Source organism: Neorhizobium sp. PAMB6716 (genome assembly GCF_058242805.1).
Map to the genome: position 1 here is coordinate 3,480,515 of NZ_CM177835.1, position 56,368 is coordinate 3,536,882.

Here is a 56,368-nt window from a genome sequence, read left to right on the forward strand (position 1 = left end):
CCGAGTGATCTAGCCATGAGCAGGCTGAAGGTTGGGTAACACCAACTGGAGGGCCGAACCCGCATCTGTTGCAATAGATTGGGATGACTTGTGGCTAGGGGTGAAAGGCCAATCAAACTCGGAAATAGCTGGTTCTCCGCGAAAACTATTTAGGTAGTGCGTCGATCGAATACCCCGGGGGGTAGAGCACTGGATGGGCTATGGGGACTCACCGTCTTACTGATCCTAACCAAACTCCGAATACCCGGGAGTACTAATCGGCAGACACACGGCGGGTGCTAACGTCCGTCGTGAAGAGGGCAACAACCCTGACCTCCAGCTAAGGTCCCCAAGTCATGGCTAAGTGGGAAAGGATGTGAGGATCCCAAAACAACCAGGATGTTGGCTTAGAAGCAGCCATCATTTAAAGAAAGCGTAACAGCTCACTGGTCTAAATAAGGGTCTTTGCGCCGAAAATGTAACGGGGCTAAAGCCATGCACCGAAGCTGAGGATGTGCAGTTTACTGCACGTGGTAGCGGAGCGTTCCGTAAGCCTGCGAAGGAGGACCCGTGAGGGCCTCTGGAGGTATCGGAAGTGCGAATGTTGACATGAGTAACGATAAAGGGGGTGAGAGACCCCCTCGCCGAAAGACCAAGGGTTCCTGCTTAAAGTTAATCTGAGCAGGGTTAGCCGGCCCCTAAGGCGAGGCAGAAATGCGTAGTCGATGGGAACCACGTTAATATTCGTGGGCCTGGTGGTAGTGACGGATTGCGTAACTTGTTCATTCTTATTGGATTGGATGGGCGAGGAAGCGGTTCCAGGAAATAGCTCCATCATTATAGACCGTACCCGAAACCGACACAGGTGGTCAGGTAGAGTATACCAAGGCGCTTGAGAGAACTATGTTGAAGGAACTCGGCAAATTGCACGCGTAACTTCGGAAGAAGCGTGACCCTGCTGTACGCAAGTATGTCAGGGTGGCACAGACCAGGGGGTAGCGACTGTTTATCAAAAACACAGGGCTCTGCGAAGTCGCAAGACGACGTATAGGGTCTGACGCCTGCCCGGTGCTGGAAGGTTAAGAGGAGAGGTGCAAGCTTTGAATCGAAGCCCCAGTAAACGGCGGCCGTAACTATAACGGTCCTAAGGTAGCGAAATTCCTTGTCGGGTAAGTTCCGACCTGCACGAATGGCGTAACGACTTCCCCGCTGTCTCCAACATAGACTCAGTGAAATTGAATTCCCCGTGAAGATGCGGGGTTCCTGCGGTCAGACGGAAAGACCCCGTGCACCTTTACTATAGCTTTACACTGGCATTCGTGTCGGCATGTGTAGGATAGGTGGTAGGCTTTGAAGCGGGGACGCCAGTTCTCGTGGAGCCATCCTTGAAATACCACCCTTATCGTCATGGATGTCTAACCGCGGTCCGTCATCCGGATCCGGGACAGTGTATGGTGGGTAGTTTGACTGGGGCGGTCGCCTCCGAAAGAGTAACGGAGGCGCGCGATGGTGGGCTCAGACCGGTCGGAAATCGGTCGTCGAGTGCAATGGCATAAGCCCGCCTGACTGCGAGACTGACAAGTCGAGCAGAGACGAAAGTCGGTCATAGTGATCCGGTGGTCCCGTGTGGAAGGGCCATCGCTCAACGGATAAAAGGTACGCCGGGGATAACAGGCTGATGACCCCCAAGAGTCCATATCGACGGGGTTGTTTGGCACCTCGATGTCGGCTCATCGCATCCTGGGGCTGGAGCAGGTCCCAAGGGTTTGGCTGTTCGCCAATTAAAGCGGTACGTGAGCTGGGTTCAGAACGTCGTGAGACAGTTCGGTCCCTATCTGCCGTGGGTGTAGGAATATTGACAGGATCTGTCCCTAGTACGAGAGGACCGGGATGGACATATCTCTGGTGGACCTGTTGTCCTGCCAAGGGCATAGCAGGGTAGCTATATATGGAAGGGATAACCGCTGAAGGCATCTAAGCGGGAAACCCACCTGAAAACGAGTATTCCCTATCAGAGCCGTGGAAGACGACCACGTTGATAGGACGGGTGTGGACGTGCAGTAATGCATGAAGCTTACCGTTACTAATAGCTCGATTGGCTTGATCGTTCTCATTGATAATGCTCATCGAAGATGAGCCATCTCTTTCAGTCTTCACGCTGTCGCATCCTTCGGATGCTACGCTGCAGACGGCGCGCCAAACGATTGGCGACGGCCAAAGGCCTGTATGGGTGACCTGCTCATACGGCCGCATGAAAGAAAAAAGACGTGTTCAAAAAAAACTATTGGCTACTGCCTATTGGCTAAGCCCTAGTTACCAGCTTCTCAACACATTGCCCTTAGCTGACCTGGTGGTCATGGCGGGGCGGCTGCACCCGTTCCCATTCCGAACACGGCCGTGAAACGCCCCTGCGCCAATGGTACTTCGTCTCAAGACGCGGGAGAGTAGGTCGCTGCCAGGTCTGCTAAAGGCAATGTTGTCACGGTTTGCACTTGCAAATCCGTCGGGTTTTGCGAAAGCAAATACCCAGGTTTTGCACTCGCAAATACCTCGCGGTTTGAACTTTGCAAATCCGCCAATCTTCTCGTCACAAACACTAACGGCCCAGCCGATAACAAAAGGGTCGCTCAAAGCGGCCTTTTTGCTGTAAGTCTCTAAAGCGTCGCAACTATCAGTGCACGCTCTTGGCGCGGGGTGGAGCAGCCCGGTAGCTCGTCAGGCTCATAACCTGAAGGCCGCAGGTTCAAATCCTGCCCCCGCAACCAAATATTCCACAAATCCCGTAGCACAAGACGCTGCGGGATTTTTGCGTTTATAACCCGCCGCACATCTGATACCAACCGTCATTGATCAGAACCCTTGCGCCCATTTGCGTCTTCCGATTGACATGATCTTCCATGGTCGGTCCTGCAGGGTTCTCCAAGCGTAGCAGCAATGGTCGACGATATCCTCGTAGGTCTTGAAGATGCGGTTCGAGAGCCAGTTGTCCCTCATGAACTGCCAGATGTTTTCGACAGGGTTCAATTCAGGCGACTTGGGCGGTAGTGGCAGGATGGTGATGTTTTCAGGAACGATGAGATTGTTGGACATGTGCCATGCGGCCTGATCCATGATGAGGATGGCATGGCCATCGTCCGCGACGTTGCGGGATATCTCGATCAAATGCTGGTTCATGGCATGGGTGTCGCACCACGGCATGACGAGAGCGGCGGCCTTGCCAAGCTTGGGGCAGATGGCACCGAAGATATAGGCCGAACGGGTTCGCTGGTCGTGCGGCGCGGACGGCCTCGATCCCCGCCTGGCCCAGCGGCGGGTAATCTTGTTCTTCTGGCCTATCCGAGCTTCGTCCTGGAACCAGATTTCGATCACTTTGCCCTTGGCGGGGCCGGCGGTGATTTCTGCCACAGCGGCGGGGAAGTTTTTTTAAATGCCTCGGCCGCCTCCGGATCCTGCGCATGATGTCTTGGGCGAGCCGAGAGCTTGCGATACCCCATGGCACGCACTTCGCGCCCCAGGGTCTCCTCGCTCACCGAGATGCGGAACTCTTCCCAAATCCATTGAGCCAGATCACACAGACGCCATCGGACGACGCCATCAAGATAAGATGTCGGTCCGCGCTCGATGGCTTGCGCCAAGGCCGTTCGCTGTTCGTCGTTCAGGAGAGAAGGTTTTCCCGGAGCCTTGCCGTTGATCAGTCCGTCGGGACCGCGAGCATTGAAGCGGACCACCCAGTCGCGCACGATCTGAACGGTCACGCTGCCGAGCCGAGCGGCATCGGCCCGTGAACCGCCGTCATAGATCGATGCGAGCGCCAGAAGCCGCCGCGCCTGATCGGCATCGCGCGTCTGCCGGGCCAGTCGCCGTAGCATGGACCCGTCGAAATCCGACCGTAAAGAAAGCGCTGAACCCATCGCAAACCTCCTGTTTGAGCTAGAGATTCAGATTCGTCGGCTTTTGGGAATCCCAAGAGTCAGTCTCAGCGACGATTGGTATGAGCTATTGGATAACGGGCGTCGTGGCTTTTGTTTAAATGGCAAACCCTATCCCGGTGTAGGATGGTGACCACATGGTGATGCTGCGCGTTGATCCCTTTCCATCTGAAGATGAGGTCAATTTGCTCTGGGTCCATGCCTGGGGTAGCCCGGTGCGAAAAGGCTTCGCCGCTGTGCTCGCGCGCAGTCTTGCGCATATCGGCGCTTATGTCGATGATCGGCTGGTTGGTTTCGTCAATGTAGCTTGGGACGGCGGTGCTTATGCCTTTATCCTGGATACCTGCGTCGATCCGAGGGTCCAACGGCAGGGTATCGCGACCCGCATGGTGCTCGAAGCGACAAACGTCGCCCGCCAGCGCGGAGCGACGTGGTTGCATGTCGATTTCGAACCACATCTGACGTCGCTCTATAGAGATTGCGGGTTCAGGCACACCGAAGCAGGCCTGATAAAGCTAAACTGAGGCTGTTTCGACGGGCCAGACGGCGACTAGCTTTTTTGGCCGGCCCGTCGTCAACGGCCACCGGTTTGGGGCCGCCAAGGTCCGCCATCCATCTTGCCACACCGCCCCGGCAAATAACGCGACCCCGGAAATCGATAAAACAATCACTTTTGTTTTTTGGCGAATCAGGTTCCAATCGAGCTTCCCTTCTTCAAGCGGCAGCCTAAATCACCCCTCATGCTTTTCAGGTCCGGGTCTCATCCGGACCCACTATGGTCCATCGCTTGGCCAAATATTTGGAATGATATCGTGACGACCGAGACCAGGATCGGCTCCGGCGGGCATTCGGCTTCCCGGGCGCATGTGAAGGCTGCAGGATGGGGCAAGGGGCTTTCGATCCTGACGCGCATTACCGTGATGGCGCTTCGTCACCCTTGGCAATCGGCCCTCGCAATCGGTGCGACCTTCATTGCCTCCGGCTTCCAGCTGATGATCCCGCAACTTCTGGGGCGCGCGATTGATGAGGCGCAGGGGATTGGTGCGGGCGGTTCTGCCGGTGCGGTGGCGCAGGATGCGTTGCTGGTGACGGCGCTTCTGCTTTTGGGCGCCAGCATTCTGCGCGGCCTTTTCACCATGGTGCAGAACTATTACAGCGAAGCGGTCGGCCACCATATCGGCTATGAGCTGCGGCTTGCCTGTTATGAGAAGATCCAGCGTCTCTCCTTCAGTTTCCATGACAGCGTCCATTCCGGCGATCTCATCACCATCGGCCTTCTCGATCTGGAAGGGGTGCGGATGTATTTTTCCACCGCGCTGGTGCGGATGATTTTTCTGTCGGTGCTGATCGGGCTAGGCGCCTACCTGCTGTTGTCGACGGATGTGGTGCTGGGGCTTTTGGCGCTCAGCTTCGTGCCCTTTGTTGGCTGGCGTTCTTCGGTCACGCAGCTTCGGCTTCGGGCCACCTGGCTTGATCTTCAGGAGCGCCTGCAGGTGTTGACGCGGGTGATGGAGGAAAATCTCGGCGGTATTCGTGTCGTCAGGGCCTTTGCCGCGCAGGATCACGAACTGGAAAAATTCGATGCCGCGTCGCGAAGCGCGCTGGAGCTTGCTCACCAACGAGTGGGGATCCGGGTCGCCAATACCAGTGCCATGACGCTCTCCTTCTTTGCTGCCATGGGTCTCGTGCTGTTTGTCGGTGGTGGCAAGGTGATGGCGGGCGAGATCACCGTGGGTACGCTCGCTTCGTTTTTGACCTTCATGACGATCCTGCAGATGCCGGTGCGCCAGCTTGGGCTGATGGTCAACGCCTTCGCCCGCGCCTCCACCTGCGGCGCGCGCCTGTTTGGCCTTCTCGATCTGGATGTGGCGGTCAAAGATGAGCCGAATGCGCCGCCGTTGCTTTTGGGTGAGGGCACGTTGCGGTTTGAAAATGTCGGTTTTTCCTATCCGGCAAGCCCTGAAAACCCGGTGCTGGAGGGCGTGTCTTTCGAGGCAAAACGTGGCGAAACCATCGGCATTGTCGGCCCGCCCGGCAGTGGCAAATCCACCATCGCGCATCTCATTCCCCGTTTTTATGATGTGACGGCCGGGCGTATCACGCTTGACGAGCAGGATATTCGCTCGGTCACGCTGAAATCCCTGCGCCGCTCCGTTGTCGTGGTGCAGCAGGACAGCTTTCTCTTCACCACCACCATCGAAAACAACATTGCCTACGGCGATCCCTGGGCCAAGGAGGTCCAGATCGCCAGGGCGTCCGAAAGCGCCCAGCTTCATAATTACGTGCTCGGCCTTCCCGCAAGTTATGGCACTGTTGTGGGTGAGCGCGGCGTCTCGCTGTCGGGCGGCCAGCGGCAGCGCTTGTCGATTGCGCGGGCGGTCATGCTGAAGCCGGCGGTGATGGTTTTTGACGATTCGACTGCCGCGATTGATGCGGCAACAGAGCAGCGCATCCGTTATGCCATGCGCCGTTATGCCTCGGAACGTGTGACGATCATCGTCGCCCACCGCCTAAGCTCGCTGATGCATGCTGACCGTATCCTGTTTGTCGAGGATGGTCGCATCGTTGAACAGGGTACGCATGCGCAGCTTCTGGCTGAGAATGGCCGTTACCGCGCCCTTTATGACCTGCAGGTCCGCCCCGGCGACGACGCATTGACCGGCTGAGGCGGGAGGAGACCATCATGGCTGAAGAACTGGAAACCGAACGGGCCGACGTGCGCGATGATGGACGGCGCCCGCCGCGTGCCGTGGTCGGCTCTCACCGCATCGAGGAGGAAATTTTTGGCAAGGTGTTCGACAAGAACATTATTGCGCGCATCTGGGAGTTCGTGCGGCCTTATCGCAAACAGGTGGCGCTGGCGGTTGTCGCGGTCCTCGTGTTTACCGCCATGCAGCTCGCCATTCCGCTGATCATCCGGTATGCGATCGACCACGGCATGCAGCCGGGCGGAACGCGCACTGCCCTCATCTATGCGATCCTCGCCTTCGGCTTCGCGATTCTCATCAATTTCGCCGCCAGCTACGCGCAGGAAACGCTGGTCGGCAATGTGGCCGAAGACGTGTTGTTTGATATTCGCCGGGCCATGTTCTCGCATCTGCAATATGTTTCTCTGTCCTTCATGGACAAGACGGAAGTCGGCCGCCTGATGTCGCGCCTGCAGGGCGACGTCAATTCCATGCAGGAATTCCTCGAAACCTCTGTTCTTTCGGTCGGCGATATCACGCTTCTGATCGGCATCGTCGTCGTGATGCTTTATCTCGATTTCGGGCTCGGCCTGCTGACGTTGTCTGCGCTGCCGGTGCTGTTTATCGTGCGCATCTTCTGGCTGCCGCGGGCGCGCAAATCCTTCATGGCCGCGCATGAGACGAATTCGGTGGCAAGCGGCGCATTGGCCGAAGCCATTCATGGCGTACGCGCCGTGCAGGGCATGGATCGCCAGTCGGTCAACTTCAACCTGTTCGATGACAAGGCCACTGCGAACCTGAAAACGCATCTCACGGCGGCGCGTTTTGCGCAGGTGATGGTGCCGATCGTCGATTCGCTGACCGGTGTCGCCATGGCGCTCGTCATCGTGGTCGGCGGTGCGCGGGTGCTGAACCAGGCGCTTGATGTCGGCGTGATGGTGGCGTTTCTGTTTTACATCCAGCGTTTCTTTGATCCGATCCGTTCGCTGACACTGCAATATTCGGTCATGCAGAGGGCGATGGCATCCGGCCAGCGGCTGACGGATGTTCTGGATGTGCGCATCGACATCAAGGACAAGCCGGATGCAAAAGTTCTGTCTCCGGATATGGATGGTTCGGTGGAATTTCGCGACGTGGTGTTCGGTTATAATCCCAAGCACCCAGTGCTGAAGCATGTCAGCTTCAAGGTGAACCCCGGCGAGACGGTGGCGCTGGTCGGCCCGACGGGATCGGGCAAATCCAGCTGCATGTCGCTGATCCACCGCTTCTACGAAGTGCAGCAAGGTGCCGTGCTGGTGGGGGGGCATGATGTGCGCGACCTCACGCAGGATTCGCTCGGCCGCCAGATCGCCATGGTGTTGCAGGAGCCGTTTCTGTTTACCGGCACGGTGCTGGAAAACATCCGCTACCACAAGACGGATGCAACGCGCGACGAGGTGATCGCGGCGGCAAAAACTGTTGGAGCGCATGATTTCATCCTGCGCATGCCGGAGGGCTATGACAGCATTCTTGGCCAGCGCGGCGGCAACCTGTCGCTTGGCCAGCGGCAGTTGATCAGCTTTGCTCGGGCGCTGGTGGCCGATGCCAAGATCCTCGTTCTCGATGAGGCGACCGCCAATATCGACAGCTATACGGAAATGCTCATCCAGAAGGCGTTGGTCAAGCTGCTGGAAGGCCGTACCGGTCTCGTCATCGCCCACCGGTTGGCGACCATCCGGGAAGCTGACCGCATCATTGTGCTGCAGAACGGTGAGTTGATTGAAAGCGGCAACCACGGCGAACTGATGCGCAACGAAAAGCTTTATTCGAAGCTCTATAACCTCAACTATTCCTCCTTCGATGATATTCCGGATGATGTGGTGGAAGAGGCCGCGCATCGGGGTGAAACCTGATTCAAACCTCTTGCGGCTCGGTCATGCGTGCCGGCGGAACCATCCTTCTCAGGCCTCGTTCTTCCTCTGAAACCGAAGGAGAAGATGATGGACAAGAACAACGAAGCCAAGAAGTCGGTCGAAGGCGAAAATAAGTCTGATGGCGCTTATAGCGCAACCTTGCCGGCTGGCCCGAAGGCCCGCTCGAAGGTGGATGATCACGAAAAGACGCCGGGAAGTGGCGCTTTGCCGTCAGAGAGCACCAAGGATATCGATCCCGGCTCCGAGTAACCGGCTTTTCTGCGCCGCAGCCGGGCTGCGGCGCCTTGCCTGCTTGCCGCCTCGCGGGCGAAGGTCTAACACCCGTTTAGAGATCAAGGACGGGTTGACGATATGAGCGGCGAAACCATCACGCTTTATGAGGCCATTGGCGGTGACGCGACGATCCGGGCGCTGACGCGGCGGTTTTACCAGTTGATGGATACGCTTCCGGAGGCGAAAAACTGCCGGGCCATCCATCCCGCTGATCTCTCAGGCAGCGAAGACAAGCTCTATGATTATCTGACCGGTTATCTCGGCGGCCCTCCCGTCTATGTGGAAAAATACGGTCATCCCCGGCTGAGATCGCGTCATTTCTGCGCTGCTATCGGCGTGGCAGAGCGGGATGAATGGTTGCTGTGTTTTTCCCGCGCCCTTGAAGACACCGTGAGCAATCCGAAACTGCGCGACATCATCTGGCCGCCCATCGAGCGGCTTGCCCACCATATGCAGAACCGTGAGGAACAGCCGTGATGCGTGCATTGGAAACGGTCCGTCCGTTGATCTTGATGCTGGCGGGTTTCATGGGGGCATCCGGCGTGGCGCTGGCGGCTGCGGCAAGCCATGGCGGCGATGGACGCCTGCTGGGATCTGCCTCCACTATGTGCCTTGCCCATGCGCCGGTGCTCCTGGGTCTCTATCTTGCAGGCGGCAAGATCCGTACCGCTACCCTGTCCGCCACCGTTCTCGCCATTGGCACCGTCCTGTTTGCGGGCGATCTCGTCATGCGGCATTTCGGCCATGCCGGCCTCTTTCCCATGGCAGCGCCCGCAGGCGGCATGGGCATGATGGCCGGCTGGCTGCTGCTTGCCGCCGGCGCCTTCTGGCGTAGCCGGGACGTCTGACGCGCAGCGCCCACAATCCTGCCTTGCAACAGCTCCAAGCCACCGAATTCACGTAGGAATTATTGCGTGGCGGGTGGCTATGAATTCGCATGAGTTCGAATATGCTGACGCAGTTGGAGTCGAGGATGGGTGAGCATAAAATCCAGGTGGGGGACGCCTGGTGGATGTACCTTGTACCGCGCAGCAGGCCGTCATTTCTTGCCGGTCAGCTGATCGCCTTTTTGTGCGCGGCGGTCTCCATAGGTCTGTGGCTTGCACTCAACGACATTCTGCTCGGCGCACCCTTCATCACCTTTTTCCCATTCATCGTGCTCGCTACGGCCTGGGGCGGACGCGCAGGCGGCACGACGCTGATGATCTGCGGGCTGATCTTTGCGGTGGTGGTCTGGGTTTATGCCCGGCCTGTCAGTTATGCGAGCGCGCTTTTATCCTCCTCGGTGTTCACGAGTTTTGGCGCGCTGACGATTGCCATCATGCACGCGATGCAGAGCCTGATGGCGGCGCTCGAAAAGGCGGAAAACGAAGCGGAAGTTCTCGCCCGCGAAATGCGCCACCGGGTTGGCAACATCATGCAGCTGGTCCAGGCGATTGCCCAGATGACGGCGCGCTCCAGCGGCGATCTTTCCGAATTCATGCCGCGCTTTGAAGGGCGCATGCGGGCACTTTCGGAAGCGCACCGGCTGTCGTCCGGCCACCAGGCCATGCCGAACGACGTGGAAACGCTGCTGCGCATTCTGTTGTCGGCTTATGATCAGGAGCGGTTGCGGCTGAAGGGGGCAGCCATTGCGCTGGATGCGGAGACGGCGCCGCGGCTGGCGCTGGTCATCCATGAACTGGCCACCAATGCGGCCAAATATGGTGCGCTTTCGGTGGCCCAGGGCATCGTGCGTGTTGAATGGGAATTGCTCTCCGAGACGATCGAGATCGTCTGGCGCGAGGAGGGCGGCCCGCCGGTCTCGGCGCCCACACGCAAGGGTTTCGGTTCGCGCCTGATTACGGCAGCACTGTCACCCGGCGGCGGCAAGGCAGCGCTGTATTTCGATGCGACCGGGCTGCGCTGCGTGCTGAGCCTGCCCCGCCAGGCGCGCCAGAAAAACGCCGAATAGATCCCCGGGGTCCCTGTCTTCGACAGTGCCGATACCGAGCCACCAGTCGGTCGATATCGGCGCTGAAGTGCTGCCACAGCGTCTGCAGGCTGCCCGGGCGTTTGGAGGTGTCAGATGCCGGCGAGGGCAAAGTAGATCGGCAGGCCGATGATCAGGTTGAACGGAAAGGTGATGCCGAGCGACAGGCCGAGATAGATCGCCGGGCGGGCCTCCGGTGCGGCAATCCGCATGGCGGCGGGTGCGGCAATATAGGAGGCGCTGGCGGCCAGCGTGATCAGCAGCGCCGTATTGCCGGTGGAGGCGCCGACGAGCGTGGCGAGACCTGCTGCAAGCAGTGCGCCGGCAAGCGGCATGGCGATGGCAAAGATCAGCAGTGGCGGCTTCATCTCCGGCCAGCTCTTGCGCAGGCCGGAGGCGGCCTTGGTGCCGAGATCGAGCAGGAACAGGCAGAGCGCGCCGCGGAACGGATCGACGATAAAGCCGGACATTTCCGCCATGCCCCTTTTTCCCGTCAGAAGGCCGATCAGGAAGGAGCCGAGGAGGATGACGATGGTGACGTTGAGAAAGACCTCGACCAGCGCCGATTTCCGCTTGGCGGCATCCTCGGCCTGCGGGGTGTTGCGACGGAAGATCAGCAGCAGCGCGCAGAAAATCGCCGGCGTTTCCATGGCAGCAGCCACGGCCACCATGAAACCATCCGAGGCAATGCCAAGTCGTGTGAGTGCATCGGAGGCGGCCGCGAATGTGACGACCGAAATGGAGCCGTAATGGGCAGCCACAGCCGCGCGTTCAATGGGCGGCAGCGTGCTGACCCGGCCAAGCAGGCCGTAGCCGAGAAGCGGTGTGAGTGCGGAAAGTGTTATGCCGGCGACAAGAAGTAATGCGAATTCCCCATGCGCGGTGGTTTCTGTCAGCGCCGCGCCGCCCTTGAAGCCGATGGCGAGCATCAGGTAAAGCGCCAGCATGCGCGAGACCGCATCCGGCAGGCTTAGGTTGCCGCCGGCAAGCGTTGCGGCAAAACCGAGCACGAAGAAAAGGATCGGCGCAGACAGCATGTTCTGCTGCGCGATTGAAAAGAACACATCCATGATGGAAATTCCTGAATTGAGGCGTCAAAAAAAGGCGAGACGATGGGGATCGTCTCGCCTTCAACTGGCGGGAAAGCGTTACGGCGCGTGCCCGCCGAGCCTGTTATCAGGATGGTGCAAGGGGATGGTCCAGCAGGCTTAAACGTAGGACAGGCCGGTGCGTCGCGGCGAACGGATCCTCAATGTCTCACCCGGATGTGTGCTCGAATGGCCGGCGCGTTGAAGAAACTCGATCTGCTCACGCATCCGCAGCTTGATCTTTTTCAAAGCCATGATGCGCAGGCTGTCCGGCGCCGGTGACTTCTGCTCCGTATGGATCCGGTCTTCGATAATCCGGTGGCGGGATTTCAGCGCCTTCAACAAGGGGTTCATGGGTTGTCTCCTTTCTGAAAACATCTATGCCGGACCGAGATCGATAGTTCCAATTCATTGACAGAATTAAAGCGATAGTTATTCTCTATTGCCATGGCCTTTCGTCCCACGCATCGACAACTCGAATATCTGGTCGCCCTCGACACCGCCCGGCACTTCGGCCGGGCGGCAGAGCTTTGCCATGTGTCGCAGCCGACGCTTTCGGTGCAGATCGCGCTTCTCGAAAAACAGCTGGGCGTCAGTCTTGTCGAGCGCACGCCCGGTGCCATCGAACTCTCTGCCATCGGCTCAGAGGTGGCGGCGGCCGCAAGATCGGTGCTGGCAACGCTGGATGACATTGTCACGCTCGCCTCTGCCGGCCGCGACAATCTCGGTTCGCTGATCCGGCTCGGCGTGGTGCCCACTTTCGGACCCTATTTCCTGCCGTCCTTTCTGCCGAGCCTGCACGGGCGTTACCCCGCCCTTCGCCTGCATGTGCGCGAGGACCGGCCCGCCCTTCTGGAAGAACAGGTGCGCAGCGGCGCCATCGACTGCGCGCTTGGCCAGCGTCCGCAGGATGAGGCGGCGTTCGCCTTCGAGGGCATCTGCATCGAGCAGATCTTTTTGGGGGTGGCGCGCAACCATCGGCTTGCAGAGCGGCCTTCTGTCACGCTGAAGGAACTGAAGGGCGAGCAGTTGCTGACGCTCGGGCGCGGCCACCGTCTTCTCGAAAACGTCCGCGAACTCGCAGCCCTTTCGGGCGCAATCATGCTGGAGGATTACGAGGGAACGAGCCTCGATGCGCTGCGCCAGATGGTGTCGATCGAGATGGGATTGTCGCTGTTTCCCGAGCTTTACGTCCGTTCCGAATTCACCCGTGGCGCCAATATCGCGCTTTTATCGATCGAGGACTGGCCGGCGCGCCGCGAGATCGGTTTCTTCTGGCGCCGCACGAGCGCACGCGCGGCTCATTTTCGCCAGTTGACGGTCCTGGCATCAGCGGTGGTGACCGACCAGATGATCATTGGCGGCGAAGAGCCACGACATGAAAAGGACCTGACTGCTGGGACAGCCAGGTCCTTTTCGGTCGTCCCGAAATGACAGTATCACCCACTCTTGCCCGTTAGGGGATAGGCAAGAGCGGGTATCAAAAACAATCAGATCGGGTAATGCAGGTGGCCGTCCTGGATGGTCAGCCAGCGCAGTTCGGTAAACTCGTTGATGCCGGCCTTGCCGCCGAAGCGACCGTAACCGGAGGCTTTCGTGCCGCCGAAAGGCATCTGTGCTTCGTCATGCACGGTCGGACCGTTGATGTGGCAAATGCCCGATTCGATGCGGCGCGCAACCGCCATGGCGCGGTTGACATCCTTGCCGAAGACCGCAGCCGAAAGGCCGTATTCGGTATCGTTTGCCACGCGCACCGCTTCGTCCATGGAGCCGACGCGCACGATGCTGGCAACCGGACCAAAGCTTTCCTCGCCATAAATGCGCATCGCAGGCGTGACGCGGTCGAGCAGGATCGCATCCACGATGGTGCCGTTGAACGTGCCGCCGGCGGCAAGCACGGCGCCCTTCGACACCGCATCGCGCACCAGCATGTCGAGGCGCTGGGCGGCATGGGCATCGACCACCGAGCCGAGCGGGGTATCGCCCTTGCCGGGATCGCCGGCCTTCAAGGTCGCGACCTTGGCGGAAAGGGCAGCAACGAACTGATCGGCAATCTTGTCATCAACGATGACGCGCTCCGTCGACATGCAGATCTGGCCCTGGTTCATGTAGGCGCCGAAGGCAGCGGCAGCGACCGCCTCATCCAGATCGGCATCATCCAGCACCACGAACGGGGCCTTGCCGCCCAGTTCCAGCAGCGCCGGCTTCAGGTGACGGCCGGCCGTTTCGGCAATGATGCGGCCGACGCGGGTGGAACCGGTGAAGTTGATGCGGCGCACGGCCGGATGCGCAATCAGCGCCTCGACGATTTCGCCGGCATCTTCCGGGGCGTTGGAAATGGCGTTCAGCACGCCTTCCGGCAGGCCGGCCTCATGCAGGGCATCGACGATGAGGCGATGGGTGCGCGGGCAAATTTCGGAGGTCTTCAGCACCACCGTGTTGCCGCAGGCAAGCGGCAGCGCCAACGAGCGCACGCCCAGAATGACCGGCGCATTCCACGGCGCCATGGAGAGGATGACGCCGGCCGGCTGACGCACCGCCATGGCAAGCGTGCCCGGACGGTTGGACGGGATGACTTCGCCACTGATCTGCGTCGTCATGGAGGCTGCTTCGCGCAGCATGTCGGCCGCCAGCATCACGTTGAACATTGACCAGCCGGCGGTGGCGCCGGTTTCGGCGGCCATGGCTTCCACGAATTGCGGGGCCTTTTCCTGCAGGCGGTCAGCAGCCGCCATCAGCACCTTGCGGCGTGTGGCGGGGTTGGTGGCGGACCAGGCGGGAAACGCCCTGGCGGCGGCATTGGCAGCCGCGCGCGCATCTTCCACGGAGGCGGCCGACACTTCTGTTGCCACCTCACCCGAAATCGGGTTCAGGCGCGTGAAGCTGCGCCCGTCAATGGCCTCGACTTCGGCATTGTTGATCTTGAAACCCAGAACGGTCATGTGGTTCTTCCTTTTCTCTTCCCAAAACTGTTGCGCGGTGTCGCGGCCATGGCCGCGTGATCGGGCGCTTTCTTCAAGGCGATATCACGAAGTTCTGGCGCAGGTGAATGCCGCGCCATAACCTGCCGGCCGGCACACTGATCCTGCGGCCAACGTGATGTCTTGAATGACAAACCTCCCGTGCCAACCCTGATCGGCCTCCCTTTTCAGGCGCGGCATCGCATCTCCTCCTGCGCGTCCGCGTGTTGACCGGCAGACAGTAGCGCGAGGAGCGCGCGCACCAAATAGACAATTAGAGGAGAAACTTGTACTTTTCACGAGAGAGGGGAGAGCCGCATGCCAGACGCGATCAAGAGTTCGGGAGGTCAGGCGCCACCGCGGATCCAGCCGCCGTCGGTCACCGATGCGCAACTGTTCGGCGGCTCGCTGTCGCGCAACGAATGGACCCTGCGCGGCACCCGCAGCCGGCTCTTCGTGCTGTCATCGGGAGCGGGAGAAATCGTCACCTCCCGCCGCCGCCAGCCACTGGTGGCGCCGCTGATCCTGTGGCTTCCGGCCGGCGAAAGCGCCACGCTGTCACTTGAGGCCGGTGCCGATGGCGGCATGCTGGCCATTCCCGACCAGACACTCGGTGCCGCCATGCCGGCAGGCGCCGTCTTTGCGCAGGTGCGCGACGCCATTTCCCGGCCCATTCTTGGCCAGCGCGTCACCCTTGCCGCATCGAGACGGATTCTGGCCACCATCCGGCTGATCGAGGAGGAGATTTCCGCGGGTATGGCAGGCGCCGAGGAGGCCATCCGCCATCACCTGTCGCTGCTGCTGATTGCCGTCTGGCGCCTGGCAGCGCCTGTCGGGGAAACGCCAAAGCCGTCGCCGCGCGTCATCGTCAGAAGTTTCGTGCAGCTTGTCGACCTGCATGTGCGCGACCACTGGACGGTGCCGGATTATGCGCGAACGCTGGGCGTGACGCCGGACCGGTTGAACACGGCCATCCGGCGCGCCACCGGCCGCACGCCGCTCGATTTCATCCATGGCCGGCTGGTGGCGGAAGCTGTCATCCTGCTCGATGGGTCTTCCCTGCAGATTGCCGAAATCGCCGATGCGCTGGGCTTCAAGGATGCCGCCTATTTCAGCCGCTTTTTCAAGCGCGTTGCCGGCGTTTCGCCGCGCACCCACCGTGCCGGGCCAAAGCAGAAGCGGCTGGCGGCAGACACGAGTTATGCTGCCTGGCCCTGAGGGGGCAGGGACGCGCTCCGTTAGACTTTCGCTCAACTTGCCTCGCATCAACGCTCCTCTACCTTGGCAGGCAAAGGAGCGACAGATGACATCTTCGACCGAAGAGGGGGTGCAGGCGAACTGGACCGCGGGCGGCGCCGGGGCCGGACTCGGAGCGATGCAGGCAGGCATTCCGGTTCGCTTTGCCGCTGCCGATGGCTATTGTCTGGGGGGCTTTCTCTGGCAGGCGGCTGAAACGCAGGCAGATCGACCCGTCGTCCTCATCGCCTCCGCCACCTCCGTGCGCTGCCGCTATTATCAGCGTTTTGCCACCTATCTCTTCGACAATGGCTTTGACGTGCTGACCTTCGATTATCGCGGCATCGATCAGTCTCGGCCACAGCAGATGCGCGGTCTTGAGGCCGATTGGGTGGATTGGGGCGAAAAGGACGTCGAAGCGGCGCTCGGTTTTCTCGCGCTGCGCTTTCCCGGGCGCCCGGTGGATGTCGTTGCCCATTCCATCGGCGGATGTGTAATCGGCCTTGCGCCGTCCAACCACCGTCTGCGCCGCATCGTCACCGTCGGCTCGCAATATGCCCACTGGCGTGATTATGCGCCGGAACAGCGGTGGCGCATGTTGTGGAAATGGCACGTGGTCATGCCTGTTCTCACGGCGATCTTCGGTTATTTCCCGGCCAAGCGCCTCGGCTGGATGGAGGACACGCCGCAAGGCGTCGCGCGCAATTGGAGCCGCATGAAAGCCCGCTTCGAAGACACCGTCTGCCGGCAGGATCGAAGCGGCGGCAGGCACGACCCTGATGTCTTGCGCAAGCGGTTTCGAAACGTCACGGCTTCGATCCTCGCCATCAGCCTGTCTGATGATCCCCACGGCACGATCCCGGCCGTGCGCCGGCTGCTGGCTTATTTCGAGACTGCGGACCGACAGCATCTGCATCTTGCCCCCGGCGATATCGGCCACGCCTCGGTCGGCCATTTCGCCTTTTTCCATGATCGCTTTCGCGATGCGCTCTGGCCGCTGGCGCTGACCTTCCTGCGGGATGGTGCGGTGCCCGAGCAGTTCCGCCAAGCTTTGCTCTCCACCGACATTCCCTGACCATACGGTGCCGGTTCATCAAACTCCGGCGGGTTGAACCATGTCGTATGTTATTGTATGGAAGTGTACGCAACAAAATGGTTCGGGATCGCCCATGACTGTCAGGACGGCATCGGAAAGCATGGCGCACAAGGTGGAGCGGCAGTTGCGCGGCGATATCTTGACGCTGGTGCTGCAACCCGGCGCGCGCATTTCCGAGCAGGAGATCGGCGAACGTTATGGCTCATCCCGTCAACCGGGCCGTGAGGCGCTGATTGCGCTCGCAAAAAGCCGGCTCGTCGAGATCCTGCCGCAGCGCGGTGCCGTGGTGGCCAAGATTTCCGTCTCCAAGCTGATGCAGGCGGCCTTTATCCGCGAGACCATCGAGACGGCGATCGTCAAGGCCGCCTGTAATGCCTTCCACTTTCACGCGCGCCAGCGGCTGGATGATTGCCTGAAAGAGCAGGCGCGGGCCGCAGAGAGCGGCAACCGCGCCGAATTCCGCCGTTACGACGATCTCTTCCACAAGGCGCTGGCGGAAGGGGCCGGGCTGCCGATGGCCTGGGCTGTGGTGGAAGACCTGAAGGCCCATATCGACCGCGCCTGCTGCCTTTCGCTGCATGCGCCCGACACGCTTGCCAAGCTGATCGAGGAACACCGCGCCATCGTGGCGGCCATCGATCAGCGCAATGAGACGGCGGCGCGTGCCGCCATGACCGCCCACCTCTGCGAACTGCTGCATGACCTGCCAAGGCTTGAGGCAGAGCACCCGGACCTTTTCGAATAAACGACACCAGGGAGAGAAGACCCAGATGACCACGACAATCGAAACCCGCCATGCGGTGCATTACAGCCAGTCCGAAGCCATGACCGGCGCTGAACTGCGCCAGAACTTCATGATCGAGACGCTGTTTGCGGAAGGCGAGATCAACGCCGCCTACACCCATTACGACCGTATGCTGATTGTTGGCGCCATGCCGACGTCGGCGCCACTGTCTGTCGGTGCCGATCTCGCAAAGACCGTCGGCACGGATTTCCTTCTGGAACGGCGCGAACTTGGCCTCATCAATATTGGCGGCAAGGGCAAGGTTGTGGCAGACGGCATCCCCTATGAGCTGGATTTCCAGGACGGGCTTTATCTCGGCATGGGCGTACGCGAGATTTCGTTCGAGAGCGTGGATGCGTCTGCACCGGCAAAATTCTACATCAACAGCGTGCCCGCGCACGCAACCTTCCCCTCGCGCATCATCGCAAAGACGGATGCCATCGAGAACAATCTCGGCGATCAGGCGACCTGCAACAAGCGCAAGCTCTACCAGTATATCCACCCGAAGGTTCTGCCGACCTGCCAGCTGCTGATGGGCCTGACGCGGCTTGAGCCGGGCAGTGTGTGGAACACCATGCCCGCCCACCTGCATGATAGGCGTATGGAAGCCTATGTCTATTTTGAGATCCCGGAAGAGGCTTTTGTCGTTCACCTGATGGGCCGCCCGCAGGCGACCGGCCATCTCATCATGCGCAACGAGCAGGCGGTTCTGTCGCCGCCGTGGTCGATCCACTGCGGTTCCGGCACGGCCTCCTATGCCTTCATCTGGAGCATGGCGGGCGACAACCAGTCATTCACGGACATGGATTTTGTGCCCATGAAGGACCTGAAGTGAGGATCGCACCATGAACCTGTTTGATCTCACGGGAAAACGCGCGCTGGTCACCGGCGCGCGCACCGGCCTTGGCCAGGGGCTTGCGCTGGCCTTGGCGCGGGCAGGGGCCGATATTGTGGCACTTGGCTCACGTTCGATGCCCGACACGAAGGCAAAGGTGGAGGCGCTTGGGCGCCGCTTTGAAGAGGTGATCCACGATCTTGCCGATCCCGCAGGCCTTGCGGACGTGGTGACGGGGCTGACCGCGAGCGGCAATATCGATATTCTCGTCAACAATGCCGGCCAGATCCGTCGCGCCGATTTCACCGCCTTTTCCGAGCAGGATTGGGATGATGTGATGAACATCAACCTGAAGAGCACGTTCCTGCTGTCGCAGGCGGTGGTGCGTCACATGCTGGACAAGGGTATTGCCGGGCGCATCGTCAACATCGCCTCGCTCCTGTCCTTCCAGGGCGGCATTCGCGTGGCATCCTACACGTCGAGCAAACATGCGGTGGCGGGCCTCACCAAGCTCATGGCGAACGAACTGGCGCCGAAGGGCATCACCGTCAACGCCATTGCGCCCGGTTATATGGATACCGACAACACGGAAGCCCTGCGCAACGATCCGGATCGCAGCCGCTCGATCCTCGAGCGTATTCCCGTTGGGCGCTGGGGTGATCCGTCCGATCTCGATACCGCTGTCCTGTTCCTGACGTCCCCGGCCAGTGGTTATGTCACCGGCCAGGTTCTGGCGGTCGATGGCGGCTGGCTGGCGCGCTGACCGTTAAGGCGCAAGCTCGGCAGCGCGGGACAGCGCTGCCGAAAGTCCTTTCAGCGAAATCCGCATCGCAACGGTTTCGCCCGTGGCAAGTGCTGTTGCGGAAAGCCGAAGGGTCGTGCCCGATGCCATTGCCGTGACTGTTGCCGCGTCGAACTTGACCGGCACAAGACAGCCGCCGGGCAGGCAGGTTGAAAAGTCAAACCGCGCCTCACCGGCACCCTCATCCACCTTCACCGTCACGCCTCGCGCCAATGCAAGCCCAAAGGGCACCAGCAGCGCGCCATCCACCTTGCCACCGGAAAGGTTGCGCAGTTCGGCTGTCAGCATCTGCTGGCCTTTGTCTCCCTTGGTCTGAACCTGGCGAACCACGCAGCCGGAAACGCCGTTCTGCGCCCGGCAGGCCACCACCCAGTCCCCAAAATTTTCCATCAGCGATCCGACGCCGCCCGGCAGTTCAGCAGCCGGCGCCGCGCAGGGTGCGGCAAGAGCCAGCATAAGGGCGAGGGGCAAACAGGTGCGCAGCGCCGATTGGCGCAAAAGAGAGAAGGGGGCAGGGCGCCCGCTCGATGTGGTTCCGGTTGATGTCATCATGACGGCCCGCGTGGCTTGGTATAATGCGGTTGCCGTTCGCACGACTGTCTGCGCGCTTCAAGCCCGATGATCGACCGGATGTCGCTAAAACCGGATTTATTGCAGGTGAGGGATCTGAATAGGCGGGTCGGGTCAGAGTGTCCGTCCCGCAGGGTGCGCAGTGTCAGTTGTCGTTGACGGCGCGCGGGCGCCTTTCGATCCGGCCAACCACCTGCTCGATCATCTCCTCGGTCAGATCGAAGCCGCGCCGTGATCCTTCCTCTATGAACATTGTCATGAAGGTCGGCAGGTCCGGTGCGCTGGCAAGCTGCGACATCGTCAAGGGATCGCGGCGAACAGCGCCGTAGAATTCGATGACTGTGTTGGACATGCCGTTTCCTCCCGATGCCATTGTTCGACACGGGGCCCTTTGGTGGTCCGCGTGTATAGATTGTTAAAACGATATGACACTGAGAATGAAACCGCCGCAAGACGATTTAATCATTGGTGATATGTTGTATAGAAGGAGGAATAGTCATATTTTTAAAAAAACGTGGCGTTTAATATGACAGTTTTTATCAGATAAGATCCGCATTCGGATGCTGCATTACATGAAGCGTGCAGTTGCGATGCCAACTGTGTTGATTTGCGGCAATGTTTTTTGAAGCGCACGATCAGGTCGCAGCAGTAGCGTCCGGCGGCCTTGCGTCCCATCGCCGGCTTTCGGCAACGGCACTGCGGAATGCGAAAAGGCCGCACCGGTCCGTCAACCGGTGCGGCCCAATTGGCTGGTGCGTTGTTTCAGGCGGCCAGCTGTTCCGGAGACTTTGCTCCGGTCATGAAGGCCACGGCATCCGACATCGTGTAATCCTTCGGATTGATCACGGTGAGGCGCCGGCCGAGACGGTGGATGTGGATCCGGTCCGCCACTTCGAAGACATGCGGCATGTTGTGCGAGATGAGCACGATCGGGATACCGCGCGAGCGCACGTCGAGGATCAGCTCCAGCACGCGCCGGCTTTCCTTGACACCGAGCGCTGCCGTCGGCTCATCGAGGATGATGACCTTGGAACCGAAGGCTGCGGCACGTGCCACCGCCACGCCCTGACGCTGGCCACCGGACAGCGTTTCCACCGCCTGGTTGATGTTCTGGATCGTCATCAGGCCAAGCTCGGAGAGCTTTTCGCGGGCGAAGGTTTCCATGGCCGGACGGTCGAGAGAGCGGAACACGCTGCCCATGATCCCCGGCTTGCGGATTTCGCGGCCGAGAAACATGTTGTCGGCAATGGAGAGTGCCGGCGACAGGGCAAGGTTCTGGTAGACGGTTTCGATGCCGGCCTTGCGCGCCTCGATGGGCGAGCGGAAGTTGATCGTCTTGCCTTCCAGCGTGATCTCGCCTTCATCGGGATGCACCGCGCCGGAGATCGCCTTGATCAGCGAGGATTTGCCAGCCCCGTTATCGCCGATAACCGCCAGGATTTCGCCCGGATAGAGATCGAAATCCGCCCGGTCGAGAGCCGTCACCCGGCCGTAGCGCTTGACGAGGCCGCGTGCCGAAAGAATGGGTTCCTGAGCCATTAGCCTGCTACCTTTCTGATCCACTGGTCGATGGCGACAGCTGCGATGATGAGCACGCCGATCATGAGATAGGTCCACTGCGGGTCTGTGCCGATGAGGCGAAGGCCAAGGGCAAAGACACCGACGATGAGGGCGCCGAATAGCATGCCCATGATGGAGCCGCGCCCACCGAACAGCGACAGGCCGCCGATCACCACGGCCGTGATGGATTCGATATTGGCGAACTGGCCAGCGGTCGGAGACACCGAGCCGATACGGCCGATAAGAGCCCAGCCGCCGAGCGCGCAGATGAGGCCGGACAGGGTGTAGACGGAAATCAGCATCTTCTTGACGTTGACGCCGGCAAGCTCGGCAGCATCTGGATCGTCGCCGACGGCATAGAGATGGCGGCCCCAGGCGGTGCGGTTGAGCACATACCAGAGCGCTGCCACCAGCAGCACCAGCGCGACCACGCCATAGGTGAAGACGGCGCCGCCGATGCGGAAATTGTAGCCGAAGAACTGCAGAAGCGGTGCTTGCGCTTCCAGATCCTGTGAGCGGATCGTTTCATTGGCCGAATAGAGGAAGTTGGTGGCCAGAACGATCTGCCACATGCCAAGTGTCACGATGAACGGCGGCAGCTTGACGCGCGCCACCAGGACGCCGTTGATGAAGCCGCAGATGGCCCCTGTCGCAAAACCGGCGAGGATCGCAAGCGGTGTCGGAATGCCATAGTTGACGGCAAACTGGCCCATGACCACCGATGACAGGACCATGATGGCACCAACCGACAGATCGATGCCGGCCGTCAGAATGACCAGCGTCTGTGCCGCCCCGATAATACCGGTGATGGCCACCTGCTGGAGGATGAGCGTCAGCGTGAAGGCCGAAAAGAATTTCGAGCCGAGAAGGGTGCCGAAAATCGCGACCGATAACAGGAGGACGATCAGCGGAACGGCGGCCGGGCTCGAATGCAGGAAGTGCTGAAACTTCTGCAACGGCGTCTTGTCGTGGCCGTCGAACTGGGCAACCTGCGTTGCGCTGCCCGAAAGCACGGTTTCGTATTCGAGATGGGGTTTCTTGCTGGCGGCTTGTGGCTCGCTCATTGATTTTCCTCCCTATTGCCTCTCCCGAGGATGCGAGGGCCGACCGGAGGAATTTTCGTCCTGCGGCATGTCGGCGATGAAATTGATACTTTCAATCGTCAGCGAAGCGACCGGCCCGCGCATGGTGCGGTTGGCGGCTTGTCAGAAGGGCGGCTTGTCGCCGCCCTTCGTTCTTGGCAATCAAGAGTGGTTAAGGATCAACCCCAGCACTTTGCAGTGCCTTCCTTGGTGTCGATCGAGGGAACGCCCTTGGCCGGCTTGTCGGTCACGAGCGAAACACCGGTATCGAAGAAGTTCTTGCCTTCGGTCGGCTTCGGCTTTTCACCGGTATCAGCGAACTTCTTGATGGCCTCGATGCCGAGAGCCGCCATCAGCAGCGGATACTGCTGCGACGTGGCGCCGATGATGCCTTCCTTGACGTTCTTGATGCCGGGGCAACCGCCGTCGACAGACACGATCAGCACGTCCTTCTCCTTGCCGACAGCCTTCAGCGCTTCATAGGCGCCGGCAGCAGCCGGTTCGTTGATGGTGTGAACGACGTTGATGCCCGGATCCTTCTGGAGAAGGTTTTCCATGGCGGTGCGGCCGCCTTCTTCATTGCCGTTGGTGATGTCATGGCCCACGATGCGCGGGTCCTTTTCATCGCCGATCTTGGTGATGTCGACGACGTCGATGCCAAAGCCCTTCATGAAGCCCTGGTTGCGCATGACGTCGACAGAAGGCTGCGACGGGGTCAGGTTCAGGAAGGCGACCTTGGCAGACTTGGCCTTGTCGCCAAGCGTTGCAGCCGCCCACTTGCCGATCAGTTCGCCGGCCAGCAGGTTGTCGGTCGCAAAGGTTGCGTCAGCAGCGTTGATCGGATCAAGCGGCGTGTCGAGTGCGATGACAAGAAGGCCGGCGTCGCGCGCCTGCTTGACGGCAGGAACGATGCCGGCTGTGTCGGAGGCGGTCAGCAGAATGCCCTTTGCGCCGTCGGCAATGCAGGTTTCGATCGCAGCGACCTGGCTTTCGGAGTCACCATCGATCTTGCCGGCGTAGGACTTCAGCGTGACGCCGAGTTCCTTGGCCTTGGCGGTGGCACCTTCCTTCATCTTGACGAAGAAGGGGTTGGTGTCGGTCTTGGTGATCAGGCAGGCCGAAACGTCGGCGGCCGATGCAGGAGCGGCGAAAACGACGCCCATGGCAAGCGTTGCGAATGCGGCGGTAATGATGCTCTTTTTCATTGGGGCTCCTCCCAGAGTGTAAGCGCTGATGGCCAGGCACCGGACCAGATCGAGTGACCAGACGCCTCCTCCAAGTCGCCCGTGCCTTTACCGCCCCATTAAGATCAAACCCCGCAAGGCCTGTCAATAATTAATTCCGATTGATTTATTAATTCGCGCTGCTACTTTCTTGGGCGAGGAGACTGGATACCTGAGGGAGGGGTAGCCATGACGATCCATGGAAATCAGCCTTCGGGTCTGCCGCCGTCTGTTCCCTCTGCCGGGGGATCGAACCAGGTTCGCGTGCGCGCGCACAACGAGCGCCTTGTGCTGTCGCTCGTGCGTCTGCACGGGTCGCTGTCCAAGGCAGATATCACGCGGCGCACGGGCCTTTCGGCGCAGACCGTGTCGGTGATCATGCGTGCGCTGGAAAAAGATGGCCTGCTTTTGCGCGGCGAACCGATACGCGGCAAGGTGGGCCAGCCGTCGATCCCGATGCGGCTCAATCCGGATGCGGTGTTTTCCTTCGGTGTGAAGATCGGTCGGCGCAGTGCCGATGTCGTGCTGATGGATTTCATCGGGAAAATCCGGCGGCGCGTGCGCCAAACCTATGCCTATCCGAGGCCTGACGAAATCATGTCGATCATTCTGTCCGGCATCGACCGGCTCGAGGGCGAGATGAGCCCTGACGAGCGCGCGCAGATCGCCGGCGTCGGTATTGCTGCACCTTTTGAATTGTGGAACTGGGCCGAGGAAGTGGGAGCGCCGCCCGGCGCCATGGATGCCTGGCGCCAGTTTGACCTGCATGCGCAGGCGTCGGAACACATCCGCTATCCGGTCTACCTGCAGAACGATGCGACCAGCGCCTGCGGTGCAGAGCTTGTCTTCGGTGTCGGCCCCTCCTATCCGGATTTCGTCTATTTCTTCATCGGCTCGTTCATCGGCGGTGGCATCGTGCTGAATTCCGAGGTTTTTTCCGGCCGCAGCGGCACGGCGGGCGCGCTTGGGCCGCTTCCCGTGCGCGGCGGCCAGGGCGAAAACCGCCAGCTTCTCGACATTGCCTCGATTTTCGTTCTCGAAAAGCTGCTGCTGGAGCGCGGTATCGATCCGCAGCCCCTGTGGTATTCCGCCGATGAGTGGATCGACTTCGGCGAGCCGCTGGAGATCTGGATCCGCGATACCGCCGATGCGCTGGCACAGGCGATCGTGGCTGCCGCTTCCGTGATCGATTTCGGCGCTGCCGTCATCGATGGCGGATTTCCGGGATGGGTGCGGGCCCGCATCGTCAAGGCCACGGTCGAGGCCGTCGCCAAACTCGATCTGCAGGGTGTCATCATTCCCGATATCATCGAGGGGGCAGTGGGCGCGCAGGCGCGTGCCATTGGCGGCGCAAGCCTGCCGATCTTTGCCCGTTACCTCACCGACCAAAGCATATTGTTCAAGGAGCTTTCATAAATGCTGAAGGGCATCAACCCGATCCTCAGTCCCGATCTTCTGGCAACGCTTCGTGCCATGGGCCACGGCGATGAAATTGCCATCGTTGACGGAAACTATCCGGGGCTTGAGCATGCAAAGCGGCTGGTGCGTCTGGATGGCCATGGACTGATTGCCGTTCTGGACGCCATTCTCTCCGTCATGCCAATCGATGATTTCGTGCCCGAAGCGATTTTCCGCTCGACAGTCGGAAAGGATCGCGATGCGCTTGATCCCGTGCATGAAGAGGTGATTGCCTGCTGCAGCAAACATGAACCGAGTCAGCCTGTCTTGGCTCTGCTCGGGCCGGAGTTTTATCCGCGCGTCAAAGCTGCTCATACGGTGGTGCAGACCAGCGAGCCGCGTCTTTACGCCAATGTCATCCTCAGAAAAGGCGTCATCTATCCATGAGGAGAGGAGGCGCTGCTGCACTGGCGGACCTGCAGCAGCGCCTCGCGATAGGGGCGAACGGCCTTTAGAGGCTGCAGCTGTGCTTTTGTCGGCATAATTGCATCGCGGGTGACTTGCTGATAGGAGACTTTAATTGTCCACTTATCCGCGATCCCCGGCCTCCCATGAATTTCCAGCCCCGGATGTCCAATTCGATCGAGGGTTTTTCCGTCGGTGACGGCTTTGCCCGGCGAAGCTGGAACGGTCTCGTCTGCGATGTCTGGGATGTGGAATGCGCAGCCTATGCGGGCGGACACTATACCGCGCGCGATCCCCGCATCTTCATTCTGCTCGATACCGAAGGCAGAGCACACGGACAGGGACGCCAGACGGTGCGCCGTTCAGCCCGTGCGGCCGGCAGCCTGCAGAACCCCAAGGACAGCCCGATCTCCTTTGTGCCGGCCGGCATGGATCTGTGGCTGGATTTTACCGATATCCGTAGCGTGCGCCATCTCGACATCCATTTCGACGCCGATGTGATCCGCAGCCGGCTGATGGATGATCTCGATCCGCGCCGGCTGGATGACCCCAGGCTGATGTTTTTCGATGAGCGGGCCATGGCCCTTGCCCGGTTGATTGCATCCGAATGCACCAATGCGGCGCCGCTGCATGATCTCTACGGCGACGGGCTTGCTCTCTCCCTGATCATCTCCGTGCTGAACCTGGAAAAGCCGCATCGCCGGGCCCGAACGGCACTTGCATCCTGGCAATTGCGCCGCGCGACGGATTATCTGGAAGCCCATTGCCTGCGCAGCGTGCGGCTGGACGAACTTGCGCAGCTCACCGGGCTTTCAGCCTCGCAGTTCAGCCATTCCTTCAAGGCGGCCACCGGCGTTGCACCCCATCAATGGCAGATGCGCGAACGGCTGAAACGGGCAAAACAGCTGCTGGAAAACGGCAGGTTACCCTTGAACGCAATTGCTGTCGAAACCGGATTTGCCGATCAGGCCCATTTCACCCGCGTCTTTCGCCAGTATGTCGGCACGACGCCGGCGCGCTGGCGCAAGACACGGGTTTGATTGCCCCTTGTGTCGCCCGACACCTGCATCTTTCCCAAGAATGTTCAATTCCTGCCGTGCTGGCCAAGCCTCGTCCTATAAATTGAGTTATTTGCTCATATTATGTGGCGGTCGAACGCACGGGGGATTTGGGGCACCATGATGATCGATAAGACAAGACGGAACGCGAGCCTGAAGGCCGGCATTGCCCTTGCGGGGCTCATGGCGGCTCAGCCTGTACACGCACAACAGGCCATCGTGCTGGATCCGGTGCTGGTGGAAGGGCAGTCGGCAGGGGATGGCGGCGCAAACGGCCCGGTGAAGGGATATGTCGCGCGCAAATCCACCGCTGGTGCAAAGACCGGCGCCGATCTCTCAGCAATTCCGCAATCGGTCTCGGTTGTCGGTCGCGAGGAACTCGATGATCGCGGCATCACCAGCAAGGTGGACGAAGCGCTGGCCTATACCGCCGGTGTCACGGCTGCCCCCTTCGGCAATGATGCCGATACCGACTGGCTCTATATCAGGGGCTTCGATGCCACCCAGACCGGCATGTTCTACGATGGCCTCAATCTTTATGCCTATGGTTTCGGCGGTTTCCAGATTGATCCCTTCATGCTGGATCGCGTGGAAGTTCTGAAAGGTCCGGCTTCGGTTCTTTATGGCGGCGCCAATGCCGGCGGTCTCGTCAATCTCGTGCGCAAGCGCCCGACGGATGAGCCGCTCGCCTATACGGAAACCGGTATCAACAGCAATGGTAACGCGTTTTTCGGTTTTGATGTCTCCGATGCCGTCGGCTCCAGCGACACGATGAGCTATCGTTTGACCGGCAAGGTCGCCGGCGGCGACAATTATTCGGATTTCTCGCACGACTTTCGCGGTTTCATCATGCCGCAGCTGACGGTTTCGCCTGATGAGGCTACCAAGGTCACCATCTGGGGTTCCTTTGCCGGGCTTGATCAGGTGCATGTCGGCAATGGTTTCTTCCCGTATTACGGCACCGTCGAATCCGTGCCGGGCTTTGGCAAGATCAAGCGCGATGCCTTTTACGGCGAACCCGATATCGACACCGGCGTCTATAACCAGGAAATGGTCGGCTACGAGGTTGAACACGAATTCGACAGCGGCTGGAAAGTGTCGCAGAACGCGCGTTATGCGCATCTCTACAAGCACGAAGACGCGCCTTATCTTTATGGCTGGTACGATCCCACCCTCGGTTCCGTCAGCCAGCCGGCAACCGCCGATTTCCAGCTGAACCGTCTCGGCTTCCAGCAGACTTCCAAGGTCGATACGTTTCTCATCGACAACCGCCTCGAAGGCGAGTTCGAGACGGGTCCGCTGTCGCACCAGCTGCTCGTCGGCCTCGATTACAAATATTATGAGCTTTACAATTATCAGGCCTCCACCACGGGCACGCCGATCAGCGCAAGCGACCCCGTCTACGGCGTGCCGCAACCGGCCAACAATTCCTACAGCAACCAGGTGATCACCCAGAAGCAGCTCGGCATCTACGCGCAGGACCAGATCCGCTTCGGGGACGGCTTTCTGCTAACGCTCAACGGCCGTTACGACCATGTAGAAACCTCTACCCATAACGGCCCGACTTACTGGTCGCCGACGCAGGACAGCACCTACGATTATTCCAACAGCGCCTTCAGCGGCCGTGCCGGTCTGGCTTACGAGTTCGACAATGGCGTGACCCCCTATGTGAGCTTTGCCAGCTTCTTTAATCCGGTGATCGCCGTCAGCAGCACGCCCTATAACAAGCCGGAGGACGGTGAGCAGTATGAGGTGGGCGTGAAATACGAGCCTGATTTTATCGACGGTCTCTTCACCGCCTCGCTCTTCCATCTCACCAAACAGAATGTCGTGGTGACCGATCCCGGCACGTTCCTCTCCAGCCAGATCGGCGAAGTCGAGTCGCGCGGCATCGAGCTGGAAGGCAAGGTGAACCTTGATGACCAGTGGAAGCTGCTGGGCAGCTTCACCTATACCGATCTCGAGGTGAAGGAGGATATCGTGGCCGCCTATGTCGGCAAGAGCCCCTATCTGGTGCCGGATGTGCAGGCCTCGCTCTGGGTGGATTATGCCGTGCCAGTGCCGGCGCTCGAAGGTTTAAGCCTTGGTGCCGGCGTCCGCTATCAGGGGGAAAGCTGGGCGAACCGCGAAAACACACTGAAAGTGCCCGACGCCACCGTGTTCGATGCAGCGATCCGCTACAGGAAGAACGGCTGGGAAGGTTCGGTGAACGTCAGCAACCTCTTCGACAAGGAATACGTCAAGGGTTGCGCGGGAACCGCGACCTGCGGTTATGGCGATGCCCGCACCGTCGTCGTGAAGCTCAGCAAGAGCTGGTAACGCGAAAGATTTCCCATAAAAAATGCCGGCGGAGCGATCCGCCGGCATTTTTTGTCTGGATGGTGTTGTTCAGCGAAACAGGCTGGGAAGCCAGAGCGACAGTGCCGGGATATAGGTCACCAACATCAGCACCGCGACGCTTGCGCCAAAGAAGGGCCAGATGGTTTTCATCGCTTCGCGGATCGAGATACCGCCGACCGCGCAGCCGACGAAGAGCACCGTTCCGACAGGCGGCGTGTTGAGCCCGATACCGGCATTCAGGATCATCACCACGCCGAAATGCACGGGATCGACACCGAATGCCTTCACGACAGGCAGAAGCACCGGCGTCGAGATGATGACGAGCGGCGCCATGTCCATGAAGGTGCCGAGCAGCAGCAGGATGATGTTGATGACCAGAAGCACGATGATCGGATTGTCCGAGATCGCGCTGATCGCGCCGATCATCAGCTGCTGCACCTGCAGGAAGGCCATCAGCCAGGCAAAGGCGGCAGCCGTGCCGATGACGAGAAGCACCATGGCCGTGGTGCGAACCGCCCCCATGACAGCCTCGACGAAACCGTGCCAGTCCAGCTCGCGATAGACCAGCATGGCGACAAGGAAGGCATAGAGAACCGCGATGCACGAGCTTTCGGTTGCCGTAAATACGCCGGAGCGCACGCCGCCGAAGATGATGGCGATGAGCAGAATGCCCGGAAAGGCCGAGACGAGATAATAGGCAACCTTGGCAAAGCCCGGGAAAGGTTCGGAGGGATAACCCCGGCGTACGGCGACGATATAGGCCGTGACCATCAGCGCTGCCGCGAGCAGGATGCCGGGAATGATGCCGGCGGTGAAGAGATCGGCGACCGAGACATTGCCGCCCGCTGCGATCGAATAGAGGATCATGTTGTGCGACGGCGGGATCATCAGGGCGATGATGGCGGAGTTGACCGTGACGTTGACAGCGTAACCGCGATCATAACCGCGCGCTGCCATCTGCGGGATCATCAGGCCGCCAACGGCCGAGGCATCGGCGACAGCCGAGCCGGAAATACCACCGAACAGGGTGGAGGCAACGATGTTGACCTGACCAAGGCCGCCGCGCAGATGGCCGACGATACCGGCTGCAAAGCGAATGAGACGCGCAGCAATGCCGCCGCGCACCATCAGGTCGCCGGCAAAGATGAAGAACGGAATGGCCATCATGGCAAACACGTTCATGCCGGAATTCAGCTGCTGGAAAATGACGATGGGGGGAAGCCCCATATAAAGGATTGTCGCGACCGAGGCGATGCCAAGGCAGAACGCGATCGGCATGCCGATCAGCATCAGGGCGACAAAAGATCCGAAAAGAATGGTATAGGCCATCAGACAATCTCCGCCACGTCGGCATGGGCAGCAATCTCTTCGCCCAGTGCCACGTCAATGAAACGTTCAGCGGCAAACAGCGCAATCATCGCACCACCCACCACCAGCGGAAAGAAGTCCACGCCGCCCGGCCAGCCGAGAACCGGAATGGTTGCGGTCCATGTGCCCTTGGCCAGAAGCACGCCGTAATAGGCCATGGCGATGCCGAACAGGGCGACCAGCCCGAGGCTCACGAGGTCCATCGCCTTCTGTACGGGAACGGGCATGGCATAACGCAGGATATCGAGCCCCAGATGCACGCTCTCGCGCACGCCGACGGCAGCGCCCAGCATGATGAACCAGGACATCAGGTAGAGCGACAGCGGCTCTGACCAGCTGGGCGAATCGTTCAGCACATAACGGCCGAACACCTGCCAGCCGACGATCATGGTCATGGCAACGATGCCGGCGCCGGCGATATAGAGTGATAGACGGCTGAGCGCCGTAAGGCCCGGCCGGATGGCCCGCATGAAGTTTCTCATTTCCCCAAGTCCTCCTGCGCTTATTCTGCGATGCGCATGTCAGCAAAAAGGGCCGGCAGGTTTTCACCTGCCGGCCCTTGTTTCTTGATTACTTCACGGCCTGGATACGCTCGAGCAGGCCCTTCAGCTTTTCGTCGGTGACGAACTTGTCGTAGACCGGCTTCATGGCTGCGGAAAACTCCGACTTGTCCACCTTGATCACGTTGACGCCGGCAGCCCGCACCTTTTCTTCAGACGTCTTTTCACGCGCCGTCCAGAGTTCACGCATCTTGACGGTGGATTCCTTGGCGGCCTGACGAACAATCTTCTGGTCTTCCGGCTTCAGCTTGTCCCAGCTGATCTTGGACATCACGAGGATTTCCGGGTTCAGCGAATGTTCCGTCAGCGTGTAGTTCTTGGCCACTTCGAAGTGACGGGCCGATTCGTAGGACGGCCAGTTGTTTTCCGCGCCATCGACGACACCGGTTTCCAGCGAGGAATAGACCTCACCCATCGGCATCGGCGTCGGGTTGGCACCGAATGCCTGCATCATGGCAATCCAGAGATCGGACTGCTGCACGCGGATCTTCATGCCCTTGAGGTCGGCGAGCTTTTCGATCGGCTTTTTCGTGGTGTAGAAGGAGCGCGCACCGGAATCGTAATAGGTGAGGCCGATCAGGCCATGCGGTTCGAAGGCGGCAAGGATTTCATCACCGATCGGACCATCGACGGTCTTGTGCATGTGTTCCGTCGAGCGGAACAGGAAAGGCATGCCGAGAACGACGGTTTCCTTCACGAGGTTGTTGAACGGGGCCGCATTGACGCGGTTGAGATCGATGACGCCAAAACGGGTCTGTTCGATCGTGTCCTTTTCAGACCCGAGTACGGAACTGGGCATGACCTGCACCTTGATGCGGCCATTGGTGCGCTCGGAAATCAGCTGGCCCATGAACTTGACCGCTTCCACCGTCGGATAACCGTCCGGGTGGATGTCGGCGGAACGCAGGCTGATTTCCTGCGCCTGTGCGGCAAGGGTCGTGCTCATGGCAAGGCCAAGGGCCAGCCCCAGGATCTTCGTTAGTTTCATGATATCCTCCACTTGGTGAAACGCCGAAGCCTCCTGCCCCGGCGGCAGTCTTTATGCGGTCTTCTCCCGAAATGCCGGCAGGCCGAACAGCTCCTCCGGGTTGTCGACGAGGGCGCGCTGAAGCGCTGCATCGTCAGGCAACCAGCTTAGAACGGTTTCCAGCAGGCTTGCGTCGTCGGGGTAATCCTTCTGCTCGCGCGCCAGATTGTGCGGCCAATTGGTGCCCCAGACGATGCGTTCCGGGGCATGGGCCGCAAGCGTACGGGCAACGGCTGCGACGTCGGCATAATCAGGGCCGCCGCTTTTTGAACTTTCGTAGACGCCGGCAAACTTGAACCAGCAATTGCCGGCATCGATCAGCCGCCGTGTGGCCGATACCTGCGGGCTATCGGGCGTCACGCCATCGAAAAACTTGCCGTGATGATCGAAAACCCAGCGCGATTTCAGCGCTGCAAGACGCGGCTCATGCTCGAGGATCTTGCTGCCGTCGAACTGCACGGCCAGCATCCAGCCGCGTGCGGCAGCCTTGGCATCAAGTGCTTCCAGTGCTGAAAGATCGGTCGCGCCGCCCGGCAGGTCCATGATGCGAAGGCCGACGACGCCGGCCTTTTCCAACGTGTCCAGTTCCTCGTCGGACACATCGGCGCCAACGGCTGCCACGCCGCGCGCCACGTCACCCATTTCGGCAAGGCAGGCGATGATGTTGGAATTGTCCCGCTGCTGGGCATTGCCCTGTGTGATGATGACGCGGTCGATGCCGAGCCAGGCCATCAGCTGGCGATATTGCGCCGGTGTCGGCAGGTCGCCGGCGGGAAGGCCGGGGCCGCCTGGAAGGGAGGGATAACCCGGCAGGTACATGTGCATCTGGGTATCGACGCTGCCCTTCGGCAGGGTGATAGCAGGCTTTTCCCCGGAGAGTGGGCGAACCAGCATCAGGCGTCTCCCATCTTGAATTCGGCAAGCGCATCGCGGTTGATCTCGATACCGAGGCCCGGACCATCGGGAATGGACACCACGCCGTTCACATGCTCGATCGGGGTCTTGATGATCGCCTGGCGGAAGGGGTTGTCAGTGCGGTCGAACTCCAGGATCGGCTCGATCGGGTTGACGCGCACCGGGCTTGGCACCATGGCCGCCATGAACTGCAGCGCGGCGGCAATATGAACGGCCGTTCCCCAGACATGCGGCACGACGCGCACGCCATGCAGCGCTGCCAGATCCGCCACGCGCTTGGCTTCGGTAAAACCGCCGACGCCGGCAAGATCGGGCTGGAGAATGTCGACGCAGCGCGTCTCCACAGGCTCTTTCATGCCCCAGCGCGTATGCCAGGTCTCGCCGCCTGCAACCGGAATGGGCTGGCGGGCGCGCACTTCGCGATAGGCGGCAAGCTGTTCCGGCACAACCGGCTCCTCGAACCAGTCGAGGCTCAGTTCTGCGGCAGCCTGACCGAAGCGGATGGCCTCCACCGCATCATAACCGTGGTTGGCATCGACCATGATGCGCATGTCGGAACCGACCGCTTCGCGGGCGGCCCGCACCACGCGAAGGTCTTCCTCCACGCCAAAGCCGATCTTGATCTTGGTGGCGTGAAAGCCTTCCGACCAATAACGCGCCACATCGCGGGCGTTGTCTTCGACGCGGTCGACACCGTCACGTTTGAAGCTGCCGGTGGCATAGGCCTTAACGCTTTCGCGAAAGCGTCCGCCGAGCAGGATGGAGATCGGCGCACCAAAATGCTTGCCCTTGATATCCCACAGCGCCATGTCGATGCCGGAGAGGGCGGTGATGGTGAGGCCCCGCTGACCCTGGTCGCGCAGTGCGTTGTAGAGCCGCGCCCAGATCTTTTCATTTTCCAGCGGATTTTCGCCGATCAGCCAGTTGGCATAGGTCGCCACCACGGCAGCGTTCGGACGCGCCGGCCCGAGGCATTCGCCCCAGCCGGTCGTTCCGTCGTCGCATTCGATTTCCACCAGAACATGGGCGCGCCGGTCAAAGCGCATGGAGGCGCTTTCGAAGGCAACGTCGAGCTTGTGCTCCAGAAGATGGGTGCGAACTGCGACGATCTTCATCTTAACGCTTCCAGGGGCCGATAAGGGCGAGCATCATGTCTTCTTCCTCGCGCGTCAGGTCATCGAGCGGCGGGCGAACCTTGCCCGCATCAAAACCCTGCAGGCGCACGCCGGCCTTGATGGCGGCAACGGCATAACCCTTGCGGCGGTTGCGGATGGCCATGAACGGATAGAAAAAGTCGCGCAGGATTTCCTCGCAACGCTCCCGGTTGCCGGCACGCAGCGCCTTGTAGAATTCAACTGCCAGACCCGGCACAAAATTGAAGACGGCTGACGAATAGGTGGTGAAGCCGGCGCCGAGATAGGCTTCGGCAAAAAGTTCCGCCGTCGGCATGCCGCCGAGATAGGTGAGGCGATCGCCCATCGTGGCGGTGACCTGACGCACCAGGCCGATATCGCCGGTGCCATCCTTGAAGCCGACGAGGTTCGGGCACTCGTCACACAGGCGCTTCAACGTGTCGACGGAGAGAACCGAATTATCACGGTTATAGACCATCACGCCGATGCCGACGGACTGGCAGATTTTCTTGACGTGCTGGTAGAGGCCTTCCTGCGGCGCATCGATGAGATAATGCGGCAGAAGCAGGATGCCGTCAGCGCCGGCCTTTTCAACCGACTTTGCCAGCTCCACGCCGACATGACTGCCGAAACCGCAGCCCGAGACGATGGCGGTATCGCCCGCTGCTTCCTTGGCGGCCTTGACGATGCCCGGAATTTCATCGGGAGACAGGGAAAAGAACTCGCCGGTGCCGCCGGCGGCAAACAGAACCGGCGCGTCATAACCCGACAGCCACTCCACATGGCGACGATAGCTTTCCGGCTGAAACTGACCTTCCGCATCGAAATGGGTCACGGGGAAAGACAGAAGGCCAGCGCCGAGCGCCGCCTTGATCTCTTGTGGCGTCATCATGGAATTTTCCTCTGTAGATGTTCCTCCGTTATTTGTCGTACATATATGGCATACAAGTGTCAATAACTTATCGGATGAATTGCCTTTTCTCGCGCAGCAGCGCCCGATAGCGCGCCTGGCTACCGCGCAAATGTCGGCGCATGGCTTCACGCGCGGCCTCTTCATCGCCGGCCGAAATCGCCACCACGATGGCGTTGTGCTCGTCCATGATCAGCTTGATATAGGCCGCCTGATCGGCTTCGCTTTCTTCGTTGCGCAGGGCTGCACGGGGAATGACGCTTTTGCCGATCATCGACAGGAAATCGCGGAAGCGGGCATTGTTGGTGGCTTCCGCGATGGCCAGATGCAGGGCAAAATCGGCGTCGCTCGTTGGCGTTCCCGCCTCTAGCCCTGCCTGCACGGCATAATGACAGTCGAGGATGATCTCTTCCTGCGCCGGCGAATGACGAAGCGCTGCAAGCCCTGCCGCTTCCACCTCGACGGCGGTGCGCAATTCGAGGAACTCGATGACGGAGGACACCCTGGCATGGTCGATATTGTCAATCGACATCGGGCTCGGTGTCATGGGACCTGGAAGATCGAGCACGAAGACGCCGGCACCCTGGCGGGCTTCCACCAGCTTGTCGGCGCGAAGGGCAGCGATTGCCTCACGCACGACGGTGCGGCTGACGCCATGGGTTTCGCCAAGCTGTGCCTCGCTCGGCAGTTTGCTGCCCGGCGTGAACTGGCCGGCAAGAATGGCCTGACGCAGGGTGTCGCCCAGCCGGGCCGCCAGCGTGACGGAGCCGCCTGAGGCCCGTTCCTTCGTGGTCGGTGTCATGTGTCCCTCTTCTTGCGCGGCTCCCAGATATCGGAAGCAGGTCGCTTTTGTTCCTAGCTGTATCGTGTTGACGCTCGCCTGCCAACATGTATGATAAATTTACATGGTAGGGTTACAAGTCTGTCCCGCCCACCATTCAGGGAGGTTCCATTGAAACGACTGTTGATGACCGGCGCCGCCGGTGCGCTCGGCCGGGCCATGCGCACGCGGCTGGCCCCGCTTGCCGAGACGCTGCGCCTGTCCGATATCAGCGATCTCGGCGCGGCCGGGGAAAACGAAGAACTGGTGCAGTGCGATCTGGGCGATGCGGACGCCGTTCACCGGCTGGTCGAGGGCTGCGATGGCATCGTGCATCTTGGCGGCATCTCGGTCGAAGACAAGTTTTCCAAGATCCTCAACGCCAACCTGCTCGGGCTCTACAATCTCTATGAGGCAGCGCGGGCCAATGGCAATCCGCGCATCCTGTTTGCCAGTTCCAACCATACGGTCGGTTTCTACAGGCAGGACCAGCACATCGATACGACGGCACCGATGCGGCCCGACGGCCTTTACGGCGTGTCGAAATGTTTTGGCGAGGCGCTCGCCCGGATGTATTTCGAAAAGTTCGGCCAGGAAACGGCGCTGGTGCGCATCGGCAGCTGCATGGAAAAACCCAGCAATCACCGTATGCTGGCGACCTGGATGTCCTATGACGATTTCCGCTCGATGATCGAATGCATCTTTCGCGCGCCCATGCTGGGCTGCCCGATCATCTGGGGTGTCTCCAACAACGACAGCCGCTGGTGGGACAATTCCCATGCCGCCTATCTCGGCTGGAAACCGCAGGACAATGCGGAACGTTTCCGCGCTGAACTGGATGCGCAGCTTGGCAAGCAGGATCCGACCGCCCCGCTTAATGTCTATCAGGGCGGCAATTTTGTGAAGGACCCGATCTTCCCGGAAAAGTGACGGCCAGACGTCATGTCCGCCAAAGTGTTTCTTCCGGCGCATCCGTCTCTGCGCCGGAAGGATCGATCAATCGTCGGAATAACGTTCTTCGGCCCAGGGGTCGCCACGCATGTGATAACCGTTCTTCTCCCAGAAGCCGGGCCTGTCCTGCCGGGTGAACTCGATCCGGGTTAGCCATTTGGCGCTTTTCCAGAAATAGAGATGCGGCACGACAAGGCGCATGGGGCCACCATGTTCGCGGCTGATCGGCTCTCCTTCCCAATGTGTCGCGAGAAGCGCATCGGCTGCGGCGAAATCAGACAGAAGAAGGTTCGTCGTATAGCCGTCGAAACTCGTCAGCATTACCGCATCTGCCTCCGGCATCGGGTGGACGAGATCGAGCAGATCGCGCACCATCACGCCCTGCCAGCGATTGTCGTAGCGAGACCAGGTGGTGACGCAGTGAATATCGGAGAGGGACTGGCTCTGCGGCAGGGCGAGAAAACCTGCCCAGTCGAAGGTCAGCTTGTTTTCCACCTCGCCGCGCACATCCAGACGCCATTGCATCTCTGAAATCTGCGGCTGCTGGCCAAGATCCAGCACAGGCCAGTTTTTGACCAGATGCTGGCCGGGCGGAAGCCGGTCGGTCTCGGGCCGTGAGATGCGGCCGGTGAGAAAACGCCCTTCGGCGGCCCATTTCCGCTTCGTCGTCGTCAGTTTCGTGGCTTGCGGGTCTGAAGTCTCGTCCGCCATGGCGTGATCCCTGAATGGTTGATGCTGGGAAACGGGCGACCCCTGCGGATCGTTCCTGCCCTCTCTGGGCATTCGCTTTTCAAGTGAAACTGCACGCTCTCGCGCCCGCTGTCCAGCCGTTCAGGTGCCCTGACGATCCTCCGCGGCGGCGGCGAGGTGGCCAGCGTTCGGGCAGTGGCTGCCCATTTTCAGACAGGTTCTGCCAGCAGTTGCCCCAGATATTCTATCGCCGGCGAAATGGGAGGTGACTGGTTGGCATAACGCAGGCAAAGCGGAATATGGCGCGTCTTGCCCGCCACGAAGTCAAGCTGCACCAGCCTTTGCGCGCGTAGATCCGCTTCAATGAGATGTGAGGGCAGCCAGCCATAACACAGCCCCTGCCGCACCGCTTCAATGGCGGCCTCGACCGTGTTCATGCTCCAGACCTTGCTGGGATCGTCCTGCAGTCGTTCCTCTTCCAGATCCCAGCCCTGGATTTCCACACGCAGGTAGCGCGCCAGCGTCGGCCCGGTGGGCGGGCGTCGCAGCTGCGTCAGGGGATGGCCATCTCGTGCAACGGCAACCAGTTCCACGTCGGCAATCAAGGCAACGTTGCGCGCCGCGGGCTCGGCGACGAGCACCGCAAGGTCAAAGTTTCGATGCCCGATATCCGCCATCGTCAGGCGTACGGCTTCCGCCAGACGGATGTCCACGCGAGGGTAGCGTTGGGAAAACCGTTTGAGGGCCCCAAAGAGCCGCGGTTTTGGGAAAAGCGCGTCGACCACAAGCCGGATATGGGCAATCTCTCCGCCCGCAAGCGCCTTGGCATGGTCCTCGACCTCGCACCATTCATCGATCAGCGGGACGGCATCGGCCAGCAGCGCGGCACCCGCCTCTGTCAGGACCGCCCGTCGTCCCCGTATCTCGATGAGCCCGATCCCCAGGGCCTCCTGCAGGCGCGCCACGGCATAACTGACCGAGGACTGGCTCCTGTGCAGCACGCTTGCCGCCTGCGCAAATCCACCCGTCTCGATCACGGCGCGCAGCACGGCCCATTGTTCGATTGTCGAGCGTGGCATGCGGCTCATGGCAAGGCTCCCGATGCAGACGAACATCTGAAATATCGGATTATCCGATCTTGATCCCTCAAAATGAGAACTTTTCTATCCGTCAAGTCAATGGATAAGGTCGCGTATCGCACAAAGGAGATTGTGATGACTGACGAATTTGAATCGACGAAACCCGAAGAACTGACCGGCATTATCGGCCAGCATGTCATCTACACCTATGCCAATGGCTGGCAGTACGAGATGTACATCAAGAACGCGCGCACCATCGATTACCGCATTCACAGCGGTCTGGTCGGTGGGCGTTGGGTTCGAGATCAGGTGGCCCATATCGTCCGCCTGGGCCATGATGTCTACAAGATCTCGTGGGACGAGCCGACCGGCACAACCGTGAGCGTTGCTTTCAATCTGGCCGAGCGAAAGCTGCATGGCGTCATCTTTTTTCCGCGCTGGATTGCTGAAGACCCTCAGAAAACCGTCTGTTTCCAGAATGATCATATCGACCGTATGTTGGCGTTCCGCGATGCGGGCCCGACCTATCCGAAGCTGGTCATCGATGAATTTGCCGATCTGACCTTCAGCGAACAGGTGGGACCGGATGATGAGCAGGTCATCTGCTGCCCGCCGGCCGAGCTTCCTGAAGGGTATGCGGATCGCCGAAACTGAGGCCGGCCTGTCTGAAAGGTTGAGGCCAGCCCGGGGCAGCAGGCGATCCTGCCATTGCCGAATGTCCCGGGCAGGGAAGGAGCGCTTGTCCCTACCGGTCGGCTCTTCAAAGGGCAGGTCGCTCAAGAGGCGATCATTGTATTTTTCAAAACATAACGCTGGAGATTTTTCGGCGGGATCGATATGTTTTAACCAATACATCGCAAGGAGACGCCATGCCGACCCATCGCCACTGCCTCACCTCCATCCTTTCGGCCTTTGCCGCCGTGTCACTCCTCTGCCTGGCGATGGTTTCGCCGGCGTCTGCCGCCGAAAAAATCACCGTGTTTGCGGCCGCCAGCATGAAGAATGCGCTGGATGCCGCCAATGCCGCCTACCGCGCCGACAAAGGCGTCGATGTCACCACCTCCTATGCGGCAAGTTCGGCGCTTGCCAAACAGATCGAAGCCGGGGCGCCCGCCGATGTGTTCATTTCGGCCGATCTCGACTGGATGGATTATCTGGCCGGCAAGCAGTTGATCGCGCCCGACACCCGCAGCAACCTGGTCGGCAACCGCATCGTTCTGGTGGCGCCGAAGGACAAGGCCAAGCCGGTCGAAATCAAGTCCGGCTTCGATCTGGCCGGACTGCTCGGCGACAGTCGCCTTGCCATGGGCTCTGTCGAAAGCGTGCCGGCCGGCAAGTATGGCAAGGCGGCGCTGGAAAAGCTCGGCGTCTGGAACACTGTTGCGCCAAAGGTTGCGGGTGCCGAAAACGTGCGCGGCGCGCTGGCTCTGGTGTCGCGCGGGGAAGCGGCCTATGGCATCGTCTACCAGACGGATGCGGCAGCTGATCCGGGCGTTGCCATTGTCGGCACCTTTCCGCAGGAGACCCATCCGCCGATCATTTATCCGGTCGCAGCCCTCAGCGCCTCGAAAAACCCTTCGGTCGCCGCCTATCTGGATTTTCTGAAGTCACCAAAGGCCGCGCCGTTTTTCCAGTCGCAGGGTTTTGCCATTCTGAAGTAGGGTGAGCCCGGCGGTGTCGCGCCGTGTCGTTGCCGGATGTGTTGCAGGTGCCGGATTTGGGTGAATTTTCATTGAGCGCCGAAGAATGGGCAGCGATCCGGCTCAGCCTTCAGGTATCGGTTGTCGCCATGGTTGCCAGCCTGCCGTTCGGCATCCTCACAGCCTATGTGCTGGCGCGCGGCCGTTTCTGGGGAAAGTCACTGCTCAACGGGCTGGTCCACCTGCCGCTCATCCTGCCGCCGGTCGTGACAGGTTATATCCTGCTGATCCTGTTTGGCCGGCGCGGTCCGATCGGGGCTTTTCTTGCCGATCACTTCGGCATCGTGCTTTCCTTCCGCTGGACGGGTGCGGCTCTCGCCTGCGCCGTCATGGGCTTTCCGCTGATGGTGCGCTCCATCCGCCTGTCGATCGAGGCGGTAGACGGCAAGCTGGAAGAGGCCGCCGGCACGCTTGGTGCCTCGCCGCCCTTCGTGTTCCTGACCGTCACGCTGCCGCTGATCCTGCCGGGCGTCGTTGCCGGCATGATCCTCGCCTTTGCAAAGGCCATGGGCGAGTTCGGCGCAACGATCACCTTCGTCTCCAACATTCCTGGTGAAACGCAGACGCTGTCTGCGGCCATCTATACCTTTACCCAGGTGCCGGGCGGCGATGCGGGTGCTTTGCGCCTGACGCTGGTGGCCATCGCGCTTTCCATGGCAGCGCTTCTGGCCTCGGAGGCGCTCTCGCGGGTGATCGGCAAGAGGATCCATGCCGAATGACGCTTCTGGTCGACATCCGCCATCGGCAGGGCGCCTTTTCGCTTGATGTGTCGTTTTCCTCGGAGCGCGGGGTGACGGCCCTGTTTGGCCGGTCCGGCTCGGGCAAGACATCGGTGCTGCGCATCGTCGGCGGGCTGGTGGCGCCGGAATTCGGGCGCGTGGTGCTCGATGGCGAGGTGTTGATCGATACGGACGCCGGCGTGGCGGTGCCCGTGCATCGACGCCGCTTCGGTTATGTGTTTCAGGAACCCCGGCTCTTTCCGCATTTGAGCGTGCGCCAGAACCTGGCCTATGGTCGCTGGTTTTCAGGGGCAGGCACGGGGCGTGACAGCATGGACCGGGTGCTCGACATGCTCGGCATCGGCAATCTTCTCGATCGGTGGCCGGGCAATCTCTCCGGCGGCGAAAAACAGCGGGTGGCGATTGGCCGCGCGCTTTTGTCCGCCCCGCGCATGTTGCTGATGGATGAGCCGCTGTCGGCGCTCGATGAGGCGCGCAAGGCTGAAATCCTGCCCTATCTCGAACGGCTGCGCGACGAACTGGATGTGCCGATCCTCTATGTCAGCCATTCCGTTTCGGAAGTCGCGCGGCTGGCGGATCGGGTCGTTGTCCTCGCAGATGGTCGCTTGGAAGCAAGCGGCGGCGCGTCCGATATTCTGGGCGGCGCTTTCGAGGCGACGGGTCGCGAGGCCGGAAGTGTGCTGTCCGGGCGCGTGGTATCCATCGATGTGCCAGCCGGTCTTGCCACCATCGGTTTTGCCGGCACCGAACTCGTGGTGCCGCGTGGCGGGTTGGATGTCGGACGGCAGCTGCGCGTGCATATCCCGGCCCGCGAAGTGCTGCTGGCAACCGTGCGCCCGGTTGGCATCAGCGCGCTCAACGTGCTCGAGGGGCGCATCCTGTCCATCACGCCGGCCGGCAACGGGGCGGCCGATGTCGAGCTTGCCTGCGGGCAGGAACGGATCCAGGCACGCATTACCGCGCTTTCCGTCGGGCGGCTTCAGCTTTTGCCGGGGCTTTGCGTCCATGCCATCATCAAGACGGTGGCGCTTGATGTCAGGTGATCTCGAAAATGTGAATTCATAGCTCTACTGCACTGCACAACGGGGCGATTTTTCCATTTGACGGCAGCCTCCGGCAGGACTACCTCGGTCTGGCGCACATCGTTGCGTCTATCCTTTAAAACCGACCCCCGAGGGGATCATGCCCGATAACGATCATAGTCGATTGACCGCGCCGTTTGTGGCTGCCGCATTGAGCTGATTGCTGTCAGCCCCCTGCGACCAGCCGCAAGCGGCCGGTCGTCCAGGAGGTGAGCATGAACGCAACCATCCGTTTTTTCGCAGCCCATCTGCGCCGTCCCGGTGTCCGCAAGGACCCGAACGAAATCTTTGCCGAACGTTCCACCTTTGGTGATCGTCTGGCTGACCGCGTCGCCGCCATCGGCGGTTCGTGGAGCTTCATCATCGGCTTCACCGTTTTCCTGGTTGCCTGGGCAATCCTGAATACGGCGGTGCTGGCCGCCAACGCCTTCGATCCGTTCCCCTACATCTTCCTCAACCTGATGCTGTCGATGGTGGCAGCCCTGCAGGCGCCGGTCATTATGATGAGCCAGAACCGCCAGGCCGCCAAGGATCGGCTGGCCGCCCGGCTGGATTATGAAACCAACCTGCGCTCGGAAGCCGAAATCGCCAATCTGCATGCCAAGGTGGATGCGCTGACCGGGGATCTCGCCATGCTCATCCGTCTCCAGCTGGGCACGCCGACAGCGGCAAACGGCGAACAGACGGCGGTCAACTGAACGTCCGTGTGCCGGGACATCTGCGCAAGCAGTCTCAGGTTGAGGATGTTTGCTTGGCTGCCCCGCTTTCCAGAACGGTTTTGTGGCTGAGCAACCAGTCGAGGTCGTCTGACATGGCGGCCTCGGCTTTTTGCTGCATGGAGCGGAAGCGGGCGATCAGTTCTTCGCCGAAGGCCGTCACCTGCGCGCCGCCGCCCTGTTTTCCGCCCCGCTGCCGCTCCACCGCGGGCGCGTCGAACATATGGTTCAGCGCATCGACAAGCAGCCAGGCGCGGCGATAGGACATGTCCATTGCCCGGCCGGCTGCGGAAATGGAGCCGGTCTCGCGGATCAGTTCCAGAAGCTGGATCTTGCCGCGCCCGAGCCTGTCGCCGGGGGAAAAATCCACGCGCAGGATGATTTTGGGTGGCATCGGTTCGTTCTGCGCCATGCTGTGGCGTTCCTCGCCTTGGATCTCGGTTCTGCCATTGACGATCTAGCAAGCCCTCCGGCGTGAAGCCAGAGCGTTCGATCGACTGAATGTTTGGTTCGCATTGACAAGCATGTTCTGACACAAGAAGACTGCCCCACCTGAACGCAAGCTGCCGGGGAGGACGTCATGTCTAAGCGCGTTATCATGGGTGTGGCCGCCTTTTTGGCAGGCCTTATGCTGACCTCTCCGGCCTTTTCCCAACAGACCGACCGCCGGATCGAGACGGTGGAGGATGCCGATTATGTCGGTTTCGACTTGCGCACCGTCAAGAATGTGCCCCTCGACCAGTGCGAGACCGCCTGTATTGCGGACAAATCCTGCCGTGCCTTCACCTATAACGTGAAGGCCAAATGGTGTTTTCTCAAATCCGATTACAGCCAGCGCAATGATTTTGCCGGTGCCGTGGCCGGCAAGGTGGTGAGCAACGCAACAGATCCCGATATCGGGGCTGCGCCAAAACTGTCTTTCCTGACGGCTGAGACACTCCAGCAGGCGACAGCGCTGCGCGATGACCTTGAAATGCCTGCCGAACTCGAGGGTCAAGGGCTTGAAAGCCTGAAGGCGCTGGCGCAGGTGGAGTTTATCGGCGGCAATGTCGAGGCTGCGGTTTCAGCCTATCTTGCAGCCCTTTCGATCGAGCCTGAAGACGCCGCTCTGTGGAGCGAGACGGCGCGGGCGGCAAATTCCGTCAAGGACAAATCCGACATGACGGCAAAAGCGGTGCTGGCCGCCGTCAATGCCTATGATGCCTCGCGCACCGCCCAGGCCCGTGCCGAGGCGCTGGCGCTGCTGGCCGAGGGGCTGGAACGGCAGGAAAACCATCGCGCTGCCATCACGGCACTCAAGGAAAGCGTGGCACTTGTGCCGGCCCGCTCCGTCCAGGCGCGGCTCAATGATCTGCGCACGCGCTTCGGCTTTCGTGTGACCGAGCACACGATCGATGCCGATAGCGCAAGCCCGCGCGCCTGCGTGACCTTTTCCGAACCGCTGGTGAAGGCTGGCACGGATTACGCACCCTTCGTCACCCTGAACGGGGCCGCGCCGAAAGCGTTGGAGGCCAAGGACAGCCAGATCTGCGTGGAAGGTCTTGCGCATGGCGAGCGCTACAAGCTGACCCTGCGCCGCGGACTTCCGTCTTCCGTCGGCGAGAATCTCGAAGCGGGTGTTGATCTTGATCTTTACGTCAAGGACCGTTCGCCTTCGGTGCGCTTTACCGGCGACAGTTTCGTGCTGCCATCCACGGCGCGTCGTGGCATTCCGCTGGTTTCCGTCAACACGCCGAGCGCCAACCTGAAGCTCTATCGTATCGGCGATCGCAACATTGCGCCGCTTCTCGCCAATTCGCAGTTCCTCACCCAGATGGACGGCTATTCGGCCGACCAGATCGAGGCGAGCAATGGCCAGCTCGTCTGGCAGGGCAGCATCGATATTGCCCAGGATATCAACAAGGATGTGGTGACGAGCTTTCCGGTGGATGAGGCGCTGCCTCAGCGCAAGCCGGGGGTTTATGTGCTGACAGCAACTGCCGGCACCGGCACGGCCAATGAATGGGACAACAAGGCGACGCAGTGGTTCGTCGTCTCCGATCTTGGCCTGTCCACCTATGCCGGCACTGACGGGCTGAACGTTTTTGTGCGGTCGCTCGCCAGCGCAAAACCGGCAGCTGGCGTCGATCTGCAACTGCTGGCGAAAAACAACGAGGTGCTGGGCACGGCAAAGACGGATGAAAACGGCCGCGCCACCTTCAGCGCCGGGCTCATTCGCGGCACGGCGGCCATGGTGCCGGCGGTGCTGACGGCGATGAAGGCGGGTGAGGATTATGTCTTTCTCGACATGACCCGCGCCGGTTTCGATCTCTCCGACCGCGGTGTGACGGGCCGGCCCGCCCCCGGCGCCTTCGATATCTACGCCTATACCGAACGCGGCATCTATCGCCCCGGCGAAACCGTCCATGCCGCCGTGCTGGCGCGCGATGTCGAGGCGAAATCCATCGACAACCTGCCGCTCACCTTCGTCTTCCTGCGCCCGGATGGCGTGGAAGATCGGCGGATGACCGAGAACGGCAAGCTTGGCGGTTATGCGCTGGATCTGCCGGTGCAGGAAACCGCCATGCGCGGCACCTGGACATTGCAGGTGTTTACCGATCCGAAGGGCTCGCCGCTGGCTGAAAAGCGCTTTCTGGTCGATGATTTCGTGCCCGATCGCATTGAGTTCGACTTGAAGAGCGACGTCAAGGAGATCACACTTGGTGCAGACGTGCCGGTCGAGGTTGACGGTCGTTATCTCTATGGCGCGCCGGCGGCCGGTCTTTCACTGGAAGGCGAGGTTGTGCTGAAGCACACCCGCGCGCGCGAAGCCTACAAGGGTTATCTGTTCGGTCTTGCAGACGAAGAGGCAAGCGAAGCCGAACGTCTGCCGCTGGATGGCCTCGATGTATTGGACGAGCAGGGAAAAACCACTTTCGATGCCGGCCTGACCGAGCTTTCCTATACGACCCAGCTGACGGATGCGGAAATCGTCGTGCGCCTCAAGGAAGGCGGCGGTCGGGCGGTGGAGCGACGGCTGACGCTTCCGGTGCGGGCTGACGGTCCGCGCATCGGCATCAAGCCGGAATTTTCAGGCGATCTCTCGGAAAATTCCGTCGGCAATTTCAACGTGATCATGATTGGCGAAGACGGTCAGAAGCAGGCCGCCAATGGTCTTCTCTGGAAACTCGTGCGCATCGAGCGGGATTATCAATGGTATCGCGAGGGAAGTTCCTGGCGCTACGAGCCGGTGAACCGCACGAAACAGGTGGCGAACGGCACGGTCAATGTGGCAGCGGCCGATGGTGGCAAGGTCGCGGTGCCGGTGGAATGGGGGCGTTATCGCCTTGAAATCCAGAGCGCTGAAGCCGATGGCCCTGCAAGCAGCGTCGAATTCGATGCCGGCTGGTTCGTGACGGCGAGTTCCACCGAAACGCCGGATGCGCTGGAAGTGGCGTTGGACAAGCCGTCCTATAAGATCGGCGAAACCGCAAAACTCAAGGTCTCCAGCCGCTATGCCGGCCAGTTGATGATTACAGGCGGTGCCGAAAACCTGATTGCCGTGCAGAATGTCGAGATCGGCGAAAAGGGCGGCGAGGTGGACATTCCGGTGACGGCCGAATGGGGCGCCGGCGCCTATGTGACGGCAACGCTCTACAGGCCGGGTGATGCGCAGGAAAGCCGCATGCCGATGCGCGCCATCGGCATTACCTGGCTGACGGTAGACCCTGAGGATCGTGATCTGTCCGTTACGCTATCTGCACCGGATAAGACCCTGCCGCGCCAGCCTCTCGATATCGGCATCGAGGTTGCCGGTGCCGGTGCCTTCGAGGAGGCTTATGTGACGGTGGCAGCCGTCGATGTCGGCATTCTCAACCTCACGCGCTATGAACCGCCGGCGCCGGATAACTGGTATTTTGGCCAGCGGCAGCTGGGGCTCGAAATCCGCGATATCTACGGCCGCCTGATCGATGGTTCGCTCGGGGCCACGGGGCGCCTCCGGACCGGTGGCGATGGTGGAAGCGTGGCGCTGCAAGGCAGTCCGCCGAAAGAAAAGCTGGTGGCCTTCTTCTCCGGCCCGGTGAAGCTGGATGCTGAGGGCAGAGCGAAGGTGAGCTTCGACATACCCCAGTTCAACGGCACGGCCCGCGTGATGGCGGTTGCCTGGACGAAGGCCGGCATCGGTCACGGCACGAGGGACGTGGTCATCCGCGATCCCGTGGTGGTGACGGCAAGCCTGCCGCGTTTTCTGGCGCCTGGCGATACAGCAGACCTCAGGCTCGACATTGCCAATACGGATGCCCCGGCCGGCAATTATCGCCTGTCGTTGACGGCAAATGATGCGGTCAGCGTCGATACCTCAGGTTCAGGCACTGCAGTGCGGCTGGAAGCCGGCGCAAAGCAGACCGTGACGATGCGGGTGAAGGGCGAAAAGCCCGGCGATGGCAAGGTGATGTTGACGCTCGACGGCGAGGGCATTGCACCGCTTGCGCAGGGTCTTGATATTCCGGTGCGCCCGAGCGTTCTGCCGGTGACGGAACGCCGGATTCTGGCGCTTGCCCCCGGCCAGAGCCTGACGGTCGATGGCAATCTTCTGGCCGATGCCGAACTTGCCGGCGCCTCCGTGGCGCTCAATGTCACGCGCTCGGCGGAATTTGATGTGCCGGCGCTTTTGATGGCACTCGACCGCTATCCCTATGGCTGCGCCGAACAGACCACCAGCCGCGCCATTCCGCTGCTGTACCTGTCGGAACTCACCCGCCAGAGCGGAATGGCCGACGATCAGGCGGTGAAGAAACGGGTGCAGGACGCCATCTACCGCGTACTGTCCTACCAGTCGTCTTCGGGAAGTTTTGGTCTCTGGGGTCCGGGCGGCGGTGATCGCTGGCTGGATGCCTATGTCAGCGATTTCCTCACCCGCGCCCGCGAACAAGGTTTCGAGGTGCCGGAAAAGGCCTTGGTACAGGCTCTGGACAACCTGCAGAACGGGCTCGCCTATGACGTGAATATCCGCGATCAGGGCGGCGAGATCGCCTATTCGCTCTATGTGCTGGCACGCAATCGCAAGGCCGCGATCAGCGATCTCAGGTATTATGCCGATACGATGCTGGGCGATTTCCCGACGCCGCTCTCCAAGGCGCATCTGGCATCGGCGCTTGCGCTCTATGGCGATGCGCAACGCTCCAAAACCGTGTTTGCGTCGGCCTTCCAGATGGCGGAGAAAGCGTCGGTGACGAAGGTCAGCCTGTCACGTTCGGATTACGGTTCGCAACTGCGCGATGGGGCAGCCGTGCTGGCGCTTGCCGCCGAAAGCCGGCCGGTGCCGCCCATCGTGCCGCAACTGGCTGACATCGTCGCCAAGGAATGGCGGGCGAAAAAATATGTCAGCACGCAGGAACAGGCCTGGATGCTGCTGGCGGCGCGCGCCCTGCAAAAGGGCGACGATGGGTTGAAACTTGCGGTCAATGGCGAGGCGAAATCCGGCAGCTACAGCGCGCAGCTGACGGGCGAGGCGCTTCTGGCAAAGCCGGTCACTCTTGCCAACCGTTCCGCTGATCCTGTGTCTGCTGTGGTGACGACGATTGCCGCACCGCGCCAGCCACCGGCTGCCGGCGGCGAGGGTTTCACCATCGCCCGCAGCTATTACACGCTTGAAGGCGAGGAGGTCAGTGTCAGTGAAGCGGCCCAGAACGAGCGTTATGTCGTGGTGCTGACGGTGAACGAGACCAATGACTGGCCCTCGCGCATCCTCATTCAGGATCTCCTGCCGGCGGGTTTCGAGATCGACAATCCGAGCCTTGTCGACAGCGCCCAGCTGACGAATTTCGAGTGGATCGGCGATGTGCAGCCTGCCCACACGGAATTCCGCAACGATCGCTTTGTCGCAGCCTTCGATCGCGCCAAGGGCGATGCGCGGGAGATCACGCTTGCCTATGTGGTGCGCGCCGTCACACCCGGCACCTATGATCATCCGGCAGCCGTGGTAGAAGACATGTATCGTCCGCAATTTTCTGCCCGCACGGCGGCAGGGCGAATGACGGTCGAGCCGGCACGGTAAGGGAAGATGCGGCGGCGGTGGACATGGGCGTTGGCCGGCGGAGCGGCACTGGTGGTTCTTGCCACTGGTGCCGCTTTCGCTTTGGTGGCCGCTGACCGGGCATTTCCCCCGCCGCTTGAGGCGGCAACGCTTGTTTCGACCGAAGTGCTGGATGTCGATGGCCAGTTGCTACGCGCCTTTGCGGCCGGTGACGGGATCTGGCGGCTGAAGACGACAGCCAGCGATGTCGATCCGCAATTCCTGCGCATGCTGATTGCTTATGAGGACCAGCGTTTCTACGCCCATTCCGGCATTGATCCTTACGCGCTCGCCCGCGCGGCCGTGCAGCTTCTCACCCATGGCCGCATCGTCTCGGGCGCCTCCACCCTGTCCATGCAGGTGGCCCGGCTGATCGAGCCGCGCGATATCAGGTCGATTTCGGCGAAACTGCGCCAGATGGCACGGGCGGTGCAGATCGAGCGGCGGCTTTCCAAGGCACAGATTCTCGATCTCTACCTCACACTTGCGCCCTATGGCGGCAATCTGGAAGGGGTGAGGGCGGCAAGCCTTGCCTATTTCGGCAAGGAACCGCGCCGGCTTTCGGTAGCGGAGGCAGCCCTTCTGGTGGCACTTCCGCAATCGCCGGAAGCGCGTCGCCCCGATCGCTTCCCCGAAATTGCCAGGGCCGCCCGTACAAAAGTCCTGGATCGCAAGACGGTGGCGGCGGTGGTGGGAGAAGGCGAGGCCGAGCGCGCCGATCTGTCTCCCGTGCCACGCATCCGCCGCCCGCTTCCGGCACTTGCCGCGCATCTGGCTGAAGCGGCGCGCCGCAAGGCGCCGGATGCATCCCGTCTTTCCACCACTCTACGGTTTCCGATCCAGCAGGGACTGGAGGCGGCCGCCGCATCGGCAGCAAGCCACTTGCCGCCCAAAGCTTCGCTTGCCATGCTGATGGCGGATTCGACAACGGGCGAGATCGTCGCCGAGATCGGCTCCGCCGGCGCCTTCGATGCCGCCCGCTCCGGCTGGATCGACATGACGCGGGCGATCCGCTCGCCGGGCTCGACGCTCAAGCCCTTCATCTATGGCCTGGCCTTCGAAGAGGGCGTGGTGGCGCAGGAAAGCATCATCGAGGATCGCCCTTCCGATTTTTCCGGCTATCGCCCGCGCAATTTCGACATGAGTTATCAGGGCGATGTCAGCGTGCGCCAGGCCTTGCAACTCTCGCTCAACGTGCCGGCGGTCAGGCTTCTGGAGGCAGTCGGACCAGGCCGGCTCATGGTGCGGTTTCGCCGCGCCGATGTGCGCCCCATCCTTCCGGCCGGCGAAGCGCCCGGCCTTGCCATCGGCCTTGGCGGTGTCGGCATGACGCTGAAGGATCTGGTGCAGCTTTATGCCGGCCTCGCCAATGACGGCACTCCGGTGCATCTGGGCGATGGCGTGCATGATCAGCCGGCGCGCGATATCGCCCAGCCGCTGCTCGATCCGATCGCGGTGTGGAACGTGACCGACATTCTCTCCGGCGTTCTGCCGCCACAGGGCAGCCGAAAGCTTGGTCTCGCCTACAAGACGGGCACCAGCTACGGTTACCGCGATGCCTGGTCGGTGGGGTATGACGGGCGATATGTGCTGGGCATCTGGGTGGGGCGCCCGGACAATGGCGCCGTGCCCGGCATTACCGGTTATGGCACGGCCGCCCCCATCCTCTTCGAGGCGTTTGCCAAGTCAGGCGTCGCGATCACGCCGCATCCTACCCCACCGCCGAGTGCCACGCGCATCGCGCTTAGCGAATTGCCGCTTGGCCTTCGCCGGCTTTCGATAACCGCGAGCGGTCTGACGAGAACCAGTTCGCGCGAGCCGGCACCGCAGATCGTCTATCCCCCGGAAGGGGCGCGGGTGGATCTCGGCGCCCAGGTTGGCCAAACCCTCTCACCGCTGGTGCTGAAGCTGCAAGGCGGGCGGGCGCCCTTCCGCTGGCTTGCCAATGGGCGTCCGCTGGAGGCGCTGTCGCGCAAGCGCACCTCCGAATGGTTGCCCGATGGCGCCGGTTATTCGACGCTGACGGTGATCGACGCCATGGGACGGGCGGCAACCGTCCGGGTATTCATCGAGTAGCAGCGTTCTTACAGCGTCGTCCGGGCGATGGCATGGAAGAATGTGCCAGTCACAAAGCCGCGACGGCCGCCTGAAAGACCGATGGGCGTGCCGGTGCCATCGGCAATCTGCGCAAAAGCCTCGTCGGTGCCTTTGTCGATGACGCTGGCATAATGAAACTCATGGCCGCGGATCACCTGGCCGGCTGCGCCAAGCGGACCATCGGTGAGAAGCCTTGCCTGCCGGTATCCAAGGTTCATCTTGCGTTTGGCAAAGCTGGTGGATTGCGACAGCAGGCCGGTCATCGCATGTGTCATGCCCTCGGCATCCTCCAGATGCTCGCCGAGAACCATGTAGCCGCCGCACTCGCCATGCACGGGCCGGCTTTCCGCAAACCTAGCGAGACCTTCGCGGAAACCGGAGGCACTGGAGAGGATGCCCGCATGAAGTTCGGGATAACCGCCGGGCAGCCAGCAGGCATCGGCATCGGCGGAAGGACCTTCGTTTGCCAGTGGCGAGAATGGCAGAAGTTCTGCGCCGGCGGCGCGCCAATGCCGGCCCAGATGCGGATAGAGAAAGGTGAAGGCCGCATCGGAGGCAATGGCAATACGCTGGCCGGGCGGTGGCAGGTGGGCAGATGTCGAGCCTGAAGCGGGCATGATGTCCACGGCAAGGTTCAGGATCGCATCGAGATCGAGCGATTGCTCCATCACATCCGCCAGCCGGTCGATATGGTGCTGGATGGCCGGGTGTTCGCTCGCCTGCACGAGGCCGAGATGCCGTTCCGGCAGAGACAGCGTGCTATCGCGCATCACCGCGCCGACCACCGATAGTCCCTTGGCCTCGATGGCCGCTTTTGAGAGGCGCACGTGCCGCTCGCTGCCTGCGCGGTTCAGCACCACGGCGGCCATTTTTACCATCGCGTCGTAATGTTGGAAACCGACGGCAACGGCAGCCGCCGTCTGGCTCTGGCCGGAGACATCGAGTACCAGCAGGACCGGAATGCCGAGAAGGCGCGACAGATCGGCAGCAGCCCCTGTGCGGCCCTCGCCGCCGGCAATGCCATCAAACAGGCCCATGGCGCTTTCGATGAGCAGAAGGTCTGTATCCTCTGCTGCTTCTTGGAGAAGGTGAGCGACGAGATCAGGCTCCATCGCCCAGCTGTCGAGGTTGAGGCCGGAAAGTCCTGACGCCGCCTGATGGAAGCCGGGATCAATATAGTCGGGACCAGATTTCACGCCGCGCACGCGAAAACCGCGCCGCGCAAAGGCCCGGAGCAGGCCGATGGTGACGCTGGTCTTGCCGGAGCCGGAGCGTGGGGCGCCGATGATGAGCGCGCGGGTCATGGCTTTTCCCCTTCAAGGGTCAGCAGGTCGCGCATGGTGACAATCTGCCCGACGACGATCAATGCCGGGGCTGCAAATCCCTGGGCGGCGGCTTCTTCGGCAACCGTGGAAAGTGTCGCTGTCAGCAGGCGTTCCTCGCCGGTCGTTGCTGACATGATCACAGCTGCCGGCGTTTCTGGCGCGCGCCCGCCCTCGATCAGCAGGCGGCTGATCGTGGCAAGGTTCTTGAGGCCCATATAAACGACGATGGGTTCGCCGGTGCGGGCGAGCGCTGCCCAGTCCAGATCGCCGTCCTCGCCTGCCGCATGGCCGGTGGCAAGTGTGATGGCCTTGCTCATGCCGCGCATGGTGGCGGGAATACGCGCGAGCGCAAGGCCTGCCAGCGCCGACGTCATGCCCGGCAGAATGCGGCAGGGGATGCCGGCCTTCACCAGCGCCTCCGCCTCTTCGCCGCCGCGCCCGAAAATGAACGGATCGCCGCCTTTCAGCCGCAGAACGCGCTTTCCCTCACGCGCAAGCCGGATCAGCGACAGCGTGATATCCTCCTGCGCGGTCGAGGGTTTGCCGCCACGCTTGCCGGCATAGATCACCTCGGCCCCACAGGCGAAGGATAAAACCGCATCGGAAACCAGCGCGTCATGCACGATCACGTCGGCCTTGGAGAGCGCGTCGATCACCTCGAGCGTCAGGAAGCGCGGATCGCCGGGGCCGGCGCCGGCAAGCCAGACATGGCCCGGCTCAAAGGTCGGAAGCCGGCTTTCCAGGCGCTGAATGGCTGATGCAATCGTCATGGAGAAACCTTTTGCCGGTGACGGAACGAGGCGTCACCGCTATAGACGAAGGGATGGAGATCGATCCCAAAACCCTGCGCCGTGGCTGGACCACGGGAACCTGCGCGGCAGCCGCCGCCAAGGCCGCCTGTCTGGCGTTGATGGGAGGGGGTTTTCCGGATCTGGTGGAGATCACGCTGCCCGGCGGCCAGCGCCCCGGTTTTACGCTGGCGCTCGAAGAGGCAGGCGACGGTTTTGCCCGGGCCGGCATCATCAAGGATGCCGGCGACGACCCGGATGTCACCCATGGCGCGCTCATCGTCTGCACGCTGCGGCGCGGGCAGCAAGGGGCTGGCCTGCGGTTCCTTGCCGGTGAAGGGGTTGGCATGGTGACCCGCGCCGGTCTTGCCATTCCGCCCGGCGAACCCGCGATCAACCCCGTGCCGCGCCAGATGATTGCCGCCGCCCTTGCCGAAGTGGCCGGCGAAGCGTGCGATTTCGACGTGGAGATTTCCGTGCCCGGCGGCACGGTTATGGCTGAGAAGACGCTGAACGGACGGCTCGGCATTGTCGGCGGGCTCTCCATTCTCGGCACCACCGGCATTGTCATTCCATTTTCCTGCTCGGCCTGGATCCATTCCATCTGGCGTGGCATCGATGTGGCGCGCGCCGAGGGGCTGACCCATGTGGCCGGCGCCACCGGCATGACGTCTGAAAAGGCCGTGCAGGCGCATCACGGCTTGCCGGAAACGGCGCTTCTCGACATGGGCGATTTCGTTGGCGGCATGCTCAAATACCTGAAGAAACATCCGGTCGAACGGGTCACGGTGGCCGGTGGCGTTGCCAAGATGACGAAGCTCGCGCAGGGCATGCTCGACGTGCATTCCAAGCGCGGTCTTGCCGATCTCGAAGCGCTGGCGAGCCTTGCCCGCGAGGCCGGCGGCACCGATACGCTTTCGGACAAGATCCGCGCGGCCAATACCGTGGCCGAAGCTTTTCAGCTGGCGGAAGCCGAAACCCTGCCGCTCGGCGACCGCATTGCCGCCCTTGCCTGGAAAACGGCGGCATCTGCTCTCGTCAACCCGGCCATCGCTCTCGAAATCCTGGTGTTCGACCGGGATGGCAGGCTGAAGGGGCAAGCGCCGTTCACGCCGTCCGATCATGCCTCGTCCTTGCCGCTGGCAATGATCTCGGGCGAGCGGAACCGGCGCACGTAATCGGTGCTGTAAAGCGCGCTCTCGCGAAAATCTTCCGCCCGCAGACCCGGACCGACAAGGATCAGCGCCGTGCGCTCGATCGGGTCTGCGGCCACCTGTGCGGCAATATCCGATAGCGTGCCGCGCAGGATCTTTTCGTCTGGCCAGCTTGCCTTGACGACGATGGCGACCGGGCAATCTGCCCCGTAGAAGGGCGTCAGTTCCGTCACCACCCGCTCCAGCGCATGGATCGCCAGATGAATGGCAAGCGTTGCACCGGTCGCAGCAAAATTCTTCAGCGTTTCCCCCTCCGGCATTTTTGATGCACGACCGGAAATGCGGGTGAGGATCAGGCTCTGGGCGACTTCGGGAATGGTGAGTTCGCGCTTCAATGCAGCAGCAGCAGCGGCAAAGGAGGGAACGCCGGGGGTCAGCGTATAATTGATGCCGAGCCGGTCGAGCCTGCGCATCTGCTCAGCCACCGCACTCCAGACGGAGAGATCGCCCGAATGCAGCCGCGCCACGTCCTCGCCCGCCTGATGCGCGCGCAGATATTCGGCCTCGATGTCTTCGAGGGATAGCGAGGCCGTATCGACGGTGCGGGCCTCCGGCGGGCAATAGGCCAGAAGCTCACGCGGCACGATGGAGCCGGCATAAAGGCAGACGGGAGAGCGGGCGATGATATCGCGCCCGCGCACCGTGATCAGGTCTGCAGCACCGGGGCCGGCGCCGATGAAGTGAACCGTCATGCGGCTTCCTCGACAATGGCGATTGCGCAGGTGACGCCCTGTGCCACATGGCGCGGCCCGACGAGGCGCCCGCTTTTTCCGGCAGCAGCAAGGGCTGCCGCCTCGCAGAAGCTTGGAATGCCGACATGCGCCATGCTGTGGGTGGAGAGCGTCAGCGTGCGCGGCGACACGTCTTCCATTTCCGGATCTGAGACGATGGTCAGCGCAATGCCAAGCTGTTCGGCGGCTTCCAGAAGCCCGGCTTCGTCAGCCTTCAGCGCGCCTGTGGCAAGCCTCTGCGGGCGTTCGCCGGCCCGGCCGCAGGCGGCAAGCGCTTCATTCAGAACGGCGAGAACCGTTTCTGCGGTGGTTCCCTTGCGGCATCCGATCCCGGCTGCGATCATGTGGTCAACTCCTTCTTGATGAAAATCCATTGGGTTACGGGCATGGCCGCGCGCCAACCCGTCATGCGCCCGACAGGTTCGGCCCGGTCGACGGATATGCGCGTCAACGTGCCGCCAAGTCTGGCATGGGCGGAAAGCAGAACCTGCTCCATTTCCAGTGTCACGGCGTTGGCCACCAGCCGCCCACCGATCTTCAGGGCGCAAAGGGCGGCTTCCAGAACGCCATCGCCGCTGCCGCCGCCGCCGATGAAAATGGCATCCGGCTGCGGCAGGCCGGCCAGCGCATCGGGTGCCTTGCCTTCCACCAGCTGAAGTCCCGGCACGCCGAAATTTTGGGCATTGCGCCGAACGCGCGCTGCCCGTTCCCCGTGCTGCTCGATGGCAATGGCAAAAAGGGAAGGGTGCGCCAGCATCCACTCGATGCCGATGGAGCCGGATCCCGCACCGATATCCCACAACAATTCGCCGCGCCGGGGAGACAGCGCCGAGAGCGTCATGGCGCGGATGTCCCGCTTGGTGATCTGGCCGTCATGCTCGAACAGATCGTCGGAAAGCCCGAAGCCGAGCGGCAGAATTCTCGCCGCAGCATCCGCCCTCACCTCGATGGCGACAAGATTGAGCGGATCGATATCGGTGAGGGTAAAGGCATTGGCGTCAACCGAGCGGATTTTTTCCTGCGGGCCGCCCAGTGCTTCCAGTATGGTTAGCCGGCTATGGCCAAAACCATTGTTACATAGCAGGTGGGCAAGCGCTTCCGGCCCGGCGGCATCGGAGGTGAGGGCAAGGAGCTTCCGCCCCGGATGCAGAAGCGGGCGTATCAGATCAAGCGGGCGGCCGTGCAGCGAAACCGTATCCACATCCTGAAGCGCCCAA

At 61.2% G+C, this 56,368-nt stretch carries 50 protein-coding genes, 1 tRNA gene and 2 rRNA genes (2 of these 53 cut by a window edge); 29 read left to right on the forward strand and 24 right to left on the reverse strand.

Features of this window, described 5'->3' with window-relative positions:
- The 3 genes from AC4CWH_RS16865 to AC4CWH_RS16875 all read left to right on the forward strand — a co-directional run.
- Positions 1 to 2,087: ribosomal RNA gene (locus AC4CWH_RS16865) — 23S ribosomal RNA — on the forward strand; it begins 796 nt to the left of the window's first position.
- A 238-nt stretch (positions 2,088 to 2,325) separates the two neighbouring features.
- Positions 2,326 to 2,440, forward strand: a 5S ribosomal RNA gene (rrf, locus tag AC4CWH_RS16870).
- Positions 2,441 to 2,667: 227 nt separating this feature from the next.
- Positions 2,668 to 2,744: transfer RNA gene (locus AC4CWH_RS16875), tRNA-Met, on the forward strand.
- 85 nt (positions 2,745 to 2,829) lie between these two features.
- Here the strand turns inward: AC4CWH_RS16875 and AC4CWH_RS16880 are convergent.
- Positions 2,830 to 3,890 (reverse strand): IS630 family transposase gene (locus AC4CWH_RS16880; protein WP_491319619.1). Its coding sequence is split into 2 segments (ribosomal slippage): positions 2,830 to 3,398 and positions 3,398 to 3,890, totalling 1,062 coding nucleotides; the frame shifts between segments, so codons are not numbered across the junction.
- Between the two features lie 155 nt (positions 3,891 to 4,045).
- Here AC4CWH_RS16880 and AC4CWH_RS16885 point away from each other — a divergent pair.
- The 7 genes from AC4CWH_RS16885 (at position 4,046) to AC4CWH_RS16915 (ending at position 10,735) form a co-directional block, all read left to right on the forward strand.
- Positions 4,046 to 4,432, forward strand: coding sequence for a GNAT family N-acetyltransferase (locus tag AC4CWH_RS16885; protein WP_491319620.1), 387 nt, complete (start codon positions 4,046 to 4,048; stop codon positions 4,430 to 4,432).
- Between the two features lie 288 nt (positions 4,433 to 4,720).
- Positions 4,721 to 6,574 carry an ABC transporter ATP-binding protein gene (locus tag AC4CWH_RS16890; protein WP_491319621.1) on the forward strand — a complete coding sequence of 618 codons (1,854 nt, stop codon included), beginning with the start codon at positions 4,721 to 4,723 and terminating at the stop codon, positions 6,572 to 6,574.
- Positions 6,575 to 6,591: 17 nt separating this feature from the next.
- Entirely contained in the window at positions 6,592 to 8,487 is a 1,896-nt protein-coding gene (locus AC4CWH_RS16895) for an ABC transporter ATP-binding protein (RefSeq protein WP_491319622.1), read from the forward strand.
- 87 nt (positions 8,488 to 8,574) lie between these two features.
- Positions 8,575 to 8,757: a hypothetical protein gene (locus AC4CWH_RS16900; RefSeq protein ID WP_491319623.1), complete on the forward strand. Its 183-nt coding sequence runs from the start codon at positions 8,575 to 8,577 to the stop codon at positions 8,755 to 8,757.
- A 102-nt stretch (positions 8,758 to 8,859) separates the two neighbouring features.
- The gene (locus AC4CWH_RS16905; protein ID WP_491319624.1) at positions 8,860 to 9,258 is read left to right on the forward strand and encodes a group II truncated hemoglobin; all 399 of its coding nucleotides are present in this window, start codon (positions 8,860 to 8,862) and stop codon (positions 9,256 to 9,258) included.
- Positions 9,258 to 9,629, forward strand: a complete 372-nt coding sequence (locus tag AC4CWH_RS16910) for a DUF423 domain-containing protein (protein ID WP_491319625.1) — start codon at positions 9,258 to 9,260, stop codon at positions 9,627 to 9,629. Before AC4CWH_RS16905 ends, AC4CWH_RS16910 begins: the two co-directional genes overlap by 1 nt.
- 125 nt (positions 9,630 to 9,754) lie before the next feature.
- Entirely contained in the window at positions 9,755 to 10,735 is a 981-nt protein-coding gene (locus AC4CWH_RS16915; RefSeq protein WP_491283225.1) for a sensor histidine kinase, read from the forward strand.
- A 110-nt stretch (positions 10,736 to 10,845) separates the two neighbouring features.
- Here AC4CWH_RS16915 and AC4CWH_RS16920 read toward each other — a convergent pair whose 3' ends face one another.
- Entirely contained in the window at positions 10,846 to 11,823 is a 978-nt protein-coding gene (locus tag AC4CWH_RS16920; RefSeq protein ID WP_491319626.1) for a sodium-dependent bicarbonate transport family permease, read from the reverse strand.
- A 138-nt stretch (positions 11,824 to 11,961) separates the two neighbouring features.
- Positions 11,962 to 12,195 (reverse strand): YdcH family protein, encoded by a 234-nt coding sequence (locus AC4CWH_RS16925; RefSeq protein WP_491319627.1) that lies wholly within the window; start codon positions 12,193 to 12,195, stop codon positions 11,962 to 11,964.
- A 93-nt stretch (positions 12,196 to 12,288) separates the two neighbouring features.
- Here AC4CWH_RS16925 and AC4CWH_RS16930 point away from each other — a divergent pair, with 93 nt between their 5' ends.
- The gene (locus tag AC4CWH_RS16930) at positions 12,289 to 13,275 is read left to right on the forward strand and encodes a hydrogen peroxide-inducible genes activator (protein WP_491283228.1); all 987 of its coding nucleotides are present in this window, start codon (positions 12,289 to 12,291) and stop codon (positions 13,273 to 13,275) included.
- Positions 13,276 to 13,331: 56 nt separating this feature from the next.
- Here the strand turns inward: AC4CWH_RS16930 and AC4CWH_RS16935 are convergent, their stop codons facing one another.
- Positions 13,332 to 14,783, reverse strand: a complete 1,452-nt coding sequence (locus AC4CWH_RS16935; protein WP_491319628.1) for an aldehyde dehydrogenase — start codon at positions 14,781 to 14,783, stop codon at positions 13,332 to 13,334.
- Between the two features lie 336 nt (positions 14,784 to 15,119).
- On the opposite strand from AC4CWH_RS16935, the gene AC4CWH_RS16940 reads away from it, so the two are divergent.
- The 5 genes from AC4CWH_RS16940 to kduD all read left to right on the forward strand — a co-directional run bounded on the left by AC4CWH_RS16940 (position 15,120) and on the right by kduD (position 19,515).
- Positions 15,120 to 16,019, forward strand: a complete 900-nt coding sequence (locus tag AC4CWH_RS16940; protein WP_491319629.1) for a helix-turn-helix domain-containing protein — start codon at positions 15,120 to 15,122, stop codon at positions 16,017 to 16,019.
- An 85-nt stretch (positions 16,020 to 16,104) separates the two neighbouring features.
- A complete protein-coding gene (locus tag AC4CWH_RS16945) occupies positions 16,105 to 17,112 on the forward strand; it encodes an alpha/beta hydrolase family protein (RefSeq protein ID WP_491319630.1) in 1,008 nt (335 codons plus the stop codon).
- Positions 17,113 to 17,206: 94 nt separating this feature from the next.
- Positions 17,207 to 17,878, forward strand: a complete 672-nt coding sequence (locus AC4CWH_RS16950; RefSeq protein WP_491319631.1) for a GntR family transcriptional regulator — start codon at positions 17,207 to 17,209, stop codon at positions 17,876 to 17,878.
- Positions 17,879 to 17,903: 25 nt separating this feature from the next.
- On the forward strand, positions 17,904 to 18,752 hold the full coding sequence (kduI, locus tag AC4CWH_RS16955; RefSeq protein WP_491319632.1) for a 5-dehydro-4-deoxy-D-glucuronate isomerase: 849 nt from the start codon (positions 17,904 to 17,906) through the stop codon (positions 18,750 to 18,752).
- Positions 18,753 to 18,762: 10 nt separating this feature from the next.
- Positions 18,763 to 19,515, forward strand: a complete 753-nt coding sequence (gene kduD / locus AC4CWH_RS16960; RefSeq protein WP_491319633.1) for a 2-dehydro-3-deoxy-D-gluconate 5-dehydrogenase KduD — start codon at positions 18,763 to 18,765, stop codon at positions 19,513 to 19,515.
- A 3-nt stretch (positions 19,516 to 19,518) separates the two neighbouring features.
- Here the strand turns inward: kduD and AC4CWH_RS16965 are convergent, their stop codons facing one another.
- The 5 genes from AC4CWH_RS16965 to AC4CWH_RS16985 form a co-directional block, all read right to left on the reverse strand.
- Entirely contained in the window at positions 19,519 to 20,106 is a 588-nt protein-coding gene (locus AC4CWH_RS16965) for an invasion associated locus B family protein (protein ID WP_491319634.1), read from the reverse strand.
- Between the two features lie 163 nt (positions 20,107 to 20,269).
- Positions 20,270 to 20,476, reverse strand: a complete 207-nt coding sequence (locus AC4CWH_RS16970) for a hypothetical protein (protein ID WP_491283236.1) — start codon at positions 20,474 to 20,476, stop codon at positions 20,270 to 20,272.
- Between the two features lie 410 nt (positions 20,477 to 20,886).
- Positions 20,887 to 21,663 carry an ATP-binding cassette domain-containing protein gene (locus tag AC4CWH_RS16975; RefSeq protein ID WP_491283237.1) on the reverse strand — a complete coding sequence of 259 codons (777 nt, stop codon included), beginning with the start codon at positions 21,661 to 21,663 and terminating at the stop codon, positions 20,887 to 20,889.
- Positions 21,663 to 22,748, reverse strand: a complete 1,086-nt coding sequence (locus tag AC4CWH_RS16980) for an ABC transporter permease (RefSeq protein ID WP_491319635.1) — start codon at positions 22,746 to 22,748, stop codon at positions 21,663 to 21,665. Before AC4CWH_RS16980 ends, AC4CWH_RS16975 begins: the two co-directional genes overlap by 1 nt.
- 197 nt (positions 22,749 to 22,945) lie before the next feature.
- A complete protein-coding gene (locus AC4CWH_RS16985; protein ID WP_491319636.1) occupies positions 22,946 to 23,971 on the reverse strand; it encodes a sugar ABC transporter substrate-binding protein in 1,026 nt (341 codons plus the stop codon).
- Positions 23,972 to 24,178: 207 nt separating this feature from the next.
- Between AC4CWH_RS16985 and AC4CWH_RS16990 the strand changes: the two genes are divergently transcribed.
- The 4 genes from AC4CWH_RS16990 to AC4CWH_RS17005 all read left to right on the forward strand — a co-directional run bounded on the left by AC4CWH_RS16990 (position 24,179) and on the right by AC4CWH_RS17005 (position 29,229).
- Positions 24,179 to 25,405, forward strand: coding sequence for an ROK family transcriptional regulator (locus AC4CWH_RS16990; RefSeq protein WP_491283240.1), 1,227 nt, complete (start codon positions 24,179 to 24,181; stop codon positions 25,403 to 25,405).
- Positions 25,406 to 25,834, forward strand: coding sequence for an RbsD/FucU family protein (locus AC4CWH_RS16995; RefSeq protein ID WP_491319637.1), 429 nt, complete (start codon positions 25,406 to 25,408; stop codon positions 25,832 to 25,834).
- Between the two features lie 164 nt (positions 25,835 to 25,998).
- Positions 25,999 to 26,892, forward strand: coding sequence for an AraC family transcriptional regulator (locus tag AC4CWH_RS17000; RefSeq protein WP_491319638.1), 894 nt, complete (start codon positions 25,999 to 26,001; stop codon positions 26,890 to 26,892).
- Positions 26,893 to 27,030: 138 nt separating this feature from the next.
- Positions 27,031 to 29,229: a TonB-dependent siderophore receptor gene (locus tag AC4CWH_RS17005; RefSeq protein ID WP_491319639.1), complete on the forward strand. Its 2,199-nt coding sequence runs from the start codon at positions 27,031 to 27,033 to the stop codon at positions 29,227 to 29,229.
- Positions 29,230 to 29,298: 69 nt separating this feature from the next.
- On the opposite strand, the gene AC4CWH_RS17010 is transcribed toward AC4CWH_RS17005, so the two are convergent.
- From AC4CWH_RS17010 to AC4CWH_RS17040, 7 genes are all read right to left on the reverse strand, one after another.
- Positions 29,299 to 30,579, reverse strand: a complete 1,281-nt coding sequence (locus AC4CWH_RS17010; RefSeq protein WP_491319640.1) for a TRAP transporter large permease — start codon at positions 30,577 to 30,579, stop codon at positions 29,299 to 29,301.
- Positions 30,579 to 31,100: a TRAP transporter small permease gene (locus tag AC4CWH_RS17015; protein WP_491283245.1), complete on the reverse strand. Its 522-nt coding sequence runs from the start codon at positions 31,098 to 31,100 to the stop codon at positions 30,579 to 30,581. Before AC4CWH_RS17015 ends, AC4CWH_RS17010 begins: the two co-directional genes overlap by 1 nt.
- A gap of 88 nt (positions 31,101 to 31,188) precedes the next feature.
- Positions 31,189 to 32,166 carry a TRAP transporter substrate-binding protein gene (locus tag AC4CWH_RS17020; RefSeq protein WP_491319641.1) on the reverse strand — a complete coding sequence of 326 codons (978 nt, stop codon included), beginning with the start codon at positions 32,164 to 32,166 and terminating at the stop codon, positions 31,189 to 31,191.
- 51 nt (positions 32,167 to 32,217) lie between these two features.
- Positions 32,218 to 33,099, reverse strand: coding sequence for an amidohydrolase family protein (locus tag AC4CWH_RS17025; RefSeq protein WP_491319642.1), 882 nt, complete (start codon positions 33,097 to 33,099; stop codon positions 32,218 to 32,220).
- Complete coding sequence (locus tag AC4CWH_RS17030; protein WP_491319643.1) at positions 33,099 to 34,235, reverse strand: mandelate racemase/muconate lactonizing enzyme family protein; 1,137 nt, start codon at positions 34,233 to 34,235, stop codon at positions 33,099 to 33,101. Before AC4CWH_RS17030 ends, AC4CWH_RS17025 begins: the two co-directional genes overlap by 1 nt.
- A 1-nt stretch (position 34,236) precedes the next feature.
- A complete protein-coding gene (gene kdgD / locus AC4CWH_RS17035; RefSeq protein ID WP_491321454.1) occupies positions 34,237 to 35,142 on the reverse strand; it encodes a 5-dehydro-4-deoxyglucarate dehydratase in 906 nt (301 codons plus the stop codon).
- 70 nt (positions 35,143 to 35,212) lie between these two features.
- Positions 35,213 to 35,965 carry a FadR/GntR family transcriptional regulator gene (locus AC4CWH_RS17040; protein WP_491319644.1) on the reverse strand — a complete coding sequence of 251 codons (753 nt, stop codon included), beginning with the start codon at positions 35,963 to 35,965 and terminating at the stop codon, positions 35,213 to 35,215.
- Between the two features lie 150 nt (positions 35,966 to 36,115).
- Between AC4CWH_RS17040 and AC4CWH_RS17045 the strand changes: the two genes are divergently transcribed.
- A complete protein-coding gene (locus AC4CWH_RS17045; protein ID WP_491319645.1) occupies positions 36,116 to 36,913 on the forward strand; it encodes an NAD-dependent epimerase/dehydratase family protein in 798 nt (265 codons plus the stop codon).
- Positions 36,914 to 36,979: 66 nt separating this feature from the next.
- Here AC4CWH_RS17045 and AC4CWH_RS17050 read toward each other — a convergent pair whose 3' ends face one another.
- Both AC4CWH_RS17050 and AC4CWH_RS17055 read right to left on the reverse strand, forming a co-directional pair.
- Positions 36,980 to 37,645 carry a sulfite oxidase-like oxidoreductase gene (locus AC4CWH_RS17050; RefSeq protein WP_491319646.1) on the reverse strand — a complete coding sequence of 222 codons (666 nt, stop codon included), beginning with the start codon at positions 37,643 to 37,645 and terminating at the stop codon, positions 36,980 to 36,982.
- Between the two features lie 188 nt (positions 37,646 to 37,833).
- Positions 37,834 to 38,712: a LysR family transcriptional regulator gene (locus tag AC4CWH_RS17055; protein WP_491319647.1), complete on the reverse strand. Its 879-nt coding sequence runs from the start codon at positions 38,710 to 38,712 to the stop codon at positions 37,834 to 37,836.
- Positions 38,713 to 38,838: 126 nt separating this feature from the next.
- Between AC4CWH_RS17055 and AC4CWH_RS17060 the strand changes: the two genes are divergently transcribed.
- The 5 genes from AC4CWH_RS17060 to AC4CWH_RS17080 all read left to right on the forward strand — a co-directional run bounded on the left by AC4CWH_RS17060 (position 38,839) and on the right by AC4CWH_RS17080 (position 42,923).
- Positions 38,839 to 39,357, forward strand: coding sequence for a phenolic acid decarboxylase (locus AC4CWH_RS17060; protein ID WP_491319648.1), 519 nt, complete (start codon positions 38,839 to 38,841; stop codon positions 39,355 to 39,357).
- A 215-nt stretch (positions 39,358 to 39,572) separates the two neighbouring features.
- Positions 39,573 to 40,364 (forward strand): molybdate ABC transporter substrate-binding protein, encoded by a 792-nt coding sequence (gene modA / locus AC4CWH_RS17065; protein ID WP_491319649.1) that lies wholly within the window; start codon positions 39,573 to 39,575, stop codon positions 40,362 to 40,364.
- A gap of 56 nt (positions 40,365 to 40,420) precedes the next feature.
- Positions 40,421 to 41,122: a molybdate ABC transporter permease subunit gene (modB, locus tag AC4CWH_RS17070; RefSeq protein WP_491321455.1), complete on the forward strand. Its 702-nt coding sequence runs from the start codon at positions 40,421 to 40,423 to the stop codon at positions 41,120 to 41,122.
- Positions 41,119 to 42,186, forward strand: a complete 1,068-nt coding sequence (gene modC, locus AC4CWH_RS17075; RefSeq protein ID WP_491319650.1) for a molybdenum ABC transporter ATP-binding protein — start codon at positions 41,119 to 41,121, stop codon at positions 42,184 to 42,186. Before modB ends, modC begins: the two co-directional genes overlap by 4 nt.
- Before the next feature lie 254 nt (positions 42,187 to 42,440).
- Entirely contained in the window at positions 42,441 to 42,923 is a 483-nt protein-coding gene (locus AC4CWH_RS17080; RefSeq protein WP_491283256.1) for a DUF1003 domain-containing protein, read from the forward strand.
- Between the two features lie 34 nt (positions 42,924 to 42,957).
- On the opposite strand, the gene AC4CWH_RS17085 is transcribed toward AC4CWH_RS17080, so the two are convergent.
- Positions 42,958 to 43,353: a winged helix-turn-helix domain-containing protein gene (locus AC4CWH_RS17085; RefSeq protein WP_491319651.1), complete on the reverse strand. Its 396-nt coding sequence runs from the start codon at positions 43,351 to 43,353 to the stop codon at positions 42,958 to 42,960.
- A 168-nt stretch (positions 43,354 to 43,521) separates the two neighbouring features.
- On the opposite strand from AC4CWH_RS17085, the gene AC4CWH_RS17090 reads away from it, so the two are divergent.
- Both AC4CWH_RS17090 and pbpC read left to right on the forward strand, forming a co-directional pair.
- Positions 43,522 to 48,978, forward strand: a complete 5,457-nt coding sequence (locus AC4CWH_RS17090; protein ID WP_491319652.1) for an alpha-2-macroglobulin family protein — start codon at positions 43,522 to 43,524, stop codon at positions 48,976 to 48,978.
- A 6-nt stretch (positions 48,979 to 48,984) separates the two neighbouring features.
- Complete coding sequence (gene pbpC / locus AC4CWH_RS17095) at positions 48,985 to 51,072, forward strand: penicillin-binding protein 1C (protein WP_491319653.1); 2,088 nt, start codon at positions 48,985 to 48,987, stop codon at positions 51,070 to 51,072.
- An 8-nt stretch (positions 51,073 to 51,080) separates the two neighbouring features.
- On the opposite strand, the gene AC4CWH_RS17100 is transcribed toward pbpC, so the two are convergent.
- Positions 51,081 to 52,397 (reverse strand): cobyrinic acid a,c-diamide synthase CobB, encoded by a 1,317-nt coding sequence (locus AC4CWH_RS17100; protein ID WP_491319654.1) that lies wholly within the window; start codon positions 52,395 to 52,397, stop codon positions 51,081 to 51,083.
- Entirely contained in the window at positions 52,394 to 53,188 is a 795-nt protein-coding gene (gene cobA, locus AC4CWH_RS17105; RefSeq protein ID WP_491319655.1) for a uroporphyrinogen-III C-methyltransferase, read from the reverse strand. Before cobA ends, AC4CWH_RS17100 begins: the two co-directional genes overlap by 4 nt.
- Before the next feature lie 53 nt (positions 53,189 to 53,241).
- Here cobA and AC4CWH_RS17110 point away from each other — a divergent pair, with 53 nt between their 5' ends.
- Positions 53,242 to 54,384 (forward strand): cobalt-precorrin-5B (C(1))-methyltransferase, encoded by a 1,143-nt coding sequence (locus AC4CWH_RS17110; protein ID WP_491321456.1) that lies wholly within the window; start codon positions 53,242 to 53,244, stop codon positions 54,382 to 54,384.
- Here AC4CWH_RS17110 and cobM read toward each other — a convergent pair.
- The 3 genes in view from cobM to cbiE are tightly spaced (each overlapping or abutting the next) and all read right to left on the reverse strand, a layout consistent with a single transcriptional unit that may run on beyond the window.
- On the reverse strand, positions 54,327 to 55,112 hold the full coding sequence (gene cobM / locus AC4CWH_RS17115; protein ID WP_491319656.1) for a precorrin-4 C(11)-methyltransferase: 786 nt from the start codon (positions 55,110 to 55,112) through the stop codon (positions 54,327 to 54,329). The genes AC4CWH_RS17110 and cobM overlap by 58 nt on opposite strands.
- Entirely contained in the window at positions 55,109 to 55,495 is a 387-nt protein-coding gene (locus AC4CWH_RS17120) for a cobalamin biosynthesis protein (protein WP_491319657.1), read from the reverse strand. Before AC4CWH_RS17120 ends, cobM begins: the two co-directional genes overlap by 4 nt.
- Positions 55,492 to 56,368: the 3' portion of a precorrin-6y C5,15-methyltransferase (decarboxylating) subunit CbiE gene (gene cbiE, locus AC4CWH_RS17125; RefSeq protein WP_491319658.1), read on the reverse strand. 377 nt of this gene lie beyond the right edge of the window; only the last 877 of its 1,254 coding nucleotides appear in the window; its start codon lies beyond the right edge, outside the window — the gene reads right to left on this strand; it ends in the stop codon at positions 55,492 to 55,494. Before cbiE ends, AC4CWH_RS17120 begins: the two co-directional genes overlap by 4 nt.

Excerpts from the sequence above, each read along its gene's own strand:
- AC4CWH_RS16885 (WP_491319620.1), top strand. The coding sequence starts at position 4,046 with ATGGTGATGCTGCGCGTTGATCCCTTTCCATCTGAAGATGAGGTCAAT.
- AC4CWH_RS16895 (WP_491319622.1), top strand. The coding sequence starts at position 6,592 with ATGGCTGAAGAACTGGAAACCGAACGGGCCGACGTGCGCGATGATGGA.
- AC4CWH_RS16900 (WP_491319623.1), top strand. The coding sequence starts at position 8,575 with ATGGACAAGAACAACGAAGCCAAGAAGTCGGTCGAAGGCGAAAATAAG.
- AC4CWH_RS16905 (WP_491319624.1), top strand. The coding sequence starts at position 8,860 with ATGAGCGGCGAAACCATCACGCTTTATGAGGCCATTGGCGGTGACGCG.
- AC4CWH_RS16910 (WP_491319625.1), top strand. The coding sequence starts at position 9,258 with ATGCGTGCATTGGAAACGGTCCGTCCGTTGATCTTGATGCTGGCGGGT.
- AC4CWH_RS16915 (WP_491283225.1), top strand. The coding sequence starts at position 9,755 with ATGGGTGAGCATAAAATCCAGGTGGGGGACGCCTGGTGGATGTACCTT.
- AC4CWH_RS16920 (WP_491319626.1), bottom strand. The coding sequence starts at position 11,823 with ATGGATGTGTTCTTTTCAATCGCGCAGCAGAACATGCTGTCTGCGCCG.
- AC4CWH_RS16925 (WP_491319627.1), bottom strand. The coding sequence starts at position 12,195 with ATGAACCCCTTGTTGAAGGCGCTGAAATCCCGCCACCGGATTATCGAA.
- AC4CWH_RS16930 (WP_491283228.1), top strand. The coding sequence starts at position 12,289 with ATGGCCTTTCGTCCCACGCATCGACAACTCGAATATCTGGTCGCCCTC.
- AC4CWH_RS16935 (WP_491319628.1), bottom strand. The coding sequence starts at position 14,783 with ATGACCGTTCTGGGTTTCAAGATCAACAATGCCGAAGTCGAGGCCATT.
- AC4CWH_RS16940 (WP_491319629.1), top strand. The coding sequence starts at position 15,120 with ATGCCAGACGCGATCAAGAGTTCGGGAGGTCAGGCGCCACCGCGGATC.
- AC4CWH_RS16945 (WP_491319630.1), top strand. The coding sequence starts at position 16,105 with ATGACATCTTCGACCGAAGAGGGGGTGCAGGCGAACTGGACCGCGGGC.
- AC4CWH_RS16950 (WP_491319631.1), top strand. The coding sequence starts at position 17,207 with ATGACTGTCAGGACGGCATCGGAAAGCATGGCGCACAAGGTGGAGCGG.
- kduI (WP_491319632.1), top strand. The coding sequence starts at position 17,904 with ATGACCACGACAATCGAAACCCGCCATGCGGTGCATTACAGCCAGTCC.
- kduD (WP_491319633.1), top strand. The coding sequence starts at position 18,763 with ATGAACCTGTTTGATCTCACGGGAAAACGCGCGCTGGTCACCGGCGCG.
- AC4CWH_RS16965 (WP_491319634.1), bottom strand. The coding sequence starts at position 20,106 with ATGATGACATCAACCGGAACCACATCGAGCGGGCGCCCTGCCCCCTTC.
- AC4CWH_RS16970 (WP_491283236.1), bottom strand. The coding sequence starts at position 20,476 with ATGTCCAACACAGTCATCGAATTCTACGGCGCTGTTCGCCGCGATCCC.
- AC4CWH_RS16975 (WP_491283237.1), bottom strand. The coding sequence starts at position 21,663 with ATGGCTCAGGAACCCATTCTTTCGGCACGCGGCCTCGTCAAGCGCTAC.
- AC4CWH_RS16980 (WP_491319635.1), bottom strand. The coding sequence starts at position 22,748 with ATGAGCGAGCCACAAGCCGCCAGCAAGAAACCCCATCTCGAATACGAA.
- AC4CWH_RS16985 (WP_491319636.1), bottom strand. The coding sequence starts at position 23,971 with ATGAAAAAGAGCATCATTACCGCCGCATTCGCAACGCTTGCCATGGGC.
- AC4CWH_RS16990 (WP_491283240.1), top strand. The coding sequence starts at position 24,179 with ATGACGATCCATGGAAATCAGCCTTCGGGTCTGCCGCCGTCTGTTCCC.
- AC4CWH_RS16995 (WP_491319637.1), top strand. The coding sequence starts at position 25,406 with ATGCTGAAGGGCATCAACCCGATCCTCAGTCCCGATCTTCTGGCAACG.
- AC4CWH_RS17000 (WP_491319638.1), top strand. The coding sequence starts at position 25,999 with ATGAATTTCCAGCCCCGGATGTCCAATTCGATCGAGGGTTTTTCCGTC.
- AC4CWH_RS17005 (WP_491319639.1), top strand. The coding sequence starts at position 27,031 with ATGATGATCGATAAGACAAGACGGAACGCGAGCCTGAAGGCCGGCATT.
- AC4CWH_RS17010 (WP_491319640.1), bottom strand. The coding sequence starts at position 30,579 with ATGGCCTATACCATTCTTTTCGGATCTTTTGTCGCCCTGATGCTGATC.
- AC4CWH_RS17015 (WP_491283245.1), bottom strand. The coding sequence starts at position 31,100 with ATGAGAAACTTCATGCGGGCCATCCGGCCGGGCCTTACGGCGCTCAGC.
- AC4CWH_RS17020 (WP_491319641.1), bottom strand. The coding sequence starts at position 32,166 with ATGAAACTAACGAAGATCCTGGGGCTGGCCCTTGGCCTTGCCATGAGC.
- AC4CWH_RS17025 (WP_491319642.1), bottom strand. The coding sequence starts at position 33,099 with ATGCTGGTTCGCCCACTCTCCGGGGAAAAGCCTGCTATCACCCTGCCG.
- AC4CWH_RS17030 (WP_491319643.1), bottom strand. The coding sequence starts at position 34,235 with ATGAAGATCGTCGCAGTTCGCACCCATCTTCTGGAGCACAAGCTCGAC.
- kdgD (WP_491321454.1), bottom strand. The coding sequence starts at position 35,142 with ATGACGCCACAAGAGATCAAGGCGGCGCTCGGCGCTGGCCTTCTGTCT.
- AC4CWH_RS17040 (WP_491319644.1), bottom strand. The coding sequence starts at position 35,965 with ATGACACCGACCACGAAGGAACGGGCCTCAGGCGGCTCCGTCACGCTG.
- AC4CWH_RS17050 (WP_491319646.1), bottom strand. The coding sequence starts at position 37,645 with ATGGCGGACGAGACTTCAGACCCGCAAGCCACGAAACTGACGACGACG.
- AC4CWH_RS17055 (WP_491319647.1), bottom strand. The coding sequence starts at position 38,712 with ATGAGCCGCATGCCACGCTCGACAATCGAACAATGGGCCGTGCTGCGC.
- AC4CWH_RS17060 (WP_491319648.1), top strand. The coding sequence starts at position 38,839 with ATGACTGACGAATTTGAATCGACGAAACCCGAAGAACTGACCGGCATT.
- modA (WP_491319649.1), top strand. The coding sequence starts at position 39,573 with ATGCCGACCCATCGCCACTGCCTCACCTCCATCCTTTCGGCCTTTGCC.
- modC (WP_491319650.1), top strand. The coding sequence starts at position 41,119 with ATGACGCTTCTGGTCGACATCCGCCATCGGCAGGGCGCCTTTTCGCTT.
- AC4CWH_RS17080 (WP_491283256.1), top strand. The coding sequence starts at position 42,441 with ATGAACGCAACCATCCGTTTTTTCGCAGCCCATCTGCGCCGTCCCGGT.
- AC4CWH_RS17085 (WP_491319651.1), bottom strand. The coding sequence starts at position 43,353 with ATGGCGCAGAACGAACCGATGCCACCCAAAATCATCCTGCGCGTGGAT.
- AC4CWH_RS17090 (WP_491319652.1), top strand. The coding sequence starts at position 43,522 with ATGTCTAAGCGCGTTATCATGGGTGTGGCCGCCTTTTTGGCAGGCCTT.
- pbpC (WP_491319653.1), top strand. The coding sequence starts at position 48,985 with ATGCGGCGGCGGTGGACATGGGCGTTGGCCGGCGGAGCGGCACTGGTG.
- AC4CWH_RS17100 (WP_491319654.1), bottom strand. The coding sequence starts at position 52,397 with ATGACCCGCGCGCTCATCATCGGCGCCCCACGCTCCGGCTCCGGCAAG.
- cobA (WP_491319655.1), bottom strand. The coding sequence starts at position 53,188 with ATGACGATTGCATCAGCCATTCAGCGCCTGGAAAGCCGGCTTCCGACC.
- AC4CWH_RS17110 (WP_491321456.1), top strand. The coding sequence starts at position 53,242 with ATGGAGATCGATCCCAAAACCCTGCGCCGTGGCTGGACCACGGGAACC.
- cobM (WP_491319656.1), bottom strand. The coding sequence starts at position 55,112 with ATGACGGTTCACTTCATCGGCGCCGGCCCCGGTGCTGCAGACCTGATC.
- AC4CWH_RS17120 (WP_491319657.1), bottom strand. The coding sequence starts at position 55,495 with ATGATCGCAGCCGGGATCGGATGCCGCAAGGGAACCACCGCAGAAACG.